At 68.8% G+C, this 56679-nt stretch carries 52 protein-coding genes (2 of these 52 only partly in view); 16 read left to right on the top strand and 36 right to left on the bottom strand.

The genetic code is table 11. From position 1 onward, the window contains the following. From FHD67_RS05735 to glpD, 9 genes are all read right to left on the bottom strand, one after another. Positions 1 to 815 carry the 5' portion of a nucleoside hydrolase gene (locus FHD67_RS05735; protein WP_139598120.1) on the bottom strand. Its footprint begins 133 nt before the window's first position, so only the first 815 of its 948 coding nucleotides appear in the window; its start codon is at positions 813 to 815; its stop codon lies off the left edge, out of view. Positions 816 to 876: 61 nt separating this feature from the next. Beyond that, on the bottom strand, positions 877 to 2355 hold the full coding sequence (gene glpK, locus FHD67_RS05730; protein ID WP_139598119.1) for a glycerol kinase GlpK: 1479 nt from the start codon (positions 2353 to 2355) through the stop codon (positions 877 to 879). 67 nt (positions 2356 to 2422) lie between these two features. Beyond that, a complete protein-coding gene (locus tag FHD67_RS05725; RefSeq protein ID WP_139598118.1) occupies positions 2423 to 4126 on the bottom strand; it encodes an ABC transporter substrate-binding protein in 1704 nt (567 codons plus the stop codon). 79 nt (positions 4127 to 4205) lie between these two features. Next, on the bottom strand, positions 4206 to 4478 hold the full coding sequence (locus FHD67_RS05720; RefSeq protein ID WP_045983694.1) for a DUF2160 domain-containing protein: 273 nt from the start codon (positions 4476 to 4478) through the stop codon (positions 4206 to 4208). A gap of 12 nt (positions 4479 to 4490) precedes the next feature. Beyond that, positions 4491 to 5300 carry a carbohydrate ABC transporter permease gene (locus FHD67_RS05715; RefSeq protein WP_045983693.1) on the bottom strand — a complete coding sequence of 270 codons (810 nt, stop codon included), beginning with the start codon at positions 5298 to 5300 and terminating at the stop codon, positions 4491 to 4493. A gap of 4 nt (positions 5301 to 5304) precedes the next feature. Continuing rightward, positions 5305 to 6171, bottom strand: coding sequence for a carbohydrate ABC transporter permease (locus tag FHD67_RS05710; RefSeq protein WP_045983692.1), 867 nt, complete (start codon positions 6169 to 6171; stop codon positions 5305 to 5307). A 9-nt stretch (positions 6172 to 6180) separates the two neighbouring features. Beyond that, positions 6181 to 7251 carry an ABC transporter ATP-binding protein gene (locus FHD67_RS05705; protein WP_139598117.1) on the bottom strand — a complete coding sequence of 357 codons (1071 nt, stop codon included), beginning with the start codon at positions 7249 to 7251 and terminating at the stop codon, positions 6181 to 6183. Positions 7252 to 7260: 9 nt separating this feature from the next. Continuing rightward, positions 7261 to 8322: an ABC transporter ATP-binding protein gene (locus FHD67_RS05700; RefSeq protein WP_045999837.1), complete on the bottom strand. Its 1062-nt coding sequence runs from the start codon at positions 8320 to 8322 to the stop codon at positions 7261 to 7263. Positions 8323 to 8353: 31 nt separating this feature from the next. Beyond that, complete coding sequence (gene glpD / locus FHD67_RS05695; RefSeq protein ID WP_232303286.1) at positions 8354 to 9943, bottom strand: glycerol-3-phosphate dehydrogenase; 1590 nt, start codon at positions 9941 to 9943, stop codon at positions 8354 to 8356. Between the two features lie 280 nt (positions 9944 to 10223). Here glpD and FHD67_RS05690 point away from each other — a divergent pair, with 280 nt between their 5' ends. Continuing rightward, positions 10224 to 10982, top strand: coding sequence for a DeoR/GlpR family DNA-binding transcription regulator (locus FHD67_RS05690; protein ID WP_045983688.1), 759 nt, complete (start codon positions 10224 to 10226; stop codon positions 10980 to 10982). Between the two features lie 7 nt (positions 10983 to 10989). On the opposite strand, the gene FHD67_RS05685 is transcribed toward FHD67_RS05690, so the two are convergent. From FHD67_RS05685 to FHD67_RS05670, 4 genes are all read right to left on the bottom strand, one after another. After that, entirely contained in the window at positions 10990 to 12003 is a 1014-nt protein-coding gene (locus FHD67_RS05685; protein ID WP_246071240.1) for a nucleotidyltransferase family protein, read from the bottom strand. A gap of 66 nt (positions 12004 to 12069) precedes the next feature. Further along, positions 12070 to 13092 carry a Hint domain-containing protein gene (locus FHD67_RS05680; protein WP_176695065.1) on the bottom strand — a complete coding sequence of 341 codons (1023 nt, stop codon included), beginning with the start codon at positions 13090 to 13092 and terminating at the stop codon, positions 12070 to 12072. Positions 13093 to 13206: 114 nt separating this feature from the next. Then, positions 13207 to 13527 (bottom strand): hypothetical protein, encoded by a 321-nt coding sequence (locus FHD67_RS05675; RefSeq protein ID WP_139598115.1) that lies wholly within the window; start codon positions 13525 to 13527, stop codon positions 13207 to 13209. After that, on the bottom strand, positions 13524 to 14081 hold the full coding sequence (locus FHD67_RS05670) for a sigma-70 family RNA polymerase sigma factor (protein ID WP_139598114.1): 558 nt from the start codon (positions 14079 to 14081) through the stop codon (positions 13524 to 13526). The genes FHD67_RS05675 and FHD67_RS05670 overlap by 4 nt, the downstream gene beginning before the upstream one ends. A gap of 108 nt (positions 14082 to 14189) precedes the next feature. Between FHD67_RS05670 and FHD67_RS05665 the strand changes: the two genes are divergently transcribed. After that, the gene (locus FHD67_RS05665) at positions 14190 to 14396 is read left to right on the top strand and encodes a hypothetical protein (RefSeq protein WP_045999841.1); all 207 of its coding nucleotides are present in this window, start codon (positions 14190 to 14192) and stop codon (positions 14394 to 14396) included. 91 nt (positions 14397 to 14487) lie between these two features. Here the strand turns inward: FHD67_RS05665 and FHD67_RS05660 are convergent, their stop codons facing one another. From FHD67_RS05660 to FHD67_RS05610, 11 genes are all read right to left on the bottom strand, one after another. Then, entirely contained in the window at positions 14488 to 14733 is a 246-nt protein-coding gene (locus tag FHD67_RS05660) for a DUF2934 domain-containing protein (protein ID WP_052715213.1), read from the bottom strand. Positions 14734 to 14769: 36 nt separating this feature from the next. Beyond that, on the bottom strand, positions 14770 to 16812 hold the full coding sequence (gene glgX, locus FHD67_RS05655) for a glycogen debranching protein GlgX (RefSeq protein ID WP_045999842.1): 2043 nt from the start codon (positions 16810 to 16812) through the stop codon (positions 14770 to 14772). Beyond that, positions 16805 to 17962, bottom strand: a complete 1158-nt coding sequence (locus FHD67_RS05650; protein ID WP_246071239.1) for a sugar phosphate nucleotidyltransferase — start codon at positions 17960 to 17962, stop codon at positions 16805 to 16807. Before FHD67_RS05650 ends, glgX begins: the two co-directional genes overlap by 8 nt. A 138-nt stretch (positions 17963 to 18100) precedes the next feature. Next, positions 18101 to 20344, bottom strand: a complete 2244-nt coding sequence (gene treY, locus FHD67_RS05645; RefSeq protein WP_139598113.1) for a malto-oligosyltrehalose synthase — start codon at positions 20342 to 20344, stop codon at positions 18101 to 18103. Beyond that, entirely contained in the window at positions 20341 to 22023 is a 1683-nt protein-coding gene (gene treZ / locus FHD67_RS05640; RefSeq protein ID WP_139598112.1) for a malto-oligosyltrehalose trehalohydrolase, read from the bottom strand. Before treZ ends, treY begins: the two co-directional genes overlap by 4 nt. Positions 22024 to 22107: 84 nt before the next feature. Then, positions 22108 to 22332 (bottom strand): hypothetical protein, encoded by a 225-nt coding sequence (locus FHD67_RS05635; protein ID WP_139598111.1) that lies wholly within the window; start codon positions 22330 to 22332, stop codon positions 22108 to 22110. Positions 22333 to 22408: 76 nt separating this feature from the next. Next, positions 22409 to 24160 (bottom strand): acetyl/propionyl/methylcrotonyl-CoA carboxylase subunit alpha, encoded by a 1752-nt coding sequence (locus FHD67_RS05630; RefSeq protein ID WP_218062277.1) that lies wholly within the window; start codon positions 24158 to 24160, stop codon positions 22409 to 22411. Then, entirely contained in the window at positions 24150 to 25703 is a 1554-nt protein-coding gene (locus tag FHD67_RS05625; protein WP_139598110.1) for a 5-oxoprolinase subunit B/C family protein, read from the bottom strand. Before FHD67_RS05625 ends, FHD67_RS05630 begins: the two co-directional genes overlap by 11 nt. Next, positions 25700 to 26470 (bottom strand): putative hydro-lyase, encoded by a 771-nt coding sequence (locus tag FHD67_RS05620; protein ID WP_139598109.1) that lies wholly within the window; start codon positions 26468 to 26470, stop codon positions 25700 to 25702. Before FHD67_RS05620 ends, FHD67_RS05625 begins: the two co-directional genes overlap by 4 nt. Beyond that, entirely contained in the window at positions 26467 to 27234 is a 768-nt protein-coding gene (locus tag FHD67_RS05615; protein WP_139598108.1) for a LamB/YcsF family protein, read from the bottom strand. The genes FHD67_RS05620 and FHD67_RS05615 overlap by 4 nt, the downstream gene beginning before the upstream one ends. A gap of 9 nt (positions 27235 to 27243) precedes the next feature. Then, the gene (locus tag FHD67_RS05610) at positions 27244 to 28470 is read right to left on the bottom strand and encodes an NRAMP family divalent metal transporter (RefSeq protein ID WP_139598107.1); all 1227 of its coding nucleotides are present in this window, start codon (positions 28468 to 28470) and stop codon (positions 27244 to 27246) included. Between the two features lie 205 nt (positions 28471 to 28675). Here FHD67_RS05610 and FHD67_RS05605 point away from each other — a divergent pair, with 205 nt between their 5' ends. Further along, the gene (locus tag FHD67_RS05605) at positions 28676 to 29374 is read left to right on the top strand and encodes a GntR family transcriptional regulator (RefSeq protein ID WP_139598106.1); all 699 of its coding nucleotides are present in this window, start codon (positions 28676 to 28678) and stop codon (positions 29372 to 29374) included. Between the two features lie 12 nt (positions 29375 to 29386). Here the strand turns inward: FHD67_RS05605 and madM are convergent, their stop codons facing one another. From madM to FHD67_RS05585, 4 genes are all read right to left on the bottom strand, one after another. Continuing rightward, positions 29387 to 30151 carry a malonate transporter subunit MadM gene (madM, locus tag FHD67_RS05600; protein WP_045999851.1) on the bottom strand — a complete coding sequence of 255 codons (765 nt, stop codon included), beginning with the start codon at positions 30149 to 30151 and terminating at the stop codon, positions 29387 to 29389. Positions 30152 to 30155: 4 nt separating this feature from the next. Next, complete coding sequence (gene madL, locus FHD67_RS05595) at positions 30156 to 30548, bottom strand: malonate transporter subunit MadL (RefSeq protein WP_045982998.1); 393 nt, start codon at positions 30546 to 30548, stop codon at positions 30156 to 30158. 70 nt (positions 30549 to 30618) lie between these two features. Next, positions 30619 to 32133 carry a malonate--CoA ligase gene (locus FHD67_RS05590; RefSeq protein ID WP_139598105.1) on the bottom strand — a complete coding sequence of 505 codons (1515 nt, stop codon included), beginning with the start codon at positions 32131 to 32133 and terminating at the stop codon, positions 30619 to 30621. A 23-nt stretch (positions 32134 to 32156) separates the two neighbouring features. Then, entirely contained in the window at positions 32157 to 33455 is a 1299-nt protein-coding gene (locus FHD67_RS05585) for a malonyl-CoA decarboxylase domain-containing protein (protein WP_139598104.1), read from the bottom strand. Between the two features lie 114 nt (positions 33456 to 33569). On the opposite strand from FHD67_RS05585, the gene FHD67_RS05580 reads away from it, so the two are divergent. Beyond that, entirely contained in the window at positions 33570 to 34247 is a 678-nt protein-coding gene (locus FHD67_RS05580; RefSeq protein WP_045999854.1) for a GntR family transcriptional regulator, read from the top strand. On the opposite strand, the gene FHD67_RS05575 is transcribed toward FHD67_RS05580, so the two are convergent. The 3 genes from FHD67_RS05575 to FHD67_RS05565 all read right to left on the bottom strand — a co-directional run bounded on the left by FHD67_RS05575 (position 34220) and on the right by FHD67_RS05565 (position 37745). Beyond that, complete coding sequence (locus FHD67_RS05575; protein WP_045999855.1) at positions 34220 to 35152, bottom strand: DMT family transporter; 933 nt, start codon at positions 35150 to 35152, stop codon at positions 34220 to 34222. The genes FHD67_RS05580 and FHD67_RS05575 overlap by 28 nt on opposite strands. Positions 35153 to 35340: 188 nt before the next feature. Next, positions 35341 to 36444 carry a ParB/RepB/Spo0J family partition protein gene (locus tag FHD67_RS05570; RefSeq protein ID WP_045999856.1) on the bottom strand — a complete coding sequence of 368 codons (1104 nt, stop codon included), beginning with the start codon at positions 36442 to 36444 and terminating at the stop codon, positions 35341 to 35343. Further along, positions 36441 to 37745 carry an AAA family ATPase gene (locus FHD67_RS05565; protein ID WP_045999857.1) on the bottom strand — a complete coding sequence of 435 codons (1305 nt, stop codon included), beginning with the start codon at positions 37743 to 37745 and terminating at the stop codon, positions 36441 to 36443. Before FHD67_RS05565 ends, FHD67_RS05570 begins: the two co-directional genes overlap by 4 nt. A 438-nt stretch (positions 37746 to 38183) precedes the next feature. Here FHD67_RS05565 and FHD67_RS05560 point away from each other — a divergent pair, with 438 nt between their 5' ends. The 7 genes from FHD67_RS05560 (at position 38184) to phoB (ending at position 44869) form a co-directional block, all read left to right on the top strand. Beyond that, positions 38184 to 38882, top strand: coding sequence for a DnaA N-terminal domain-containing protein (locus tag FHD67_RS05560; RefSeq protein WP_342775269.1), 699 nt, complete (start codon positions 38184 to 38186; stop codon positions 38880 to 38882). A gap of 111 nt (positions 38883 to 38993) precedes the next feature. Further along, the gene (locus FHD67_RS05555; protein WP_139598103.1) at positions 38994 to 40019 is read left to right on the top strand and encodes a substrate-binding domain-containing protein; all 1026 of its coding nucleotides are present in this window, start codon (positions 38994 to 38996) and stop codon (positions 40017 to 40019) included. Between the two features lie 69 nt (positions 40020 to 40088). After that, a complete protein-coding gene (gene pstC / locus FHD67_RS05550) occupies positions 40089 to 41294 on the top strand; it encodes a phosphate ABC transporter permease subunit PstC (RefSeq protein WP_139598102.1) in 1206 nt (401 codons plus the stop codon). Further along, positions 41291 to 42628 carry a phosphate ABC transporter permease PstA gene (gene pstA, locus FHD67_RS05545; RefSeq protein ID WP_139598101.1) on the top strand — a complete coding sequence of 446 codons (1338 nt, stop codon included), beginning with the start codon at positions 41291 to 41293 and terminating at the stop codon, positions 42626 to 42628. The genes pstC and pstA overlap by 4 nt, the downstream gene beginning before the upstream one ends. A gap of 21 nt (positions 42629 to 42649) precedes the next feature. Continuing rightward, positions 42650 to 43447: a phosphate ABC transporter ATP-binding protein PstB gene (gene pstB, locus FHD67_RS05540; RefSeq protein ID WP_045982988.1), complete on the top strand. Its 798-nt coding sequence runs from the start codon at positions 42650 to 42652 to the stop codon at positions 43445 to 43447. A gap of 15 nt (positions 43448 to 43462) precedes the next feature. Next, the gene (gene phoU, locus FHD67_RS05535; RefSeq protein ID WP_139598100.1) at positions 43463 to 44176 is read left to right on the top strand and encodes a phosphate signaling complex protein PhoU; all 714 of its coding nucleotides are present in this window, start codon (positions 43463 to 43465) and stop codon (positions 44174 to 44176) included. Between the two features lie 3 nt (positions 44177 to 44179). Beyond that, complete coding sequence (gene phoB, locus FHD67_RS05530) at positions 44180 to 44869, top strand: phosphate regulon transcriptional regulator PhoB (protein WP_045982986.1); 690 nt, start codon at positions 44180 to 44182, stop codon at positions 44867 to 44869. Positions 44870 to 44878: 9 nt separating this feature from the next. Here the strand turns inward: phoB and FHD67_RS05525 are convergent, their stop codons facing one another. Genes FHD67_RS05525 through FHD67_RS05505 form a run of 5 tightly spaced genes read right to left on the bottom strand, consistent with a single transcriptional unit; the run spans position 44879 to position 52283 of the window. Beyond that, positions 44879 to 46579, bottom strand: a complete 1701-nt coding sequence (locus tag FHD67_RS05525; protein WP_139598099.1) for an ABC transporter ATP-binding protein — start codon at positions 46577 to 46579, stop codon at positions 44879 to 44881. A gap of 8 nt (positions 46580 to 46587) precedes the next feature. Beyond that, positions 46588 to 47355 (bottom strand): ABC transporter ATP-binding protein, encoded by a 768-nt coding sequence (locus FHD67_RS05520; protein WP_127899549.1) that lies wholly within the window; start codon positions 47353 to 47355, stop codon positions 46588 to 46590. Next, positions 47352 to 49307, bottom strand: coding sequence for a Fe(3+)-hydroxamate ABC transporter permease FhuB (gene fhuB, locus FHD67_RS05515; RefSeq protein ID WP_139598098.1), 1956 nt, complete (start codon positions 49305 to 49307; stop codon positions 47352 to 47354). Before fhuB ends, FHD67_RS05520 begins: the two co-directional genes overlap by 4 nt. A gap of 4 nt (positions 49308 to 49311) precedes the next feature. Next, on the bottom strand, positions 49312 to 50199 hold the full coding sequence (locus tag FHD67_RS05510; RefSeq protein WP_045999721.1) for an ABC transporter substrate-binding protein: 888 nt from the start codon (positions 50197 to 50199) through the stop codon (positions 49312 to 49314). Further along, a complete protein-coding gene (locus tag FHD67_RS05505; RefSeq protein WP_139598097.1) occupies positions 50193 to 52283 on the bottom strand; it encodes a TonB-dependent siderophore receptor in 2091 nt (696 codons plus the stop codon). Before FHD67_RS05505 ends, FHD67_RS05510 begins: the two co-directional genes overlap by 7 nt. Before the next feature lie 124 nt (positions 52284 to 52407). On the opposite strand from FHD67_RS05505, the gene FHD67_RS05500 reads away from it, so the two are divergent. The 5 genes from FHD67_RS05500 to cysW form a co-directional block, all read left to right on the top strand. Continuing rightward, positions 52408 to 53391 carry a siderophore-interacting protein gene (locus tag FHD67_RS05500; RefSeq protein WP_139598096.1) on the top strand — a complete coding sequence of 328 codons (984 nt, stop codon included), beginning with the start codon at positions 52408 to 52410 and terminating at the stop codon, positions 53389 to 53391. Positions 53392 to 53589: 198 nt separating this feature from the next. Beyond that, on the top strand, positions 53590 to 54654 hold the full coding sequence (locus FHD67_RS05495; protein WP_139598095.1) for a sulfate/molybdate ABC transporter ATP-binding protein: 1065 nt from the start codon (positions 53590 to 53592) through the stop codon (positions 54652 to 54654). Then, a complete protein-coding gene (locus FHD67_RS05490) occupies positions 54651 to 55643 on the top strand; it encodes a sulfate ABC transporter substrate-binding protein (protein ID WP_139598094.1) in 993 nt (330 codons plus the stop codon). The genes FHD67_RS05495 and FHD67_RS05490 overlap by 4 nt, the downstream gene beginning before the upstream one ends. Beyond that, positions 55640 to 56494: a sulfate ABC transporter permease subunit CysT gene (cysT, locus tag FHD67_RS05485; protein ID WP_139598093.1), complete on the top strand. Its 855-nt coding sequence runs from the start codon at positions 55640 to 55642 to the stop codon at positions 56492 to 56494. Before FHD67_RS05490 ends, cysT begins: the two co-directional genes overlap by 4 nt. Next, a protein-coding gene (cysW, locus tag FHD67_RS05480; RefSeq protein WP_045999726.1) for a sulfate ABC transporter permease subunit CysW crosses the window boundary here: on the top strand, positions 56491 to 56679 show its start. Its footprint extends 618 nt past the window's final position; the window shows 189 of its 807 coding nt (coding positions 1–189); the start codon lies at positions 56491 to 56493; the stop codon falls past the right edge of the window. The genes cysT and cysW overlap by 4 nt, the downstream gene beginning before the upstream one ends.

The following is a 56679-nucleotide window of genomic DNA, read 5'->3' as shown; positions in this document are numbered from 1 at the left end:
CCCAGGGCGATGCCCTCGGACAGGACGCGGACCTCGCCCTGGGTCAGGGTGAACAGGTCCGGGTCGGTCAGATAGACGGCGGCGGTGCAGTCATGAACCAGCATCCCGTCATAGCCCGCCGCTTGGTAGAAGCCGACATAGCCCTGCGACAGATCGGCCACCAGCTGCATCCCCGCGCCGCCGCGCGCCCCTAGATCGGCCAGCGTGGCGCTGTCCATGAAGGTGCGCGTGGTCAGGTCCAGCGGCACCGCGATGACCGGCCAGTCGGCGCCGAAGACGACGTCGGCTGCCAGCGGGTCGCCCCAGATGTTCGCCTCGGCCGCGGGGGTGATGTTGCCGGGCACGCGGAAGGCGCCGCCCATGATCACCACGTCGCGCACCAGCCCGGCGATGTCGGGCGCCATCTGCACCGCCCGCGCCAGGTTCGTCATGCGCCCCACGGCCAGCACGCGCACCTCGCCCGGATGGGCGCGGATCGTGTCGATCAGGAACTGCGCGGCTGTCTCGGGGCCCTCCACCGGCGCCTCGGGGGTGGGGTGGTTGCCCAGGCCGTTGTCGCCGTGAATGTGGGTCGGCCAGAATTCGGGCGGCATGTCGGGGGTCATCGGCCCCGCGGCCCCGCAATGGACGGGGGCGTCGTGTCCCCAGGCCTGCAGCAGAAAGCGCGCATTGCGGGTGGTCATCGCCACCGGCGCGTTGCCGAAGACGGTGGTCACGCCCAGCAGGTCGACCTGCGGATGGCGCACCAGATAATAGAGGGCCAGCGCGTCGTCCACGCCGGGGTCGGTGTCAAAGATCACCTTGTGCTGGGTCATCGTCCTGTCCTGTCTCTGATCGGCCCGATGTAACGTCCCACCCCGCCGCGTCAACAGCCGGTCACAGCGACATGGTGGCCTTGACCGCACGTCGCCACGCGTCATAGCGCGCGGCGCGGTCGTCCTCCGCCATCGCGGGGGCAAAGCTGCGGTCCAGCGCCCAGTCCTTGGCGAAACCGGCCATGTCGGGATAGATCCCCGGCCCCTGCCCCGCCAGCCAGGCGGCACCCAGGGCCGTCGTCTCCAGCACCTTGGGCCGGTCGACGGGGGCGCCCAGGATGTCGGACAGGAACTGCATCGCGTAATCGGATGCGCTCATGCCGCCATCGACGCGCAGCGCGGTCTCTCCCTTCGGCTCCCAATCGGCCTTCATCGCCTCCAAGAGGTCGCGGGTCTGGAAGCCCACCGATTCCAGCGCAGCGCGGGCCAGTTCGGCGGGACCGGAGTTGCGCGTCAGACCATAGATCGCGCCGCGGCTGTCGGGCGACCAATAGGGCGCGCCCAAGCCGGTGAAGGCCGGAACCAGGATCACCTGCTGGCCGGGATCGGCGCGTTCGGCCAGGGGCTGGGTCTCCTTCGCGTCGCGGATGATCTTCAGCCCGTCGCGCAGCCACTGCACCACCGCGCCCGCGATGAAGATCGAGCCTTCCAGCGCATAGGTCGGCTTGCCGTCCAGCTGATAGGCGATGGTGGTCAGCAGGCGCTGCGTGGACGCCACCGGCTTGTCCCCGGTGTTCAACAGCGCGAAGCAGCCGGTGCCATAGGTCGATTTCATCATGCCGGGCTCGAAGCAGGCCTGGCCCACCGTGGCGGCCTGCTGATCGCCCGCGACACCCGTGATGGGGATGGGGCGCCCGAACAGGTCGGGGCGCGTGGTGCCGAAATCGGCGGCGCAGTCCTTGACCTCGGGCAGCATCGCCATGGGGATGTCGAACAGGCCGCAGATGGTCTGCGACCAGCGGCCCTTGTGGATGTCATAGAGCATCGTGCGCGCGGCATTGGTCGCGTCGGTCGCGTGGACCGCGCCGCCGGTCAGGTTCCAGATCAGCCAGCTGTCCACCGTGCCAAACGCCAGATCGCCCGCCTGCGCGCGGTCGCGGGCACCGTCCACGTGGTCCAGGATCCATTTCAGCTTGGTGGCCGAGAAATAGGGATCGACCAGCAGCCCGGTGCGGGCGGTGATCATGTCGGCATGGCCCGCGGCCTCCAGCTCGCGGCAGAAATCGGCGGTGCGGCGGTCCTGCCAGACGATGGCGTTGTGGACGGGCTTGCCCGACTTGCGGTCCCAGACCACGACGGTCTCGCGCTGGTTGGTGATGCCGATGGCCTCGATGCGCGGGTTGCCGCATTTCTCGATCGCGGCGCGGCAGGTGGCCGCCGTGCTGGCCCAGAGGTCCGCGGGATCATGCTCGACCCAGCCCGATTGCGGGAAATGCTGGGGGAACTCCTCCTGCGCGCTGCCGCAGGGAACCATCTTGGCGTCAAAGACGATGGCGCGGGACGAGGTCGTGCCCTGGTCGATGGCAAGGATATGGGTCATGGGCGGTCCTTTCGTCACGAACGGGGGCGCGGATCGACCGCGCCCCCTTCAGGCTAATGGGCAGGGATCATTCCTGCCAGCGCTTGATCAGCTCTTCATAGGCGATGGTGACCGGCGCGGGCTTCTCGTTCTCCAGCTTGGCGACGGGGGCGCCGGGCTGGTCGATCCAGTACTGGGGATCCTGCTCCTCGTTCAGGACCGGCCCCAGATCACCCTGCACGCCGGACCGCTCCAGGCGCGACAGCACGTCCTCCTGCTGTTCGCACAGCGCGTCCAGCGCCTCCTGCGCGGTCTTGGCACCCGAGGAAGCATCGCCGATGTTCTGCCACCACAGCTGCGCCAGGCGCGGATAGTCGGGGATGTTCGCCCCGGTATCCGACCAGCGGACCCGGTCGGGCGAGCGATAGAACTCGACCAGACCGCCAAGCTGCGGCGCGCGTTCGGTGAAGCTTTCGTGGCGCACGGTGCTGTCACGCACGAAGGTCAGGCCGACATGGCTCTTCTTCGTGTCGACGGTCTTCGACACGATGAACTGCGCATAGAGCCAGGCGGCCTGCGCGCGGTCCACGGGGGTCGACTGCATCAGCGTCGCGGCACCCACGTCCTGATAGCCGACCTTCATGCCCTCTTCCCAGTAGGCGCCATAGGGCGACGGGGCCATGCGCCATTTGGGCGTGCCGTCCTCGTTCATGACCGGCAGGCCTTCCTTGACCATGTCCGCGGTGAAGGCGGTGTACCAGAACATCTGCTGGGCGATGTTGCCCTGCGCGGGGACGGGTCCGGCCTCGCTGAAGGTCATGCCCGCGGCGGCCGGGGGCGTGTAGTTCTGCAGCCAGTCGATGTATTTCTCGATCGCATAGACGGCGGCCGGGCTGTTCGTCGCCCCGCCCCGCGCCATGCACGACCCCACCGGCTGGAACTTGTCGTTCACGCGGATGCCCCATTCGTCGACCGGGAAGCCGTTGGGCTCGCCCTTGTCGCTGGCCCCAGCCATCGACAGCCACGCATCGGTGAAGCGCCAGCCGAGCGACGGGTCCTTCTTGCCATAGTCCATGTTGCCATAGACCTGCTGGCCGTCGATCTCGCGCCCGGTGAAGAACTTGGCGATGTCCTCGTAGGCGGACCAGTTCACCGGCACGCCCAGGTCGTATCCGTATTCGGCGCGGAACTCGGCCATGATCTCGGGGTCGGTGAACCAGTCGTGGCGGAACCAGTAGAGGTTCGCGAACTGCTGGACGGGCAGCTGGTAGAGCTTGTCGTCGGGCGCGGTCGCCTGCGCCAGGCCGATGAAGTCGTCCAGGTCCAAGCCGGGGTTCGTGAACGCGGCCCCCTCTCCGGCCATCCAGTCGGTAATGTTGCGGACCTGCTGATAGCGCCAGTGGGTGCCGTCCAGGTCGGCATCGTTGATGTAGAGATCGTAGACGTTCTCGCCGGTCTGCATCTGGGTCTGCAGCTTCTCGACGACGTCGCCCTCGCCGATCAGGTCATGGGTGACCTGGATGCCGGTGATGGCGGTGAAGGCCGGCGCCAGGACACGGCTTTCGTATTCGTGGGTGGTGATCGTCTCGGACACCACGTTGATCGACATGCCGGACAGGGGCTGGGCGGCGTCGATGAACCACTGCATCTCGGCCTCCTGCTCCTCGCGGGTCAGGACGGACTGGTCGCCGATCTCGGCATCGAGGAACGCGCGCGCGGCCTCGATGTCGGCGAAGGCGGGGCCGGACAATGCCAGCATCACCGCGGTTGTGGACAGCAATCTCAGGCTCATTGGTCTTTCCCTCCCTGGGATTTTCGAGGTTGGCAGACGGCCGGCGGGACCCTCATCCCCCGCAGGCCAATGCGCTGTGTCAGACCCACCGAAAGACGGCGGCGGCCCAGACCAGGCAAACCAGCATCGCCCAGGGCAGTGCCGCCGTCGTCAGACCCAGCCAAGCCAGGGTGATGAAGGCAGAGCCCAGAAGCGTGATGAACAGGCGGTCGCCCCGCGTCGTCTCGATCCCCAGGACGCCGCGACGCGGCGTTTCGGGAAACCGGACCGCCAGCACCGTGAAGGTGACCAGCAGCAACGCGATGGTGACGAAGAAGATCGCGGTCGGCAGCGTCCAGGCCATCCATGACATGGCGTATCCCCCTTACACGCGGCCCAGGGCAAAGCCCTTGGCGATATAGTTGCGGACGAACCAGATGACCAAGGCACCCGGCACGATGGTCAGCACCCCGGCCGCGGCCAGCACGCCCCAATCGACGCCCGATGCCCCTTGCGTCCGGGTCATGGTCGCGGCGATCGGCTTGGCCGCGACCGAGGTCAGCGTCCGCGACAGCAGCAGTTCGACCCAAGAGAACATGAAGCAGAAGAAGGCCGCGACCCCGATCCCCGACGAGATCAGCGGCATGAAGATCCGGGTGAAGAACCGCCCGAAGCTGTAGCCGTCGATATAGGCGGTCTCGTCGATCTCCTTCGGCACGCCGCGCATGAAGCCCTCCAGGATCCACACGGCCAGCGGCACGTTGAACAGGCAATGCGCCAGCGCCACCGCGATATGCGTGTCGAACAGGCCCACCGACGAGTACAGCTGGAAGAACGGCAGCGCGAAGACGGCGGGCGGCGCCATGCGGTTGGTCAGCAGCCAGAAGAACAGGTGCTTGTCGCCCATGAAGTGATAGCGGCTGAAGGCATAGGCCGCCGGCAGCGCCACGGCCACGGAGATCACCGTGTTCATCACCACATAGATCAGGCTGTTCACATAGCCCATGTACCAGGCCGGATCGGTCAGGATGGTCGCGTAATTGGCAAAGGTCAGGTTCCGGGGCCACAGGCCGAAGGTGCCGGTGATCTCGGCATTGGTCTTCAGGCTCATGTTGATCAGCCAGTAGATCGGCAGCATCAGGAACAGAAGATACAGGATCATGACGACGGCGCTGCCGTTGATGCGCTTGCCCATGCTCTCAGCCCCTTTTGTCCAGATTGGTCATGACCGTGTAGAAGACCCAGGAGATCAGCAGGATCACCAGGAAGTACATCAGCGAGAAGGCCGCCGCCGGACCCAGGTCGAACTGCCCCAGGGCCATCTTGACCAGGTCGATCGACAGGAAGGTCGTCGCGTTGCCCGGCCCGCCCCCGGTGACCACGAAGGGTTCGGTATAGATCATGAAGCTGTCCATGAAGCGCAGCAGGATGGCGATCATCAGGACGCCCGCCATTTTGGGCAGCTCGATATAGCGGAAGACCTTCCAGCGGCTGGCCTGGTCGATCCGCGCCGCCTGGTAATAGGCATCGGGGATCGACTGCAGCCCGGCATAGGCCAGAAGCGCGACCAGCGAGGTCCAGTGCCAGACATCCATCACGATGACCGTGGCCCAAGCATGGATCGGGTTCTGGGTATAGTTGTAGTTGATCCCCAGGGCGTCCAGCGTATAGCCCAGCAGGCCGATGTCGACGCGCCCGAAGATCTGCCAGATGGTGCCGACGACGTTCCACGGGATCAGCAGCGGCAGCGACATCAGCACCAGAACGACGCTGGCCCAGACCCCTCGTTTCGGCATGTTCAGCGCGACGAAGATGCCAAGCGGGATCTCGATCGCGATGATGATGGCCGAAAAGATCAGCTGGCGGCCAAGCGCGTTCCACATGCGTTCGGACGACAGCAGGTCCTGGAACCAGCCGGTGCCGTTCCAGAAAAAGACGTTGTTCCCGAACGTGTCCTGGAACGCATAGTTGACCACGGTCATCAGCGGGATCACCGCCGAGAACGCGACCAGCACCAGCACCGGCAGAACCAGGAACCAGGCCTTGTGATTGACGGTCTTTTCCATGGTCCCCCCTTACGCCGCAGCCACGCGCCAGTCGTCGGCATAGATGTTCACGCGGCCCGGATCGAAGACCGCGCGGGTCATGTCCGCGGTGATGGCCTGATCCTCTGGCGCGATGATGTTCAGGTCGTGCCCCATCAGGTCGGCGCGGATGATGCGGTGGCGGCCCACATCCTCGATCCGGCGGATGGTCACGGGCAGGCCCTGATCGGCGGACAGGCGCACATGTTCCGGGCGGATGCCCAGCTGGACCTTGCCCAACAGCGCGCCATAGGACCCGGCCAGCGCGGTCGTGCCGCCCGGCACCTGCGCCTGCGATCCCGCCACGGTGGCGGGCAGCAGGTTCATGCCCGGCGATCCGATGAAATAGCCCACGAAGGTATGTTCCGGCCGGTCGAACAGCTCCTCCGGCGTGCCGATCTGGACCACGCGGCCGTCATACATCACGACAACCTTGTCGGCGAAGGTCAGCGCCTCGGTCTGGTCATGGGTCACATAGATCATCGTGTGGCCGAAATCGTGGTGCAGTTTCTTCAGCTGGGTGCGCAGCTCCCATTTCATGTGAGGGTCGATCACGGTCAGCGGCTCGTCGAACAACAGGGCGTTCACGTCCTTCCGGACCATGCCGCGGCCCAGGCTGATCTTCTGTTTCGCATCCGCCGTCAGGCCGCGGGCCTTGCGGTCCAGCATGTGCTCCATCCCGATCATCGCGGCGATCTGGGCCACGCGCTCGGCCACATAGGCCTCGGGGCGGCCGCGGTTCCTCAGGGGAAAGGCCAGGTTGTCGCGCACGGTCATGGTGTCGTAGACGACCGGGAACTGGAACACCTGTGCGATGTTCCTTTCCGCCGTGGGCGCGCGGGTCACGTCCACCCCGTCGAACAGGATGCGCCCCTGCGACGGGATCAAGAGCCCCGAGATGATGTTCAGCAGCGTCGATTTCCCGCAGCCCGACGACCCCAGCAGCGCATAGGCCGCCCCGTCCTGCCAGTCGTGGTTCAGCTCCTTGAGCGCGTAATCCTCCGGGCCCTTGGGATGGGCCGAATAGGAATGGGCGAGGTTCTCCAGCGTGATCTTGGCCATAACCCCTCCTCAGGCGGCGCTTGCATAGGCGGCGGGGGTGACCATGCGGCCATCCTCGGCAAAGACATAGACGTGGCGCGGGTCCAGCCAGACTGGCAGCACCTGCCCCAGGGGCAATTCGTGGACGCCGTGGATCAGCCCGACCCACCGTTGCCCGTGATGGTCCAGATGGACGAAGGTCTCGGACCCGGTCAGTTCGGTCACGACCAGCTGCGCGTCGAACTGCACGGCGTCGGGGGCATGCCGCGATAGGTGCAGGTGGTTGGGCCGGAAGCCGGCCAGATAGCGCCCGTCGGGTAGCGCGGGCATGCCCGCGACCGACGCCCGCCCGCCCGCCACCTGGAAGGGCAGGAAATTCATCGGCGGATCGCTGAAGACCCGCGCGGTGGTCGCATCGACCGGCTGGCGATAGACCTGCGGCGTGGGCCCGAACTGCGTCACGCGGCCCTCCCACAGGGTCGCGGTGTTGCCACCCAGCAGCAGCGCCTCCTCGGGTTCGGTGGTGGCATAGACGAAGATCGCGCCCGATTCCGCGAAGATGCGCGGGATTTCCACGCGCAGCTCCTCGCGCAGCTTGTAGTCCAGGTTCGCCAGCGGCTCGTCCAACAGCACCAGACCGGCGTTCTTGACCAGCGCGCGCGCCAGCGCGCAGCGCTGTTGCTGGCCGCCCGACAGGTCAAGCGGCTTGCGGTCCAGCATGGGGGTCAGGCGCATCATCGCGGCGGTCTCGCGCACGCGGCGGTCGATCTCGGCGCGGTCGACGCCCATCAGTCGCAGGGGGGATGCGATGTTCTCAAAGACGGTCATCGCCGGATAGTTGACGAACTGCTGATAGACCATCGCGACCTTGCGGTCCTGCACCCGCATGCCGGTGACGTCGCGGCCCTCCCACAGGATGCGCCCCCTGGTCGGACGGTCCAGCCCCGCCATCAGCCGCATCAGCGATGTCTTGCCCGACAGCGTCGGCCCCAACAGCACGTTCATCGTGCCGCGTTCCAGCACCAGATCGGTGGGATGGACATGCACCTGCCCCTCGACCACCTTCGTTACGCCCTGCAATTCTAACGTCATGTCCCCTCCCAAGGCCCTCCTGACGGCGCGTCTATTCCGCGGCCGCCCCCTGCGCCCATCGGGCCTGTATCCATTGGTCCAGCACCTGCACCTGATCGGCGTCCAGGCGCAGCCCCAGCTTGGTCCGCCGCCAGACCACGTCGGTCGCGCGGCGGGCATATTCGTGATCCATCAGCCACACGACCTCCGCCTCGGTCAGGGTGGCGCCGAAGTCGACGCCCAGGTCGGCGGCCTGCTGCGCCCCCGCAAGGATCGTCGCGGCCTCGGTCCCGTAGGCGCGCACAAGGCGGCGGGCCCAACCTTCGGTCAGGAACGGATGATCCGTGCGCAGCCGTGCGACCAGCGCCGGCACGCCGTCGACAGGGAAATCCCCGCCGGGCAGCGCCACGCCCCGCGTCCAGTCGCCGGGCAGGTTCGGAAAGAACGGCGCGATCTTGGCCAGCGCCGATTCCGCCAGCCGACGATAGGTGGTGATCTTGCCGCCGAAGACGTTCAGCACCGGCGCGCCGCCGGTCTGATCGACCTTCAGCGTATAGTCGCGTGTCGCCGCCGTGGCGCTTTGCGCGCCGTCGTCATACAGCGGCCGCACCCCGGAATAGGACCAGACCACGTCATCCGCGGTCAGCTGGCGGCGGAAATACTGGTTCGCAAAGCCCAGCAGGTAATCGCGTTCCTGCGGCGTGCATTCCGGCTTGACCGACGGGTCCTGGTGGTCGGCATCGGTCGTGCCGATCAGGGTGAAGTCGGTCTCGTAGGGGATCGCAAAGATGATCCGCCCGTCGGTGCCCTGGAAGAAATAGCATTTGTCGTGATCATAAAGGCGCCGCGTCACGATATGGCTGCCCCGCACCAGGCGCACGCCCTCGGTCGAATTCAGGCGGATCGTGCCCTGGATCAGGTCGCCCACCCAGGGGCCGCCGGCATTGACCAGCATCCGTGCGCGGTGCTTGGTCGTCCGGCCCGTCGCCACGTCCTGGGTGGTCACGATCCAGTGGTCGGGATGGCGATCTGCGGACAGCACCTTTGTGCCGGTCATCACCGTGGCGCCGCGCGCCTCGGCGTCGCGGGCGTTCAGGACCACCAGGCGCGAATCCTCGACCCAGCAGTCGGAATATTCATAGGCGTGGTGAAAGCGTTCCTGCAGCGGCGCGCCTTCGGGCGTGCCGTCCAGCGACAGCGTGCGCGTGCCGGGCAGGATCTTGCGGCCGCCAAGCGTGTCGTACATGAACAGCCCCAAGCGGATCAGCCAGGCGGGCCGACGGCCCTTCATCCAGGGCATGACCATGCCCAGCAGCTTGGAGGTCGGCGTGTCCGACTCGAACCGCATGTCCGGGTGATAGGGCAGCACGAACCGCATCGGCCAGCTGATATGCGGCATCGCGCGCAGCAGCACCTCGCGTTCGATCAGCGCCTCGCGGACCAGCCGGAACTCGAAATACTCCAGATAGCGCAGGCCACCGTGAAACAGCTTGGTCGAGGCGCTGGACGTCGCTTGCGCCAGGTCGCCCATCTCGGCCAGGGTGACGGACAGGCCGCGCCCGGCCGCATCGCGGGCGATCCCGCAACCGTTGATGCCGCCCCCGATCACGAACAGATCGACCGTCTTGCCTGTACCCGTCACGCGCCGCCATCCTTTCATGGACCCTGCCTATGTGTGCCGTCGTTCGCACCAAAAAGAAAGGATTTTATTTTCGTTTCCGTTCATTTGCCTTATTCACATATTTATCAATATTTTACAGAGAACACGTCACGGATTATGCCCTGAATCGGCATAGAAACGGCGTGTCCGACGTCGATACATCGCGCCATTCCTTGCACGATCTGCACAAACCGCAACAAAGCGAACATCTTGCCTGTTCGGCCGGGTCGTGCAAGATCGACGAAACCGCAAGGGGTGTCCCATGTCGCAAAGCTTCCGCCAGCCCGAGATCCTGGAGATCGCCCGCCGCGACGGCAAGGTCACGGTCGAGGGGTTGGCCGGGCATTTCGGCGTCACGCTGCAAACGATCCGACGCGACCTGACCGACCTCGCCGAGGCCGGCCGACTGGAGCGTGTTCACGGCGGCGCGATCCTGCCCTCGGGCGTGGCCAATATCGGCTATGAGGAACGTCGCGCCCTGCACCACGACGCCAAGACCGCCATCGCCCGCGCCTGCGCCGCCGAGGTGCCCGAAAAGATCAGCCTGTTCCTGAACATCGGCACCAGCACCGAGGCCGTGGCCCGCGAACTGCTGGGCCATCGCGACCTGCTGGTGGTGACGAACAACATGAACGTGGCGAACATCCTGGCGGCCAACACCGATTGCGACGTGATCGTCACCGGGGGCAGCCTGCGCCGCGCCGACGGGGGCCTGGTCGGCACGCTGGCGGCCGAGACCATCCGCCAGTTCAAGTTCGACCTGGCCGTGATCGGCTGCTCCGCGCTGGACCGCGACGGCGACCTTCTTGATTTCGACATCCAGGAGGTCGGCGTCAGCCAGACCATCCTGCGCCAGTCGCGCCGTACCTTCCTGGTGGCGGACCATTCCAAGCTGTCGCGCAGCGCGCCCGCCCGCATCGGATCGCTGTCGCAGCTGGACGCGATCTTCACCGACCGACCCCTGCCCGGCGATCTGGCCCGCGCCTGCGAAGGGTGGCAGACCCGCGTGATGCTGCCCTGAATGCCGGCTACAGCGCCGCCAGCAGGGCGGCGGTCTGAGGCATGCGCGACAGGCTGGCCGCGATGCGGTCGCGCCACCGCGGGCCGCGCGACAGGGCGTCCTCATGCGCCTCGGCCAGATCGTCGGGGCGGTCGCGGGCCAGCGCATCGATCAGGAACGCGGCCTGCGCGCGGTCCTTGGCGGATTTCAGGCGATCCTCGGCGCGACGGCGGTCGGCCACGATCAGCTTGTGGATGGCGAACCGTTCCGGGCGCGGCACCTGGACCAGCACGCCGCTGCGATAGGGGATGGCCGCGGGGATCGGATCCGCAATCAGATAGTTCAGATGGTGCAGCGCCTGCGCCTGCACCCCAAGCGCGGGCAGATCGCGCAGCCCCTCCTCGCCAAAGGCCGGGGTCAGGAATTCGACCAGCGCATTTCCCTGCGTCTGCCGCCAGCGCCAGGCGCGGCTCGGCTGCAGGCTTGGCGCCGGGGCAAAGTCGAAATCGGCCAGGACCTGCGTGACCGGGGGCGCCGCCGCATCCTCCAGCGCCAGGGACAGGCGCTCAAAGCTGGCGATGTCCAGATCGTCTGTCTGCGCGGTCTGTTCCAGCGACAGGACCAGGTTCAGTTCCCCCTCGTACAGGCGAAAGGCGTGGGTGCCGACGACCGTGCCGCCAAGGCGGAACACCCCCGCCCCCGACAGCGCCGCCATCAGACTGCCGCTGGTCGGGTCCAGGCCCAGAAACCCCTCGGCCCGCAGCAGGCGCACCAGCCGGGCGCGATCGCGACGGCGCTGTTCGGCGGGCACCCGATCGTCGCGCAGCGCCTGCATGCGGGCGGCAATGTCCGGGCCATCCTCTCCCAGATAGCGCTTGCGGACCTGGGTGCCGACGCGAAAGCTGTCGTACCAGTAGCCCCGCCCGTTGCGTTCGACCAAGGTAGGCGCGCCACGCAGATCACGCAGCCCCTCGTCGCGCAAGGCGCGCAGCAGGTCGTGATAGGCGGCATGGGCCAAGGCGGAATGGGATCGTGGCATCATGTACAACAGTTGTTACATCTGTTGAATACAACAATGTTCAACAGTCGGCAAGACCGTTGAACATGATCAGCTCTGGGTCATGACCCGGTTGACCGCATGGCGGCGGGCCAGCTGGCGCCCCTCGGCCCCGTTCAGCATCCGACGCGCCGCCGGGCGGGTCGGACCGTCGGCGGCACCCGTCATCAGCCCCAGATCGGGGAACAGGGCCAGCACCTCGCGCCGGGCGGTCTCGGACAGGGTCTTTAGCGCGTCGGGGCTGGTGTGCAGCGTCTCTGCGCAGGCGCCTTCGGCCAGGACAAGCTGGTGCTCTTCGCAGACGAAATGCAGATAGGTCACGCCCCCCTGCCACGGCGCCGGACCCACCCCGGGGATAGAGGTCAGGTGCTGTGCCGCGACCAGCACCTCGGGCTCGTCGAACATCCGCCGGGCGATGCGCGACCCGACCAGAAGGCGGTGCTGGGGGGACACGACCAGGTCGCGGGCCGGGATGCCGGGGCCAAGCGCATCGCGCCGGATCAGGATGGGACGCCGGTCGGGTTCCGCGTGCAGCCGGGCGGGGCCAAGGGTACGGGTGCCGATCCATGCGATCCGCTGCAGGCCCGCATCGCGGGTCTGGACCGCCATGCCGGGGCGCAGCATCTGGACCGGCATGTCGCCCCCGGCGGTACGGATCATCGTGTCGCGGGCAAAGCACATGACCCCCGCGGCAAAGGCGTGGGGCAGGCGCCGCACCTCTGCGATCAGCCGCGTGGCCCCCGGCAGGTCCGGCGCACCGTCGGGATAAAGGAACATCAGGCCCCCGCCCCCGTCCTGCAACAGGACCACCGTGCGCGGGCTGCCCAACGGGACCACGGCGGTTCCGGCCGCGAAGGCCGGCGTGACTGTGCCCGACCCCAGAACCACGGCCGGATGGTCAGGTTCGGGATGCACGATCCGCCCGATGTCCAGCGGCAGCCCGTCGTCCAGCGCCGCCCCGGACCGCCGCGGGCCGAACGCGTCCAGCCGCAGGACCTGTCGCCCGTCCAACAGCTGTCCCGCCAGGACAGGCCCGGCATAGTCGTGCAAACAGACGTCCTGGGCGTGCGACATGACGAGGCTCCGGCGCATGGGTCGTGCATCCGGAAGATACGCACCCACAGTACCGTTTGTTTCACCTTGAACGGGAATATTTGCGCGTTATGCACATGGCCGTGCGATGGCCTGTCACCCCAGCAGCATCCACAGCACCAGCGCCTTGGCGACCAGCACCACGCCGACGATCACAGGGACCGGCAAGCCGGACAGGGGCGATCGGCGGACCGGCGGTCCGAACAGCCGCCGCTGGATCAGGGGCAGCACATTGGGCGCCGGCACCGATCCGAACTGCCCGTTCATCGGCGACAGGCGCATCTGCCAGGCGGCGACCAGTCCCGCCCAGACCGGGTCGCGGGCCAGACGCCGATCCGCCAGGGCCCGCTGTTCCGGGTCCAGCAGCCCGATGGCGTATTCCGCAGCCATGATGTCGTCGGTCGAGGGGTCGGTCATTCGGGGTCCGTAAATTGATCCATGCAGGCGCGCAGACGCTGCAGCGACCGCCGCAGCCAGGTCTTCATCGTGTTCAGGGGAACGTCCGCATCGCGGGCCAGCTCCTCATAGCTCCAGCCGTCAAGATAGGCCCGGCGCACGGCCTGCGCCTTGTCCGGGTCCAGTTCATCCAGGCAACCATCCAGCCGCGTCCGCTGATCGGCGGCGATCGCCTGCGCCTCGGGGCCCGGGCCGGGACCGGGCAGGCCCGGATCGACGGGCTGGGTGACCGGGCGCACCTGCCGCGACCGCAGCCGGTCGATGGCCGCGTTGCGGGTGATCGCCACAAGCCAGGTCCGCGGATTCGACAGCCGGGGGTCATAGCGACCGGCCCGCGTCCAGACGCGGACGAACACCTCCTGCAGCAGATCCTCGGCATCGGTGCGGTCGCGCAGCATCCGCAGCAGAATTGCGAACACCATGTCGCAATTGGTGCGATAGAAGTCGGCGAAGTCCGCCCGCGACCCGGCCGCGATGGCCACAAGCATCCGAACGTTGTCGTCGTGATCCGTCATGAACCGTACAGTCTTGATTTTTGATGGTCGTGCTGCATAGTTCCAGACTGGACCACAATTTCAAGTTGTCGATCATTTGATTCAAAACAGCCGGAGGGTATTGCCAAGATGAGCATCAGGACCAAGATCATGCTGATCGTCTTTGCCGGAATCCATATCCCCCTGATCGCGGCGGTGGCGGCGGTGTCGTTGCTGCACGTGACGGCGGTGCAGGCGCTGCTGATGATCCTTCTGCTGTCCACGCTGGCCGGCGCGGTGATGTCGATGCTGGCCGTCGCCCGCGTCATGCGTCCCCGATCCGCCATCGCGGCCTGACCCGAACCGTTCGGGCCCTGCAGAAAGATACGGGCCGCGGCGCCAAAGGTTTCAGCGCCGCGGCCCTATTCTCACGTCATGCCTGCGGCGATCAGCGGGCCGCGCGACGACGCGCCGCGGGTCCGGCGACGGCCGAGGGAACGTTGCCCTCCTCCTCGGCGCGCTCACCGGCATCGGCTGCGGATTGCGCGGCGTCAGGCTGTCCTGCACCGGCCTCGATCTCGGCGGTGGCACGGGCCCAGTGGTCGGCCTCTTGGCCCTCGGGGCAGCCCTCGTTTTCCCAGATCTGATGCGCGCGGGCGCGGATCAGGTCGTCTTTGTCCAGATCGGTCATCATGTCCTCCATTGATGAGACTTCGGGTCGGGGCGGTCCTCACGCACGGGTCAGGGCCACCACGCTTTGCCATCCCAGGGGCAGAACCCCCGAAACGGTATCCATGCAGGCGACGTCGTCGCGCGCCGTGTCGATGCGCAGCGTCCAGTCGCCTTCGGGCAGGGCGAATTCGCCATCATCGCCCGCATTCACGATGATCAGGATCTCGGGCGCGTCAGTGGGCTGCAGCATCAGGCCCAGGATCCGCAACTCTCCATCCGACCAGTCCGCGTCGGTCATCGCATCGCCGCGCGGGTGGAACCAGCGGGCGACGGGCTGGCCTTCGGGTCCGCTGAAATGCGTCTGTGCCAGACCGCTGTCCTTGCGGAACGCTGTCAGCGCCGCCACGGCGTCGCGGATGTCGGCGCGCGCGCCGTCCCAGTCCAGCCAGCTGATCTCATTGTCCTGGCAATAGGCATTGTTGTTGCCGTCCTGGGAATTGCCCATCTCGTCCCCGGCCAGGATCATCGGCACGCCCTGCGACAGGAAGATGGTGGCCAGCATGCCGCGCACGCGACGGACGCGGGCGGTGTCGATGCCCGCATCATCCGTCGGTCCCTCGGCGCCCAGGTTGTCGGACAGGTTGTGGTCGTGCCCGTCGCGCCCGTCCTCGCCATTGGCGTCATTGTGCTTGTCGGAATAGCTGACCGTGTCCCACAAGGTGAACCCGTCATGCGCCGCGACGAAGTTCACCGAACTGGTGGCCGGACGATGGCTGTGGTTGAACTGCACCGGCGATCCGACCAGACGCTCGGCGATGACGCCAAGCTGGCCGGAATCGCGGCGCCAGAAGGCGCGGGTGTCGTCGCGGAACTTGTCGTTCCACTCGCGGAACGGCCAGCGGTATCCGCCGACCTGATAGCCGCCCTCGCCGATGTCCCAGGGTTCGGCGATCAGCTTGATGCCGGACAGGACCGGGTCCTGGCGGATGGCGTTGAAGAACGACCCGTCACGCTCGAACCCTTCGGATTCGCGGCCCAGGGTCGATGCCAAGTCGAACCGGAACCCGTCGACATGCATCACCTGCACCCAGTAGCGCAGCGAATCCATCACCATGCGCAGCACCATCGGATGCGCGACGTTCAGCGTGTTGCCCGTGCCCGTGGTGTCGAAGCTGTGGCGTTTGTCCTCGGACAGCAGATAGTAGCTGGCATTGTCGATGCCGCGGAAGGACAGCGTCTGGCCCAGTTCGGACCCTTCGCAGGTGTGGTTGAAGACCACGTCCAGGATGACCTCGATCCCGGCCTTGTGGAACTTGCGGATCGCCTCCTTGACCTCGCGGATCTGGCCCGTCTTTAGATAGGGCGTATGAGGCGCGAAGAACGACAGGGTCGAATAGCCCCAGTAGTTCGACAAGTCCTTCTCGACCAGATAGCGGTCGTTGGCGAACGCATGGATCGGCAGCAGCTCGATCGCGGTGACGCCGATCTTCTGCAGGTGGCTGATCACCGGCTCGGTCGCCAGGCCGCGGAACGTGCCCTGCAGGTCCTCGGGGACGTCGGGATGGCGCTTGGTCACGCCCTTGACATGGGCCTCGTAGATGACCGTGTCCGCCCAGGGCGTGCGCAGCGCGCGTTCGGTGTCCCAGTCAAACCGGCTGTCCACGACCACGCCCTTGGGCATGAAGGGCGCGCTGTCGCGTTCGTCAAAGGACAGGTCGTCCTCGCCGATCGTATAACCATGCAGCGCATCGTCCCAGATGATCTCACCCCGCAGCTCGCGGGCATAGGGGTCCAAGAGCAGCTTGTTGGGGTTGAAGCGGTGGCCGTTCTCGGGCTCGTAGGGGCCGTGCACGCGATAGCCATAGACCTGGCCCGGCATGATGTCGGGCAGGTATCCGAACCAGATGCCCCCCTCCATGTCCGGCAAGGGCAGGCGGTACAGTTCCTCCTGGCCCTCGTCGTCGAACAGGCACAGCTCGACCTTGGTCGCGTGGTCGGAATACAGCGCGAAATTCGTCCCCTCGCCCATGAACTCGGCGCCCAGGATGTCGGAACGGGCCTGGGTGGCATCAAAGATAGGAGGGGTGGTCAGATCACGCATGAAGTCCTCGGCGGTTGGAAGGGGGTGGGGTGACGGAACGACGGATATGCGCGTGCGCGGCACGGCGGTCCAGCATCGTTTGCGTGATCAGGACGGTTCCCGCCGGGGTGCGGGTGAACCAGCGGGCGTCCTCGGTCGCGTTCTCTCCGGTGACCAGTCCCGCGGGAACCTGCGTTCCGGGGGCGACGAGCGTGCAGGTCAGGCGGGCGCTTTCGGGCACCACGGCGCCCGGCATGGCGATGCTGCCGCGTCCCAGGTACCAGTCGGATGCCGGGCTGGCGAAAGGCAGGCGCGCGGGCTCGGCCGACACGAAATCCAGCTGCGCGCGACGCAGCGCGTCCAGCGTGCCCACGTCGCGCCAATAGCCGCGGCCCGACGGCCCGGCGGGCATCCGCCACACGCCGGCCACGCCCTGCGCCACCGCATCGGGGATCACGTCATGGCCGAAATCCATCGCCTCGACCGGACGGTCGAACAGCGCCTCCTGCAGCCAGCGGCGGTCGAAGACATAGATGCCCATCGACACCATAGCCCGATCGGGCTGATCGATCATGCCGGGGGGATCGGCGGGCTTTTCCAGGAACGACAGGATGCGACCCTGCGCATCGGCCTGCATGACGCCAAAGCCGCGCGCCTCGGCCCGGGGTACCGTGTCGACGGCCACGGTCACCGCCGCCCCCGACACGCGATGCGCCGCCAGCAGATCGGCATAGTTCATGTCATAGACATGGTCGGCCGCCAGGATCAGGACCTGATCACCGCCCATCGCCTCCAGCGCGTCCCAGGTCTGGCGCGCGGCATCGGCGGTGCCCATGAACCGGTCCTGACCATCGCGCAGGGCCAAGCCGGCCTGGGGGAAACGGTGGCCCCACCGTGTCGGCAGGTGGTGATGCAGGCTGTGCGGCGCGTATTGCGTGGCGACCAGCATCCGCGGCAGGCCGGACCGCACGGCATTCGCCATCGCAAAGTCGATGATGCGGTTCGCGCCCGCGAAGGGCACGGCGGGCTTGCTGTCGCGGGCGGTCAGTTCATGCAGGCGCGTGCCCTTTCCTCCCGCCAGCAGAAGGGTCGCGACCCCGGTGACGGGGACGGGCGCAGGACGGGTGACGGGGGTGGCCAGGCGCGGCACGGCGGGCATGTATTCTGACATGGCGACATCTCTTGCAGGCTAGGGTTTCATCCCGCCATGCTGCCCCGATGGAGGAGGGCATGTGGCGCGTCACCTGTCGAACCGCCATGCCCTCCGGTTGTTCCCACGCGCGTCAAATATCAATCGGGCGAAAGGGGATCATGCCTCTCTCAGATGCACCCGGCAGCCGTCGGGCCCATGCCAGTCCAGAATTGCGGCACCGTCGTCGGCCGGTGCCGCCCCGCCGGGCAGATCCAGGCGGGCGATCAGCTGACGCTTGCCCGCGCGGCGGATCAGGCCGATGCCCGCATCGTCGATCTGGACCCGCGTGTCGGCATTGTGCAGCAGATCCGCCATCTGCGCCCGCAACGCCAGCAGGCGATGGGTCCAGCGAACCTTGACGGCGCCGATGTCGTCTCCCTGATCGCCCGCGGCCAATGCATCCCACGGCACAGGGCGGCGGTTGTCCGGGTCGGTCAGTGCCAGGAACAGGTCCTGCGTGCCCTGATAGACGTCGGGAAAGCCCGGCATGACCATCTTGAACATCAGCTGCGCCAAGATCAGCGCCTGTCCCCGTTCCAGCAGCCGCGTCAGGGCAGCGGGCGCATCGCGGTCCCACTGTTCCAGCAGGGCGCGGCCCAGATCGGCGATGCGCCCCTCGACCGCCTCATCGGGGTTGGTCCAATAGCTTTCCTGCTTGGCCTCGCGCAGGGCCTTCTCGACATGGGTGTTGACGCGTTCGCCCGCATCCTCGGCCCCGTGCAGGGCCAGGGCGGTCTGCACCATGTACCACCGCCAGCGCGGGTCCACGCCCTTCGCCTGCGGCATCCGGGCCGCGGCCTGATCCAGCGCCGCCAGATCCTCCGGCAGGTGGCTTGCGGCGATCAGGCGCGCACGGGCATCCTCGGACCGCTTGCTGTCATGGGACGAGGTCAGAACCATGTCCCCCACGCGGCGGCGGGCCATGGCCTCGGTCGCCTCGGGCCCGGTGATGGTCGCCTCGTCGGGTTCAGCGCCGACCTCGTTCGCGGGCAGATAGCGGGTCCAGCGGAAGCCCGCGGTGTCCTCCTGCGCCTTGGCCAGCAGCGCGCCCGAAACCTGCTGCAGCCGCGTGACGAAAGCCTGCTGCGCGGGCGTGGACGGCTCGGCCCAGACCTCGGCCAGCTGTCGCACCACAAGATCGCTGCGCAACCCCTTTGCGGCCTCTTCGGCCACCTGCTCGATCAGCACGCGATCATCGGCGTCTGCGCCCCTTGCGGTGACATAGGTGCGATAGCGCGGCGTGGCAATCAGCAGCGCGGTCACCGCCTCGCGCAGGGCCTCGGGGCCGGGTTCGACCTCCGAGACCGGCGCCAGCGCATGGGCCGCCATGCGCGACAGCTGCATCCGCTCGGCAGCCAGCTCGTTGTCCAGGATCTCGTGCTTGGCCTGCGTCAGGGTGTCGGCAAAGGACGGCGTCGGGCCGATGGCGTCGTGCCAGGCATCGTCCAGACGCTCCAGCCCCGCGGCGGGGGTCAGCATGCGGGTGATCAGGCGCCCGGCTTCATAGCCGGTCGTGCCCTCGGTCGCCCAGGCATCGGGCAGCGGTTCGTCGCCCGTCAGGATCTTTTCGATCCAGATCGGCGTGTCGGGCAGCGCCTCGGCCAGCCTGTCCAGATAGTCCGCAGGATCAGCCAGCCCGTCGACATGGTCCACCCGCAGTCCCTGAACCTGACCGCTGCGCACCAGCTCCAGGATCAGCGCGTGGGTGTCCTCGAACACCGACGGGTCTTCGACCCGCATGCCGATCAGGTCGGTGACGTTGAAGAACCGCCGATGCGTGATGCCGTCGCGCTCCAGCACGTGATGGACCAGCCGCCAGTGCTGCGCCTCGTGCAGGGCCCGCAGATCGTCGGTGGCATTCGTGCCGGGCGCCAGCGGCAGCGCCAGATCGCCGAACATCCATTGGCCGTCGCGGACGCGGAACGCGCCCTCGGTCAGCATCTGCTCGAACGGGGCGGGCAGCCAAGGCAGGACCAGCGGCCCTGCCTGCCAGTCGATGTCGAAATGCCGGGCGCGCGGGCTGGACCGGCCATGCGTCAGCACGTCCGCCAGCCACGGGTTCTGCACGGAAAACGCGGTGTGGTTCGGCACGATGTCCAGGATGATCCCCAGGTCGCGCGCCTTGGCCTGTTCGGCCAGCGCGGCGAATCCCTCTGCCCCGCCCAGGCTGTCGTCGATCCGGGTCGGATCGGTGATGTCATAGCCGTGGGTCGACCCCTCGGTCGCGGCGAAGATCGGCGACAGGTACAGGTGAGACACGCCCAGATCGGCGATCTGGTCCAGGCGTGCGGTCAGGGCCGCGAAATCCACCCCCTCGCGCAGCTGGATGCGGCAGGTGGCAGTCGGAATGCGGGGAATCATGACAAGGCTTTCACGGTCAGGGAAAAGAGATCGCCGGGCTGTCCCACGGACAGGTCGGCATCGGGCAACGGTGTCGGGTCAGGCTGGCCCAGGGCCAGCGACAGCGCAAGGCCGCCGCCGGGGAACTGCCACAGGGCGCGGATCAGGCCCGGCCCCTCGCGGGTGACGCTGGCCTCGGGCTTGCCGCTGTTCAGCAGCGGCACGACATGGGCCGCGCGGAACGCCAGCGCCCGGCGGGTCAGGTCCATCCAGTCGCGGGCGTCGGCATCGTCGCGCCAGCCAAGGCGCGACCGCTCCATGGTCGCGGGGTCGATCGGGTCCGGCACGCCGTCGCCCAGGCTGGCGATGCCCGGAAACTCGGATGCGCGGCCCTTGCGAACGGCCTCTCCCAACTCGCCTGAATAATCGGCAAAGAACTGGAACGGCGCGGTCTCTCCGCGCTCCTCTCCCATGAAGACCATCGGCACATAGGGCGCGACCAGCAGCAGCGCATAGGCGACGCGGACGGCCTCGGGCTTGGCAAGGGTCAGCAGGCGCTCTCCCAAGGCGCGGTTGCCGATCTGGTCATGCGTCTGGATCGCGTTCACGAAGGCCGTCGGCGGCAGGTGACCGCAGGGCGCGCCGCGCGGATGGTCCAGGCCTTCGCGCGGCTGGCCCTCCTCGATATGGCCGCGCGACAGGGCCAGGGTCAGGTCGGCGATCGGGTCGACTGCAAAGCTGGCGTAATAGCTGTCCGATTCACCGGTCAGCGCGACATGGACCGCGTGATGGAAATCATCGTTCCAGCTGGCGTCATAGCCCACTTCGCGCAGGTCGGGAATGTTGCGCTCGTCCTCGGTGATCAGGTGGCGGCGGGGGGTCAGGGTGGCGATTTCGGCGGCCAGGTCCTTCATGAACTGGGCCGAACCCGGCCCGGTGATCTGGTGCACCGCATCCAGCCGGAACCCGTCGAAGCCATAATCCCGCAACCAGTGCATCGCGCAGCCGATCCAGAAATCGCAGACCTGCGGACGCGAGAAATCGATCGCCGCGCCCCAGGGCGTATGCCGGTCGGGGTCGAAGAAGTCCGGCGCCGCGTGGTGGATCCACGCGCCGTCCGGGCCGAAATGGTTCATCACCAGGTCCAGGATCACCATCATCCCGCAATCATGCGCGGCGCGGATCAGCCGGCGCAGATCGCCCGGACTGCCATAGGCCGGATGCGGGGCATAGGGCAGCACGCCGTCATAGCCCCAGCCCCGGTTGCCGGGAAACTGGCCCACGGGCAGCAGCTGGATCGCGGTGAAGCCAAGCGCCGCCAGCCCCGGCAGCCGGTCGACGGCGGCAGAGAACGTGCCCTCGGGGGTGAAGCAGCCGACATGCAGCTGATAGATGACCGCCTCGGACCAGGGGCGTCCTGCCCATTCCTGCGGCATCGGCGGGTCGGTCACCACGGATGCGTCGTTCACGCCCCCCGCCTGCAAGCGGCTGGCCGGGTCGGGCATGTCGGTGTTGTCCACGCGGAACAGATAGCGGGCGCCGGGGGTGGCATGGCTGCGGGCCTGCCAGATGTCCAGATCGCCCTTGTGCATGGGCTGCGCATGCCCGTCGACCAGCAGGTCGACCTGTTGCGCGCGCGGCGCCCACAGGCGGAAGGTCAGGCCGTCGTCATCCCACACCGGTCCCCAAAGGTGTTGCATCGTCCCGGTCCCTCCGACAGTGGCTGCGGGGGTCAATGACCGGGATGCAAAGGCGTTCCCGCATTCTGACAAAAAGCAATCGGATCAGGCATCCCGCGGCGGTGGCGCGGCCGTCTGACCAATGAACAGGCGGTGCCCGTCATGGGTGACGGCCCAGACCCCGCGGTCCCCCATCTCGACCAGCACGCTGCGATCCTCGGCGGCGGCCTCGAAGACCACGACAAGGTTGCGCAGCATGTCCAACGTGAATTCGGCCCGTGCCTGAACGGCCAGGGGGCCCGGCCGGGCATGGGCGGTCGGCTCTTTCATCGGGACCTCGGACAAGGGTGACATTCACAACGTGCAGAATATCACAGATACCCACCCCGGGAATAGCCCTATGGGGTCATCCCTCGTCGGGGTCGATCCGGGCCAGCGGCGCCCCATGCGCCAGGGTCGCGCCCTCCGCCGCAAGGCGGGTCAGGCGACCGGCATGCGGGGCCTCGATGCTGGTCTCCATCTTCATGGCCTCGATCACCGCGATCACCTCTCCGGCCTGGACCTGCGCCCCGTCGGTCGCCTGCCACAAGGACAGCGTGCCCGCAACCGGCGCGCCGATGCAGCCGGGATCGGCCACGGCCTCCTGCGGCGCCGCAGGGGCGGCTGCGGCCAGCACCCCCTGGGGCAGCGCCAGGTCATGACGCCTGCCGTCGATCTCGATCGACAGGCGCAGCATGGGCTGGTCCGGGACGGGGGTCACACGGTCGGCGGGCTGGACCGCGGCGGCCAGGCGGTCGGCGAAATCCGTCTCGATCCAGCGCGTGTGGACCGCGAAATCATCCGTGAACTCCGGCGCCTCCAGCACAGCGCGGTGGAAGGGCAGGACGGACGCCACGCCCTCGATGCGGAACTCGCGCAGCGCGCGGCGGGCGCGGGCGATGGCGGTCGCGCGGTCGGGGCCGGTGACGATCAGCTTGGCCATCATCGAATCGAACTGGCCCGCGACCTGGCCGCCCTGTTCGACGCCGCTGTCCAGCCGGATGCCGATGCCGCCGGGCGCGGACCACAGCGTGATCGGGCCGGGCGTGGGCAGAAAGCCCCGGCCCGGGTCCTCGGCATTGATGCGGAACTCGATCGCGTGGCCGATTGGCTCGGGCACGCTGTCGTCGGTCAGGCGCGCGCCCTGCGCCACGCGGATCATCGCGCGGACGATGTCGATGCCGGTCGTCTCCTCTGTCACCGGATGTTCGACCTGCAGGCGAGTGTTCACCTCCAGGAAGCTGATCGTGCCATTGGCCGACAGCAGGAACTCGACCGTGCCCGCGCCGCTGTATCCCGCATGGGCGCAGATCGCGCGGGCGCTGTCATGGATGCGGGCGCGCTGGTCGTCGGTCAGAAACGGCGCGGGGGCCTCCTCGACCAGCTTCTGGTTGCGGCGCTGCAGAGAGCAATCGCGGGTTCCCAGCACCTTGACCGTGCCGTGCCGGTCGGCCAGCACCTGCGCCTCGATATGGCGGGGGCGGTCCAGGAACTGCTCGACATAGCATTCGCCGCGACCAAAGGCGGTGACCGCCTCGCGCGTGGCGGCGTCGAACAGCTCCTCGACCTCGGCCAGATCGCGGGCCACGCGCATGCCGCGCCCGCCGCCGCCGAAGGCCGCCTTGATCGCCAGGGGCAGGCCGTGCTCGCGGGCAAAGGCCAGCGCCTCGGCCCCGCTGGCGATGGGGCCGGGGCTGCCCGCGACCAGCGGCGCGCCCACGGCCTGCGCGATCTCTCGTGCGCGGATCTTGTCGCCAAGCGCGTCGATGACGTCGGGGTCGGGGCCGATCCACAGGATGCCCGCATCCTGCACCGCGCGGGCGAAATCGGCATTCTCCGACAGGAAGCCATAGCCCGGATGGATCGCGTCGACCTCGGCGCGGGCGGCGATGGCCAGCACCTTGGCCGCGTCCAGATAGGTGTCGGCGGGGCGGTGCCCCTCCAGCGCCCAGGCCTGATCCGCCGCGCGGACAAAGGGCGCATCGCGGTCGGGATCGGCATAGATCCCCACCGATTCGATGCCTTCGTCAGCACAGGCGCGGATGACGCGCAGGGCGATCTCTCCACGGTTGGCGATCAGGATGCGGCGGATCGGGGTCAGGGGGGTGTCACGGAACATCAGGGGCCTCGGGGTCGATATCGGCAAAAGGGGCGTCGGCGGCAAAGCGGATGCGCGTGCCGGGCGGCAGCTGCCCCGCCAGGTCCAGCGCGGATGGGTGCAGCGTCGCGATGACCGGATAGCCGCCGGTCAGCGGGTGGTCGGCCAGAAACAGCACGGGCTGACCGGAATGGGGCACCTGGATCGCGCCGGTCGCGGTGCCCTCGCTTGGCAGTTCGCGCGCGTCCTCGCGAATCAGCGCCTCGCCCGACAGACGGATGCCCACGCGCGAGGATTGCGGCGTGACCGTCCAGTCCTGCGCCAGGAACCGCCGGACGGTGGCGTCGTCGAACCAGTCCGCGCGCGGCCCGAGGGTCACGGGCAGGGTGACGACCGCCCCCGCCTGCGGCAGGTCCGGACCGGGGCCGGGATCGGTCACCGCCCCCGCCGCGCGGTCTGCCGGGGCCAGCGCATCGCCCGCCATCAGCGGCGCGGGCCCGATCTGCGCCAGCGTGTCCGTCGCGCAGGAGCCCAGCACGGGGACCACGTCGAAGCCGCCCCGGATCGCCAGATAGCTGCGCATGCCTTGGGCGGGCGGGTCGATGGTGACCTCGTCCCCCGCATCCAGCGCGAAGGCCACGGGTTGCGCCTGCCCGCCCACACGGGCCGTCGCAGCACCCGTCAGGGCCAGGGTCATTGCCACCTCCGCCCGCAGGCGCACGGGGCCAAGCGTGATCTCCAGCGCGGCCTCCCCCGCGGGGTTGCCCACCGCGCGGTTCGCGCGGCGCAGCGCGCCCACGTCCAGCGCGCCGGACGCGCTGACCCCCTGCCCCGCCTGCCCCATGCGCCCGGTATCCTGCACAAGGATCGGAAAGGCGGTCTGGATCACGCGCAGCCCGGTCACGGGCGCGGGGTCCGGGACCGCGACGGGATGGACGCGCGCGGACCCGGTCACGAAGCGCGCCCGGACCCCCGGGCGCAGCAGCGCGGGCACGTCGCGGGTCAGGTCGAACATCGGCACCTCGGTCCGGCCGATCAGCTGCCAGCCGCCGGGGCTGGCCTGCGGATAGATGCCGCAGAACCGCCCCGCCAGCGCGACCGACCCTGCCGGGATCCTGGTGCGCGGCGCGGGGCGGCGGGGCAGGTCAAAGCGCGCATCGGCGCAGGTCATGTAGGCGAAGCCGGGCGCGAAACCGCAGAAGGCCACCTGCCAGGTCGCGGCCTGATGGGCGGCGATGACCGCGTCCGTGGTCAGTCCCATCAGGGTCGCGACCTCGGCCAGGTCCTCGCCGTCATAGGTCACGGGAATCTCGACCGTCTCCGCCCTGCGGGGCGCAGGCGCGGTGCCGGGGGCGGGCTGGCGGGCCAGCACGGCGCGGGCCAGCGCGGCATCTGCCGGCACGCCGGGATCGGTGGTGACCATCAACGTGCGGGCGGCGGGCACGATCTCGGAGACGCCCGCGACGGGATCGGCCGCCAGCGCGTCGAACAGCGCCAGCGTCGCGTCCAGATCGGCCAGCTCGACCAGAAAGGCGCGCGGCCCGATGGGCAGGACGCGGGTCATGCCTGCCACCGCGTTTCGGGCACGTCGGTGACGAACATGTGCCCCGGCGCATGAGTGATGGCGAAGGGCGGGCGCGAGGCCATGACCGCCGCCTGCGGCGTCACCCCGCAGGCCCAGAAGACCGGCACCTGACCCGGGCCGACCGGCACCGGATCGCCGAAATCGGGCCGCTGCAGGTCCGCGATGCCCAGGGCCTCGGGGGCGCCCACGTGGACCGGGGCGCCGTGAACGGCGGGGGTGCGGCCAGAGATCATCGCGGCTTCGGCCACGCGGTCGGCGGGGATGGGGCGCATCGACACGACCAGCCGCCCCGACATCCGCCCCGCCGGGCGGCAGTCGCGGTCGGTCAGGAACATCGGCACGTTGCAGCCCTGATCGACATGCGCGACCGGAATGCCCGCCGCCATCAGCGCCCCTTCGAAGGTGAAGGAACAGCCGATCAGGAAGGTCACCAGATCGGGATGTTCGGCCCAGTGGGTGGTGGCGTCGGTGACCTCCTCGGTCAGCACCCCGTCGCGCCAGATGCGATAGAGGGGGATGTCGGTGCGCAGGTCGGCGTCAGGCGCCATGACCGTGCGATGGCTGCCCGGATCGGTCACGTCCAGCACCGGGCAGGGTTTCGGGTTCCGCTGCGCGAACAGCAGGAAATCCCAGGCCCAATCGCGGGGCAGCGAGATCATGTTGCACTGGGTAAAGCCCGGCGCCTGACCCGAGGTCGGGCGCGCAGGTCCCTGCCGCGCGGCCAACCGCGCCTGATGCGGGGTCATGCCCCACCCCCGGCGAAGGGTGCGATGGTGACCCCGCCCGCGACCAGCGCGTCGCGGACCTTTGCGGCGATGGCCACCGCGCCGGGGCTGTCGCCATGCACGCAGATGCTGTCGGCCTCAAGGCGCAGGGTGCTGCCATCCTCGGCCTCCAGCACGCCCTCCGTCGCCAGGCGCAGCATGCGCGCGGCGATCAGGTCGGGGTCGTGCAGGACCGCGCCCGGCTGCCGGCGCGAGACCAGTGCGCCCGTGGCGGTATAGGCGCGGTCGGCGAAGGCCTCGGCCACGACCGACAGGCCCGCGGCCCGCGCACGCTTCAGCACGGGCGCGCCGGCCAGACCCATCAGCACCAGCGACGGATCCACGGCCTTGACGCCCGCGATGACCGCGTCGGCCTGCCGCGCATCATCGGCGATGGTGTTGTACAGCGCGCCATGCGGTTTCACATAGGTGACCCGCGTGCCCGCCGCCCGCGCCAGCCCCTGCAACGCGCCGATCTGATAGATCACGTCGGCGGTCAGGTCGTCAGACGCCACATCCATGGTGCGCCGCCCGAAGCCCACGCGGTCGGGATAGCTGACATGGGCCCCCACCGCGACGCCCCGCGCCGCCGCCTGTCGCAGCACCGACAGCAGCCCCGCCGGGTCGCCTGCGTGAAAGCCGCAGGCGATGTTGGCGGAACTGACGATGTCCAGCATCGCGGCGTCGTCACCCATGGTCCAGGGGCCATAGCCCTCGCCCAGGTCGCTGTTCAGGTCGATTGGCATGGATCCTCCTTACTGGCCCAGGAAGGCGAAGATGGTGGTGACCGACCGCGCGCCCATGTACCAGGTCAGCGCGCAGACGATGGCCCCAAGTGCCAGCAGCACCCGGTTGTAGCGGTGCCCACCCATCAGGTCGGACCGCGCATAGCCAATATAGGTGAAGATCGTCAGGCCGATCGGCAGGATCAACCCGTTGAAGCCGCCCACGAAGACCAGGATCGCCGCTGGCGCCGTGCCAAGCGCCAGATACACCGCCAGCGAGAAGGCGATGAACCCCACCGTCGCCTTGGACCGCGCCGCATCGCTGCGCACACCCACCACGTCCAGGAAGCTGACCGAGGTGTAGGCCGCCCCGATGACCGAGGTCAGCGCCGCCGCCCACAGGACCACGCCGAAGACGCGCATGCCCCAATCGCCCGCCGCCGCCTGGAAGGCCTGCGCCGCCGGGTTCGCCGCCTGCGACGACAGGTCCAGCGTCACGCCCGACGCGACGACGCCCAGGATCGCCAGGAACAGCACGAAGCGCATGACGCCCGTGACCGCGATCCCGGTCAGGGCCGCGCGGGTGACGGCGGTCAGATTGTGCGGACCGGTCAGGCCCTTGTCCAGCAGGCGGTGCGCGCCGGAATAGGTGATGTATCCGCCGACCGTGCCGCCCACGATGGTGGTGATGGTGGCGAAATCGATGCTGTCGGGCCAGATCGTCTGGCGAAGCGCCTCGCCCACCGGGGGGTTCGACTGCACGGCCACGAACAGGACCAGCAGGATCATGACGATGCCCAGCCCGATGATCGCCCGGTCCAGCAGGATCCCCGCCTGCCGCGACAGGAAGATCGCGATGGCCAGCACCGCGGTGATCGCGCCGCCGATCTTGGGGTCCAGGCCCAGCATGGCGTTCAGGCCCAGCCCGCCGCCCGCGATGTTGCCCACGTTGAAGGCCAGACCGCCGATCACCACCAGCGCCGTCAGCAGATAGCCCGCGCCCGGAATGGCCGCATTCGCGGTCTCAGACGCGCGCTTGCCGGTCAGGGCGGTGATGCGCCAGATGTTCAGCTGGACCACGAAATCGATCAGGATCGAGGCCAGGATCGCGAAGGCGAAGGCCGATCCCATCCGGGCGGTGAAGGTCGCGGTCTGGGTGATGAAGCCCGGGCCGATGGCCGATGTCGCCATCAGGAAGATCGCCGCCAGAAGGCCTCCGCGAAGGCTGGCGGCCGCAACGCTGCGGTCGGTGGTCATGGATGTTTCCCCGTGTCGGACTGTTGTTGATTGCCCCCAGCCTGCCACGATTCCGTGATCCGTCAACGATTATCTGACAGTTGTGTGTCTTTTGTTGAACAATCCCGGATGTCCTGCGCGGCAATCTGCCCGAAATCAGGGCAACCGGCCGCTTGCCCTGTCCCTGCCGTCCCGCCATGATCGACCCGACATCATAGGACGACCCATGACCGACACGAATCCCGCGGACCCCATCGCGACTGGACAGAGCCCGTCCGGCCTGGCCGAAGACACCGCGGCCCGGTTGCGCGCGCAGGTGATCGCGGGGCACCTGCGCCCCGGACAACGGCTGTCGGAGACGCGGCTGGCAGGCGATCTGTCCGTGTCGCGCAACACGCTGCGCGAGGTGTTCCGCCTGCTGACGCGCGAGGGCCTGCTGACCCATGCGCCCAATCGGGGCGTCTCGGTCGCGGTGCCGACGATGGCGGGGGTGCTGGACATCTATCGCGTCCGCCGCCTGATCGAGGTGCCGGCCCTGGCCCAAGCCTGGCCCCGCCACGCGGCGGTGCTGCGCATGGCCGAATGCGTGGCCCAGGCCCGCATCGCGCGCGAGGCCGGCGACTGGCGCGGGGTGGGCAGCGCGAACATGGCGTTTCACGCGGCCATCGTGGCGCTGACCGACAGCCCGCGGCTGACGGCCTTCTTCGCGCAGGCGATGGCGGAGCTGCGGCTGGCCTTCGGGCTGCTGGACAGTCCCGAACAGCTGCACGCGCCGTTCCTGCAAGAGAACGGCGCGATCCTGGAGCTGGTCCAGCAGGGCGACATGGAGGCCGCCGCCACCCGGCTGGCCGATTATCTGGACCGGTCGGAACGCGTCGTGATGACGGCCTTTGCCCGGTTGGAGAATGGCGTCACCGGCGGGTGACGCCGCGCCGCCTCAGCCGCCGGTGACGGCCAGCAGCATCAGATAGATGACCGACGGCCCCATCAGGCAGCCCAGCCCCGTATAGAACGTAGCCGTCATCGCACCATAAGGCACCAGGCGCTTGTCGGTGGCGGCCAGGCCGCCCGCGACGCCGCTGGTCGTGCCCATCAGCCCGCCATAGGCCATCGCCGATTTCGGGTTGTTCAGCCCGATCAGCGGCGCGACGAAGGGCGTGCCGATCATCACCAGGACCGCCTTCAGCAGACCCGCGGCGACGGACAGGGCGATGACCTCGGAACTGGCGCCCAGGGCGGTGCCGGTCACCGGACCCACGATATAGGTCGCGGCCCCGCCGCCGATCGTGGCCATGCTGACCGCATCGGTATAGCCGAAGGCCGCCGCGACCAGCGCCCCCACCGCAAAGGACACGAAGATCCCCAGGGCCAGCGACACGACGCCCGCGGCCCCGGCCTTGCGGATCTCGCGGATGTCGACGCCATAGGCGGTCGACACGATGGCCAGGTCGCGCAGCATGGCCCCGCCCATCAGCCCGATGCCCGCGAACAGCGGCACGTCGGCCAGGCCCTTGGACCCGCCGGTGGCAAGCCCGCCCAGCCAGGCCAGCACCAGGCCGATGATGATGGCCACGGCCGAACCGTGCAGCCGCCCCGCCGACAGCCGGTCGGACAGCTGATAGGACACCCACATCACGACGCCCACGACGACGAAGGCAAAGACCAGCCCGTTCTTGGACAGGATTTCGGTGATCATCTCCATCGCGTCACACCTCCTGCGCCATCAGGGGCGGCAGGGGCGCATCCTGCCCGCCGATCCGTGCCACCACGGGCACCAGCGCCACGCAGGCGATGGTCGCGCCGACGCCCGCAATGATCGCGATGGGACCGCCCGCCAGGGCCGCCACGACGTTCTGCTGGGCCGCCATCGCCACGACGATGGGGATGTACATGGCCGACCAGAACAGGATGCCCTGTTCGGACAGCTGCGGCAGCCGCCCGGTGCGGCGCAGCCAGTCGGTCGACACGATCAGCAGCAGCATGGCAAAGCCCACGCCGCCCACGTTGGACTGGACGCCCAGGATGACGCCCAGCAGATCGCCCAGGATCACGCCTGCCAGATGACAGGCGGCCAAGGCCGCGACTCCATAGATTATCATGGTTTCCTCCCGTTGAATGGCCGGTGCCCCGGGCCGCGTCCTCCTCGACGCGGGCCCGGGCGGCCGGATGTCAGGCCATGGCCTGCGAATACAATCCCGCATGGGCCTTGCGCAGTTCGGCCTTCTGCACCTTGCCCATGACATTGCGCGGCAGGGCATCGACGACGATCACCTGCCGGGGTTGCTTGAAGCGCGCCAGATCCGACAGCGCGGCGCGGATTTCGTCCGCGTCCAGCGTGCCCGATTTCGGCACGACGATGGCGGTCACCGCCTCGCCCAGGTCGGGATGGGGCAGGCCGATCACGGCGCTTTCCAGGACGCCCGGCAGCGCGTCGATGGCCTCCTCGACCTCCTTGGGATAGACGTTGTACCCGCCCGAGATCACCAGGTCCTTGTCGCGGCCGACGATGCGCAGGTATCCGTCCTCTTGGATCGTGCCCAGATCGCCGGTGATGAAGAACCCGTCGGGGCGGAATTCGGCCGCGGTCTTTTCGGGCATGTTCCAGTAGCCCTCGAAGACGTTCGGTCCCTTGACCTCGATCAGGCCGATCTCTCCGGGCGCGACGGGCGCGCCGGTCTCGCGGTCGGTGATGCGCACGGTGATGCCGGGCAGCGCCATGCCCACCGCCCCCGCGATGCGATCGCCATCATAGGGGTTCGAGGTGATCATGCAGGTCTCGGTCATGCCGTAGCGCTCCAGAATGCGATGCCCGGTCCGTTCGGTGAAGGCGCGGTGATCCTCCGCCAGAAGCGGCGCGGACCCGGACACGAACAGCCGCATGTTCGCGGTCGTCTCGCGATCCAGGCGCGGCGATTTCAGCAGGCGGGTGTAGAAGGTCGGCACCCCCATCAGCACGGTAGCGCGGTCCATCAGGTCGATCGCCTGTTCGGCGTCGAACTTGGTCAGGAAGATCATCGTGGCGCCGGCGACCAGCGCCATGTTGGCGGCCACGAACAGGCCGTGCGTGTGAAAGATCGGCAGCGCGTGGATCAGCCGGTCATTCGCGTCGAACCGCCAATGCTCCAGCAGCGCCTCGGTGTTGGACGCCAGGTTCCCATGCGTCAGCACCGCCCCCTTGGACCGCCCCGTCGTCCCCGAGGTGTAGAGGATCGCAGCCCGATCGTCCGGGCCGCAGGGATGCGCGTCCTCGCGCGGGGTGGCCGCGGCGGCACGCTCGGCCAGCGTCCCCTGCCCGTCCACGCCAAGCGTCAGCACCGTCAGCGCGTCCCCGGCCCGATGCGCGTGCGACGCCAGCTGCGCGGGGTCGCAGACGAACAGACGGGGCGCCGCGTCGCCGATGAAATAGTCGATCTCGGCCCCGGTATAGGCGGTGTTCAGCGGCAGGAAGATCCCGCCCACCTGCAGCGTCGCCAGGTACAGCGCGATGGCCTCGGGCGACTTCTCGACCTGGACGGCCACGCGGTCGCCGGGCGCCACGCCCGCCGCGGTCAGCGCGCCCGCCAGCGCCTCGACCATGCCGCGCATCTGCGCAAAGCTGATGTCGGGCTGGCCGGGGCGTTCGAACAGGGTCTTGCCCTGCATCACCTCGGCGGTCTGGATGAAATGGTCGTGGATGGTCTGCATGCTCGTCTCCTCCCTCAATGTCGTCACGCCTTCAGCGCCTCGGCGATCTGGGCGCCAAGCGCCACCTCGCCGTCGCGCACGAAGGCCTCGTGCCGGTCCTCGATCCGGTCCAGTTCGTACAGATAGTTGATCATCAGCCCATGCGCCGATTTCAGCGCCGAGGGCGCCAGGTCGGCAGGCCAGTTCAGCCGATGCGCGCAGGCCCCGTTGCCCAGGTGGAACCGCGCCACCGGATCGGCGGGCAGCCCGCCCCGCGCCTTGGCCTGGGCGATATAGCGCGCGCCCCACGCCAGGACCTGCGGGCGCAGCGCGTCCACCGCGTCATCGTCCCAGCCCCCGGCCAACGCGCCGCGCAATTCCGCCGCGTCGTCCTGCGTGGCCAGCCAGGCGGCAAAGCCCGGGACCGGCGACAGCGTCACATAGCAGCGCAGCTCGGGCAGGTCCGCCGACAGCTGCGCCACCACCTGCTTGATCAGGAAGTTGCCGAAGCTCACACCCTTCAACCCGGGCAGGCTGTTGTTGATCGAATAGAAGACGGCCGTGTCCGCCGCCGCCGGTTCGCGCGCATCCGGCGCGGTCAGGATTGGGCCGATCGCGTCGGGCATGCCCTGGGTCAGCGCGACCTCGACGAAGATCAGCGGCTCGTCCCCGGTGGCGGGGTGGAAGAACGCGTACAGACGGCGGTCATTGTCGGCCAGCCGCCGCTTCAGGTCCGGCCAGCCCTGCATCTGGTGGACGCTTTCGTATTCCATCAGCTTTTCCAGGATCGCGGCGGGCGCGTTCCAGTCGATCCGGCGCATGGTTAGAAAGCCGCGGTTGAACCAGCTGGCGAACAGATGCGCGAAATCCGGGTCGATCGGCGCCAGATCGGGGTCCACGCGCATTGCGGCCAGCAGGTCCTGACGCATCCGTACCAGCCGCAGCGTGGCGCCGGGCGCCATGTTCAGCCGGCGCAGCAGGGTCTGGCGGGCAGGCTCGACCACCTCGAACAGATGCGCGACGCCCGCGGCATCGGGCTGGGCGTCCCACGCGGCATAGGCCGCCCGGATCGCGTCGGCATCCACGCCGTGATCGTCGCGCAGGCTGCGAAAGAACGCCAACCGCTCCTCGGCGTCCAGCTCGGCATAGGCCGACAGCGCCTGTTCGGCCACCGCGACCCGCGCCGCATCCCCGATCCGCCCCATCAGCACCGCACAGGCCACCCGCGCGCGTTCGGATGCGGGGCGCGCCAGCGCCTTCAGCGTCTCGGCCTCGCCGCCGCGCTTGCGCCGCGTGATCGCTTCGACAAAGTCCGACAGGAATCCCAGTCTCTGCTTGCCCATGATGATCCTCCCCTGCCGTGATATACACTGATTCACTTCTGTTGTATACAACAACGGCGGTGATGGACTTTTCGCAACCGCTGCGGTGAAATGCAGGACAGAACAGGTGCCGACATGACCCTTCCCACCGCACAGCGCATCCGCCTTGCCCTGGAAAACGCCATTGTGGACGGCCGCCTGACCCCCGGCCAGCAGATCGACCCTGACCAGGTCGCGCGCGACTATGGCTGCTCGCGCACCCCCGTGCGCGAGGCGCTGCAGGCGCTGGAGGCGTCGGGCCTGCTGATCGTGCAGCCCAAACGAGGGACCTTCGTTGCCAAGCTGGGCGTGCCCGAGCTGATGGACCGATTCGAGCTGATGGCCGAGCTGGAATCCTTCTGCGCACGGCTGGCTTGCCGGCGCGCCGATGCGCAGGACCTGGCCCGCATCGACACCGCCCTGACCGCCTGCGAAGGCGCGCGCCACGACCCCGACCGGTACTATGCCGAAAACACCGCCTTCCATCAGGCGATCTATCGCGCCGCCCACAACGCATTCCTGGAAACCGAGACCCTGCGCCTGCAGGCGGTGCTGCAACCCTATCGCCGCCGGCAGCTGCAATCGCCGGGGCGCGTCGCCAATTCGCTGGCCGAACACCGCCAGATCGCCGCGGCCATCGCGGCGGGCGACGCCTGCGGCGCGGCGCAGGCGATGACCGATCACGTGCTGGTCCAGGGCGAACGCTTCCGCGATCTGGTCGCCGTCGTGGGCAGCCTGTCGGCGCCTCAGGCCGGGGGCGTGGCCTTGCGCTGACGGCGGCGTTCCAGCCCCAGGCTGTGTTCGCGCCAGATGATCAGGATGCCCGCCAGGATCACCAGTCCGGACCCGCCGATCACCACCGCGCTTGGCACCTCGCCGAAGACGTACCAGCCCAGGGCCACCGCCCAGATCATCGCGACATAGTCGAACGGCGCCACCACCGACGCATCGGCATGGCGATAGGCCGAGGTCAGCAGGATCTGCCCCAGCCCGCCCAACAGTCCCGTGGTGACCAGCTGCGCCAGCACCCAGGCACCCGGCATCACCCACCCGAAGGGCAGCGTCAGCAGCGACAGCCCCGTCGAGGTGACCGAGAACCAGAAGACGATCGCCGATGTCCGCTCGACCTGGACCAGCTGGCGGACAAAGATCTGCGCCAGGGCCGCGGCCCCTGCCCCGCCAAGCGCCACGACCGCGCCCAGCATTCGCAAGGGGTCGCCCGCCGTCCCCGCCTGCAGCTGCGGCGACAGCACGATCAGCACCCCGGCCAACCCCAGTCCGACCATGCCAAGCCGAAAGGCCCGGACGTTCTCTCCCAGAAACATCCCGGCCAGCACCACGACCAGCAGGGGCGCGGCAAAGCCGATGGCCGTCACCTCGGGCAGGGGCAGCAGGCCAAGCGCCCAGAAGTTCAGCGCCATCGCCGTCGTCCCGACCAGCCCGCGATACAGGTGCCCCATCGGGTTCGCGGTCAGCAGGCCGACCCGCAGTTCCGACCGCAGCACCAGCCAGCCCAGGATCACCGGCAGGGCGAAGAATGACCGAAAGAACACCTGCTGTCCCGGCGGGATCTGGGCGCTGTCGGCGGTCGCCTTGATCAGTGCGGCCATCAGGGTGAACACGGTCACGCTGATGCATTTCAACGCGATGCCGCGCATCGGGGAATCACTGGGGGGCATGCCGGGCGCCTTGATACCGTGGGGGTCGGCTTTGGTGCTACGACGGGATTGCACGATCTGCAACAGACATCGACACAGCGTCAGGTAGGTGTTCTATATGTATATATATCAATGGCTTGTGTCGAACCTTCCCTGCGGGGAAGGTGCTGGCCGCGGGAAAGGGCCCCTGCCCTTCCCCGCGGGGAAGATCACTCGATCTGGTCCAGCATGGCGGCCACCGCGGCCTCCAGCTTGCGTCGGTCAATGGTCGAAAAGTCCCGCGGCAGGCGGATCTCAAGGCGACCATTGGCGGCGGTGCATTTCGCGCTGCCCTGCGGGCGCGCAAGCTGGAAGGTCGTCTTGGCCTTGGCGGTCGACGGCGGTGCGGGTTGGGCGGTCCGCGGTGCGGGCCCCTCGGGCAGCGCCTCACCCCCCTGCCCCGCATAGCGGCGCAGCACGGCCAGCTCGTCGGTGATCGACCGCGTGTCCCAGTCCTTCAGCTCGGTCCGGATGGCCGTGACCAGGCCTGGCACCTCCTCCAGCCGCTGCGACAGCGACAGGCCCAGGGCGCGCGGGATCTCCTGCGGATACATGAGCACCTCGCCCAAGCGCTCGACCAGCGGGATGAAGTTCCGGATATAGCTGCGCTTCTGATAGCCCGCCGACCGGAACAGGATCGCCACGGCCTTTTCCGCATCGTTCTCCGCGGTCAGCGGGTCCATCGCGTAATGCACCGCCAGCTGCGCCATCTCGGCAAAAGAGATGTCCTTGCGCACCAGGTTCTCGTCCACCATGCGGCGGTACAGCGCCTCCAGCTGATCCCCGCGCGCGGCGATGCCCGCGGGGATCCGGCCCCAGGCATCGGCATCGCCCGTCTCCTCCAGCAACTGGCGATAGGCCGACAGCCGCCGCCACCCCTGGATCAGCTCGTATCGCCCACCCTCGGACGGCTCCAGCCGGATCGGGTTCGACAGGCCGATGTCGCGGATCGAGGCGACCAGCTCGGCCATGTCGAAATCGGCGACCGGCTTGCGGTCGCGGATCAGCTTGGTCGTGTCGATCATGTCCAGCGGGATCAGGTCGGTGATCAGCCCTGCCCGCTTCAGCCGCACATGCTCCTGCGCCAAGGCATCGTTCTCGGCGCGGATCTGCGCCTCGATGACCGCGCGGTCGCGGGTCGATTCCGCCGTTTCGCTGATGGCGGCAGCCATGGGGCCGCGACGCCCGTCGGGCTGGACCTTCCCCGCGGGGAAGCCGGTCTCGGCGTCGTCCTCGGGGATGTCGATGTCGAACATCCGGCGCTTGCGGCTCATTGCGCGTCCTCCAGCTCGGTCCAGGCGGTCAGCACGTGGCCGCGGAATTCCTCATAGGCCTGATCGAAGGTCGCCCGTGCCCGGCGCCACGTCCCCCGCGTCATCTCTCGGTAATCGATCTCATAGATCGACGACAGGAACCGGCCCGACTGCTCGACCGCGCGGGTCAGTTCGATCGGGTTCTGCGCCAGCCGATCCCCGAAGACCTGCCGAAAGGCCGCGAACATCGCCTGGTGCAACTCGTTCGACGGCTCGTATCGCGTCATCAGGAACCGGATGTCGGTGAATGCCTTGGGCAACCTGATCTTCCCCGTGGGGAAGTTCTCGAACCCATGGGACAGATCCTCCAACGCCTCGGCCAATTGGCCGATGAAGCTGGTGGTGCTGTCATATTCCCAGTAGCCTGGGCCGGACGGGATATAGAGCATGTCGGCGGCAAAGACGGCGTTCATCGACTGGTACCCGATGGCAGGGGGACAGTCGAAGAGGATCAGGTCATAGGCATCGTCCGCAAGGCTGTCCAGGAACCGCGACACCGCGCCGAAGAAGGTCCATTCCGGGTTCAGGTGCCGGTACTGGGCGCTGGCGAACTCGACGAAGGCCGCGTTGGCGCAGCTGGGCACGATGTCGATCGTGGGCCAGGCGGTGGGCTTGATGAAGTCCGCGGGCCGCAGCGTGCCCAGACCCATGTCGCGGATCGACGCGGGCAGCTTGCGATGGGGCAGGGCGGTCCCCGTCTCGGCCCCGGCGGTGGCGGTGTTCATGCGGTCGGTCTCGCGCTCAAGGTCGCGCGCCATGATACCCCAGACCGTGTGATCCTCACCCACGTCATTCAGGCCCATCGAATGGGACAGGGTCGCCTGCGGGTCGAAGTCGACGACCAGGACCCGGTACCCGTCCAGCGCCGCCGCATGGGCAAAGTGCAGCGCTACGGTCGACTTGCCCGCACCGCCCTTGAAGTTGGCGATGGCCGCGCGGAAGGCGCGCTTGCCGGCGGGGCGGGGCGGCATCAGGGACTTCTTGCCGACGCGGATGCGGCGGCGCAGCTCGTTCACCTCCTCCAGGCTGAACCAGCGCTGGCGCCCGTCCTCCTCGACTTCCCCGAGGGGAAGGTTCGGGTCCGCCGCCAGCTTGCCGCGGAAAGTCGACTGGTTGATGCGGAAGATCAGCTCGGCCACCTCCCAGGAGGAGAAGCGGCGCAGCGTCTTCTCGTTGGCGGGGCTGAAGGTCTGGCGGCGGATCCAGCCCTGCATCTTGAGGGATTGGGCCTGCAGACGGGCAAGGTCGTCGTGCGTATACATATTGTGTCGGTTTCCAAGGACGCTGATTGCTTCTGTTCCTGCTTTTACGCCGGATTTGCGCTTTTGGCAAAAGCCTTGTTCACTGATAGCACGAAATGCGGAAATCCAGCCCCTGCTGGCGAATCACCGCGCGCCAAGGTGGCGCGGAGGCCACGGCCTGGCGGAGCAGGGGGCGGATATTGGGGGACATGACCCTGCGGACCCCTGCCGATTGGGGGACACGGGCGTTGGAATAGGGGACGTATAGGATGTCCCACTATACCATTGATACCCTGATTCAAGACTGCCTTTGGATCCTTCCGCCCGAGGGCGGGCGATCTGCTTGACAGAATCGCATTTCAGGACGCTAATGCCTGCAGAGTGGCGAAAGGCGTTTGGGACGGCACAAGATCTCGGCGCGGCCGGGACAGGGTGCCGGGCGACCGGCGGGCAGGAACGATGATGCAGGTGATGCGACCCGTCGGCAGGCAAGCCGCGGCAAGGAAATACGACCTGCTGTCCGCGATGATGGCGCATGCGCTGGCGGGCGATCCGCAGCGCCAGAGGCTGGTGCTGCGCCTGATGGCGCTGATCACCACCCGCTACAACTGGCAGCGCGACGAGCTGACCATGGGCCAGCGCGAGATCGCGCGACTGTGGTGCGTGGACGAACGCACCGTCAAGCGCGACATGGCGCGGCTGCGCGAAGCGGGCTGGATCGTGGTCAAGCGCCAGGGCGCGCGGGGCCGCGTGTCCGTGCTGGGCCTGGGCCTGGAACGCATCCTGCTGGACACGCGGGCGGACTGGTCCAACATCGGCGAGGATTTCACCGCCCGCATGGGCGAAGAGGCGCAGGAGGCGGGCGACCCGCCGAACGTCGTCCCGTTCCGCCGGCCCGACGGCACATCCGCGGAGGAGGGCGGTCAGGACGGGGTCTGGCCGCTGATCCGCGCGCGGCTGCGCGACGAGGACCCGGCGCTGTTCGACGCGTGGTTCGCGCCGCTGTCATCGGCGGAAGGGCAGGGGGGCGTCCTGCACCTGGTCGCGCCGTCGCGGTTCCACGCTACCTATGTGCGCACGCATCTGCTGGCCCGCCTGCAGATGGCCGCGCGGCGCAGCGACCCGACCCTGGGAGAGGTGCGCGTCACCCCGGGATGATCGGCCCGCCCGCCGGGGCGCTGTCGCAGAACTGTCACACGGATTGCGTATGACCGTCACAAAACTGCTGTAGGCACGCCGGGCAACGATCACCTCCTGAGGAGAAGACGCATGAAGACCTTTGGCCTGACCGCTTCGGCCCTGTCCGTCCTGGCCTTGACCGCCACCGCAGCCGCCGCGCGCGAACAGGTGCAGGTCGCGGGTTCGTCGACCGTGCTGCCCTATTCGACCATCGTGGCCGAGCTGTTCGGCGAGAATACCGACTTTGGCACCCCGGTCATCGAATCGGGCGGATCGTCCACCGGTCTGCGCCGCTTCTGCGAGGGCGTGGGCGAGAACACCATCGACATCGCCAATTCCAGCCGCCAGATCCGCGACAGCGAGGTCGAGGAATGCGCCGCCAACGGCGTGACCGACATCATGGAGGTGCGCATCGGCTATGACGGGATCGTCTTCGCCAGCGCGCAGTCGGGCGCAAGCTTCGCCTTCACCCCCGCCGACTGGTTCAACGCGCTGTCGGCAAAGGTCGTGCGCGACGGCGCGATCGTCGACAACACCGCGGCCAGTTGGGCCGAGGTGAACCCCGAACTGGCCGACCAGGAGATCCTGGCCTTCGTGCCGGGCACCCGTCACGGCACGCGCGAGGTCTTCGACGAGAAGGTGATCGCGCAGGGCTGCGAGGACAGCGGCGCGCTGGAGGTGTTCACCGCCGAGTTGGGCGAGGAAGAGGCCGAGGCCGCCTGCATGACGCTGCGCACCGACGGCAGGTCGGTCGACATCGACGGCGACTATACCGAGACGCTGGCCCGCATCGGGTCGTCCCCGAACGGCATCGGCGTTTTCGGGCTGTCCTTCTACGAGAACAACATGGACACGCTGCAGGTCGCGACCATGTCCGGCGTCACCCCCTCGACCGAGACGATCGCCTCGGGCGAATATCCGGTGTCGCGGCCGCTGTTCATCTATGTGAAGAAGGCGCATATCGGCGTGATCCCGGGCGTCAAGGAATTCGCCGAATTCTTCGTCTCGGACGCGATCGCGGGACCGGACGGCCCGCTGGCCGCCTATGGCCTGGTGTCGGACCCCGAGCTGGCATCGGTCCAGCAGGCCGTGGCCGACGAGACGACCATGCAGTGATGCACCCGTCCGACCGGTGCGCCGCGCCGGTCGGACATTCCCCCTGACCCATCCACCCGAGGTTGCCAGATGCCAATGTCCTGGGCCCTGCTTGCCGCGATCCTGCTGGCCGTGGCCGGATTCCTTCTGGGCCGCAGCCGCGCCCATGCGACCGCCGCACAGGACGTGCGCACCCTGCACAGCCGCCCCGCCTATCACGGCATGAACGCCGCCCTTGCGGTGATGCTGCCCGCGCTGGTGGTGCTGATCCTGGCATCGGGGCTGCGGATGTCCGGGGTGATCCCTGTCGCGTCGGGCCCCGTCGCGGGGCTGCTGGCACTGGCCGCCGCGGTCGCGGGCCTGGGCTGGGCCGTGACGCGGGCCGGCCGCGGGTTTCGTGCGCGCAATTCGGTCGAGCGTATGGTGCTGGGCCTGATGATCTTCTGTTCGATGATCGCCATCGCCACCACCATCGGCATCGTCCTGTCGCTGATCTTCGAGACGATCAGCTTCTTCCGCCAGTACAGCCTGGCCGATTTCTTCTTCAGCACCGTCTGGTCGCCGCGCTTCGAGGGCAATTCGCGCCTTGGCATGCTGCCGCTGCTGTGGGGGACGCTGTACATCAGCTTCATCGCGCTGCTGGTGGCGGTGCCCATCGGCCTGTTGGCGGCGATCTATCTGTCGGAATATGCCAGCCCCCGCCTGCGCAGCATCGCCAAGCCCGCGGTCGAGGTGCTGGCCGGCATCCCGACCATCGTCTATGGCCTGTTCGCGCTGGTGACGGTCGGGCCGATGCTGCGCGACTGGATCGCGCAGCCCCTGGGCCTGGGCAATTCCGGGTCGTCGGTGATGACCGCGGGGCTGGTCATGGGGATCATGCTGATCCCCTTCGTCAGCTCTCTGTCCGATGACATCATCAACGCGGTGCCCCAGAGCCTGCGCGACGGCGCCCTGGGCCTGGGCTCGACCCCGTCCGAGACCGTGCGCAGCGTCGTGCTGCCCGCCGCTCTGCCGGGCATCGTGGGCGCGATCCTGCTGGCCGCCAGCCGCGCCATCGGCGAGACGATGATCGTGGTCCTGGGCGCGGGCGCCGCCGCCACGATCAGCGCCAACCCGTTCGAGGCGATGACCACCATCACGGTCAAGATCGTCAGCCAGCTGACGGGCGACAACGACTTCTCCTCGCCCGAGACGCTGGTGGCCTTTGCCCTGGGGCTGACGCTGTTCGTCATCACCCTGGGCCTGAACGTCATCGCGCTTATCATCGTGCGCAAGTATCGCGAGCAGTACGAATGACCGATCATCCCCGCGCCACCGGCGCCAAGTCGCTCTATGTCCAAGACGCGCGCACCCGGCGCCGCAACGCCGCCGAGAAACGGTTCCGCGCCTATGGGCTGACGGCCATCGTCATCGCCTGCACGATGCTGGCGGTGCTGGTCTTCACCATCGTCCGCGACGGGTCGGGCGCCTTCCGCCAGACCTATCTGTCGATCCCCGTGGCGCTGGACGCGCAGGTGCTGGACCCCAAGGGCAACCGCGACCCGGCCGAGATGGCGGGCGTGCTGACGCTATCCTATGGCCAGGTGCTGGACCGGGCGCTGGATGCGGCGGTGGCGGGTCTGGACCTGCAGATCGAGGGGCTGGAGAGCGGCGACATCGACGGGCTGATCTCGCGCGATGCCTCGGCGCAGCTGCGTGACCGGGTGCTGGCCGATCCCGATCTGGTCGGGCAGACGGTGGACGTGAACGTCCTGGCGAACGGCCGCATCGACGGCTATTTCAAGGGCCGCGTCACGATGGAGACCGCGGCGCGCGACGCCAACACCTCTCCGGCGCAGCTGATGCTGGCGGACGAACTGGTCAAGGCAGGGCTGCTGGTCACGCGGTTCAACGCCGGCTTCCTGACCGCCGCCGACGCCTCCGACCAGCGCCCCGAGGCCGCGGGCGTGGGCGTGGCGATCCTGGGTTCGCTCTACATGATGCTGGTGGTGCTGGTGCTGGCGGTGCCCATCGGGGTCGCGGCCTCGATCTATCTGGAGGAGTTCGCGCCCAGGAGCCGCTGGACCGACCTGATCGAGGTCAACATCGCCAACCTGGCCGCGGTGCCGTCGATCGTGTTCGGAATCCTGGGCCTGGCCGTCTTCATCAACTTTGCGGGGCTGCCCGCATCGGCGCCCATCGTGGGCGGGCTGGTGCTGACGCTGATGACCCTGCCCACCATCATCATCGCCACCCGCGCGGCGTTGAAGGCGGTGCCGCCCTCGATCCGCGACGCGGCCCTGGGCGTCGGCGCCAGCCGCATGCAGACGGTGTTCCACCACGTCCTGCCGCTGGCCGCGCCCGGCATCCTGACCGGCACGATCATCGGCCTGGCCCAGGCCCTGGGAGAGACGGCGCCGCTGCTGCTGATCGGCATGGTGGCCTTCGTGCGCGAGTTTCCCGCCGCCCCGCCCGAGGGTCTGTTCGATCCGGCATCCGCCCTGCCGGTCCAGGTCTACAACTGGACGCAGCGCAGCGATCCGGCCTTTGTCGAGCGCGCCTCGGGCGCCATCATCGTCCTGCTGATCTTCCTTCTGTGCATGAACCTGCTGGCGATCTTCCTGCGCCGCAAGTTCGAGCGCCGCTGGTGATCGGCCCACAGGAGAGCCACCATGTATGACACCATCCGATCGGAGAGCGCCGTGAGCCAGCAGGACATCAAGATTTCCGCACGCGACGTGCAGGTCTTCTATGGCGAGAAGCAGGCGATCAAAGACCTGAACGTCGAGATCCTGGACAAGACCGTCACCGCCTTCATCGGCCCGTCGGGCTGCGGCAAGTCCACCTTCCTGCGCTGCATCAACCGCATGAACGACACGATCGACAGCGCCCGGATCGCGGGCCGGATCACCATCGACGGCGAGGACATCTATGACCGCCGCATCGACCCGGTGCAGCTGCGCGCCAAGGTCGGCATGGTCTTCCAGAAGCCGAACCCGTTCCCCAAGTCGATCTATGACAACGTGGCATACGGCCCGCGCATCCACGGCCTGGCCCGCGGCAAGGCCGAGCTGGACGAGATCGTCGAACGCTCGCTGCGCGGCGCGGCCCTGTGGAACGAGGTCAAGGACCGCCTGTCCGAGCCAGGCACGGGCCTGTCGGGCGGCCAGCAGCAGCGCCTGTGCATCGCTCGCGCGGTGGCCACGTCCCCCGAGGTGCTGCTGATGGACGAGCCCTGCAGCGCGCTGGACCCGATCGCCACCAGCCAGGTCGAGGAGCTGATCGAGCAGCTGCGCACGCAGTTTTCCGTGGTCATCGTGACCCATTCGATGCAGCAGGCCGCCCGCGTCAGCCAGAAGACCGCCTTCTTCCATCTGGGCAACCTGGTCGAATACGGTGATACCGACGACATCTTCACGAAGCCCCGGGACAGCCGGACCGAGGCCTATATCTCGGGCCGGATCGGCTGATCGAAAGGACCTGACATGAACCGCGACAAGCATATCTCCTCGGTCTTCGACCGCGACCTGGAGACGATCCAGGCGATGGTCGTCAAGATGGGCGGCATGGTCGAGGCCGCGATCACCGACGCGTCGACCGCGCTGGACACGCGCGACCAGGAGCTGGCCGACCAGGTCCGCCGCCGCGACAAGGCCATCGACGCGATGGAGAGCCAGATCAACGAGGACGCCGCCCGCCTTATCGCGCTGCGCGCCCCCACCGCGACCGACCTGCGGATGGTGCTGGCGGTGATGAAGATCTCGGCCTCGCTGGAACGGGTGGGCGATTACGCCAAGAACATGGCCAAGCGCACCGAGGTGCTGTCCCAGATGCCCGCCATCGCCGGATCGGGCATGGCGCTGCGCCGGATGAGCCAGGCGGTGAACCGGATGCTGCAGGACGCGCTGGACAGCTATATCCGCCGCGACGCCGACCTGGCCCATGACGTGCGGCAGCGCGACCTGGAGGTGGACCAGATGTACAACGCGCTGTTCCGCGAGTTCCTGACCCACATGATGGAGGACCCGCGCAACATCACCCCCTGCATGCACCTGCATTTCATCGCCAAGAACGTCGAGCGGATGGGCGACCATGCGACGTCCATCGCCGAGCAGGTGGTCTATCTGGTCACGGGCGATCTGCCCGACGAGGCGCGCCCGAAAAGCAGCAGCGTCGTGGCCCCCGCGGCGGAGGTCTGAGGGATGGCGCGCCAGGCCCCCTGCGTGCTGGTCGTCGAGGACGAGGGCGCACAGCGCGAAGTCCTGCATTACAACCTCGAGGCCGAGGGGTTCGACGTGGTCATGGCCGACAACGGCGAGGACGCGCTGCTGCTGGTGGCAGAGGAGCAGCCGGACCTGATCGTGCTGGACTGGATGCTGCCGCGTGTGTCGGGCATCGAGGTCTGCCGCCAGGTCAAGGCCGATCCTGCGACCCGCAACATCCCGATCATCATGCTGTCCGCGCGCAGCGAGGAGGTCGACCGCGTCCGCGGCCTGGAGACGGGCGCCGACGATTACGTGGTCAAACCCTATTCCGTGGTCGAGCTGCTGGCCCGCCTGCGCACCCAGCTGCGCCGCACCCGCCCTGCCACGATGGGCGAGCGGCTGACCTTTGCGGACATCATCCTGGACGCCGCCGAACACCGGGTGTTCCGCGCCGGCCAGACGCTGCATCTGGGCCCGACCGAGTTCCGGCTGCTGTCCACGATGATGGAGAAGCCGGGGCGCGTCTGGACGCGCGAACAGCTGCTGGACCGGGTCTGGGGGCGCGACATCTATGTCGACACGCGCACCATCGACGTGCATGTGGGCCGCCTGCGCAAGGCGCTGATGAAGAACGGCGGCGACGACCCGCTGCGCACCGTGCGCGGCGTGGGCTATGCCCTGGGCTGAGGCCCGGCCCTAGGCCGCCAGCCCCGCATAGATGCCGCCCTGGGACAGCAGGTCGGCATGGCTGCCCATCTCGACCACGCGGCCCCGGTCCATGACCACGATGCGGTCGGCGTTCCGGATCGTGCCCAGCCTGTGGGCGATCACCAGCGTGGTGCGGCCCACCGACAGGGCGTCCAGCGCCGACTGGATCTCGCGTTCGGTCTGGCTGTCCAGGGCGCTGGTCGCCTCGTCCAGGATCAGGATCGGCGGGTTCTTCAGGAAGGCCCGCGCGATGGCCACGCGCTGCTTCTGCCCGCCCGACAGCATCACCCCGCGTTCGCCCACGACCGTGTCCAGGCCCTGCGGCAGGCCTTCGATCATCTGCGCCAGCTGCGCCTTGGCGGCGGCCTGCGCGATCTCCATGTCCGAGGCGTCCAGGCGGCCATAGGCGATGTTCTCGCGCAGCGTGCCGCCGAACAGGAACACGTCCTGGCTGACCAGGCCGATCTGGCGGCGCAGGCTGTGCAGGCGCATCGCGGGCAGGTCCATCCCGTCCACGACGATGCGCCCCTGGCTGGGTTCGTAGAACCGCGGCAGCAGCGCCAGCAGCGTGGTCTTGCCCGCGCCCGAGGGGCCGACGAAGGCCACCGTCTCTCCGGCGCGGATGTCCAGGTCGATCCCCGACAGGATCGGGCGGTCGGGGTCATAGGCAAAGCCCACCCCCTCGAACCGGATGTCGCCGCGCAGGACGGGGGCGTCGATCGCATCGGGGGCGTCGGCGATCTCGGGGTCGGTGGCCAGCAGCTCCTGATAGCGGCGGAATCCGGCGATGCCGCGGGGATAGGTCTCGATCACCGCGGCGATCTTCTCCAGCGGGCGATAGAAGACGCCCACCAGCAGCAGGAAGCCCACGAAGCCGCCGGTGGTCAGCTCGCCCGACAGCACGAAGCCCGCGCCCATGACCATGACGATGACCTGCACCAGCCGCAGGCCCATGTACTGCAGCGCGCTGGACGCCGCCATCACGCGATACGCGTCCAGCTTGGCCTGGCGATAGCGGGCGTTGTCGGCGGCGAAGAGATGGCTTTCATGCGCCTCGTTGCCGAAGGCCTGCACCACGCGGACACCGCCAAGGGTCTCCTCCAGGCGCACGTTGAAATCGCCGACGCGGGAATAGATCGCGCGCCAGGTCGCCGTCATCCGCCCGCCATAGACGATCACCAGGGCCAGCATGGCCGGCACGATCAGCGCCACGATGACCGCCAGCTGCGGGTTGATCCAGAACATCAGCAGGAATGCGCCGACAAAGGTCATAAGCGCGATGAAGGCGTCCTCGGGGCCGTGATGGGCGACCTCTCCGATCTCCTCCAGGTCGCGGGTGACGCGGGCGACCAGCTTGCCGGTGCGCGCACGGTCGTACCAGCGCCAGGACAGCCGCGTCAGGTGGTCGAAGGCGCGGGCCCGCATCGCGGTCTCGATGTTGATGCCCAGCTTGTGCCCCCAATAGATCACCACCGTCAGCAGCCCGGCATTGACCGCATAAAGCGCCAGCAGCCCCCCCGCCGCGGCCAGGGTCAGCGTCCAGTCGCCCTGCGGCAGCAGGTGGTCGATGAAGGCGGTGACGGCCAGCGGAAAGGCCAGCTCCAGCAGACCCGAGACGACCGCGCAGCCGAAATCCAGCCAGAACAGGCCCAGATGCGGACGGTAATAGGAAAAGAACTGTTTCAGCATGCGGCCTCTCAGGCGGGGATGGCGACGGGGCGTCCGTCGGGGCGGGTCAGGACCTGCATCGGCAGGCCATAGATGTCGTGCAGCGTGTCGGGGCGCATCAGGGCGTCCGGGCCGCCCTGCCAGACCAGCCGCCCGGCCTTGAGCGCCACGACATGGTCGCAGAACCGCGCGGCCATGTTGACGTCGTGCAGCACGATGACGGCGCTGCGCCCCTGGTCGTGGCACATCGCGGCGACCAGGGCCAGCACCTCGACCTGGTGGGCGATGTCCAGCGCGCTGATCGGTTCGTCCAGCAGCAGCGTGCCCGCCTGCTGCGCGACCATCATGGCCAGCCAGACGCGCTGGCGTTCGCCGCCCGACAGGGTGTCGACCAGCCGATCGGCAAAGCCCGCGACCCCGCATTCGTCCAGGGCGCGGGCGACGGCGGCATGATCGGCGGGGCCGAAGCGGCCCAGGGCGCCGTGCCAGGGATAGCGGCCAAGGGCCACCAGTTCGCGCACCAGCATGCCATCGGCCGGGGGCGTGGTCTGGGGCAGGAAGGCCATGCGGCGGGCCAGGTCGCGGGCGGGCCAGTCGGCCAGGGCGCGCCCCTCGAACCGGGCGGTGCCGCCTGCCGGGACCTGTCGGGCCAGCGCGCGCAGCAGGGTGGATTTGCCGGACCCGTTATGACCGATCAGCGCGGTCGCCCGGCCCGCGGGCAGGTCCAGCGTGATGTCGTCCAGCAGCCGGCGACCGGGGACGTCGACCGACAGGCCAGACAGGTGAAAGAGCGTCATCGATGCCTCGTCATCAGCCAGATCAGCCAGGGCGCCCCGATCAGCGAGGCGAACAGCCCAAGCGGCAGTTCATAGGGAAAGCCCGCCATGCGCGCGCCGAAATCGGCGGCCAGCATCAGCCCCGCCCCGATCAGCGCCGATCCCGTCAGGTGGTCGGCCGGGCGGGCCAGGCCGATGCGGCGGGAAAGATGCGGGGCCATCAGCCCGACGAAGGACAAAGGGCCCGTGACCATCGTCGCGGCCCCCGTGGCCAGCCCCGCCAGCACGATCAGCGCCAGTCGCGCGGGCGGCAGGCCCAGCCCCAGGCCGCGCGCGACCCCCGCCCCAAGCGGCAGCAGCGCTAGCCAGCGGCGCAGGGCCAGCGCGGCCAGCCAGACGGCCACGGCCAAGCCCGCCAGCGCGACGGCCCCCGCCATCGGCACGGAGGCCGCAGATCCCGACAGCCAGGACAGGATCGCCCAAGCCCGTGCATCGCCCACCGCCATCATCGCCGACAGCACGGCCGAGGCCAGGGCCGACACCGCGATGCCTGCCAGCAGCACGCGTTCCGCCGGCATGTCGCGGCGCGCGGTAAAGGCCACCAGCACCGCCAGGGCCAGCGCGCCCCCCGCCATCGTCCCAAGTGCCAGCGCCAGCGCGCCAGGGGCGGCCAGGCCAAAGACCACCGCCGCATAGCCAAGCGAGGCGCCGCCCGACACGCCCAGCACCTCGGGCGAGGCCAGGGGGTTCGCGGTCAGCCGCTGCAGGATCGCCCCGGCCAGTGCCAGCGCCGCCCCCGACGCCGCCGCCGCCAGCAGGCGGGGCAGGCGCATGGGCAGAAACGCCGCCAGGTTCGCACGGTCCAGCACCGCCCAGCCCCCCGGCACCCGCCCGATCCACAACAGGACCAGCCCCGCCAGGACCAAAGCCACCGCCATCGCCGCCAGCAGCGGCCCCGGACGGGACAGCCGCGGGGCAGGGCGGTCGCCCGACTCCGCGCCGGGCGGGGACGTGCCCCGCAGCCGCGGCAGCAGCCAGATCAGCAGCGGCCCACCGACCAGCCCGGTCAGCGCGCCGGTGGGAAACATCTCGGCCCCCAGGCCCGCCAGGGCCAGCACCAACCCGTCGCAGATCGACAGGATCAGTGCGCCCAGGACCGGCGACCAGGCCAGCAGGCCGGGGATGGTCCGCACCCCCAGGCTGCGCGCCAGGGCAGGCGCCGCCAGCCCGACAAAGCCGATCAGCCCCAGTTCCGCAGACACGGCCGCGGCCAGCACGACCGCGACGGCCACCGCCGCCAGCCGCATCGCGGCGACGTTCAGCCCCAGGCCCTGCGCGCCCTCGGCCCCCAAGGACAGCAGGCGCAGCGGACGGGCCAGCACTGCTGCGGCCAAGCCACCCAAGGCCAGCACCCCGGCCAGCGCGGCGACCCCCGACCAGTCCTGCTGGACCAGCGAGCCGCCGTTCCAGATGACCAGCGACAGCAGGTACTGTCCCTGCGCCAGCGTGACCGCCCCGGCGACCGCACTGGCGGTCAGCCCGACCAGCATGCCCGCGATGACCATCGTCACCGGCTGAAAGCCGCGCCGCGCGCCGATGGCCAGCACCAGCGCCGCCGCCGCGCCCGCGCCCGCCATGGCGACGGGCCAGCGCCCGCCCTCCAGCAGGGTCGGGGACAGGATCGTGGCCAGGACCAGTGCCAGCTGCGCGCCCGCGCTGATGCCAAGCGTCGTGGGATCGGCCACCGGGTTGCGCAGCACCACCTGCAGGATCGCCCCCGACAGGCCCAGCATCGCCCCCGCCAGCAGCGCGATGACCCCGCGCGGCATCAGGCCATAGGCCATGCGGATCTGATCCAGGCTCATCGCCTGCGGATCCCAGGGCAGGGCGGGCAGGGGCAGCGTGCGCGCGGCCATCAGCCACAGCGCAAGGGCGATCAGCGCCGCGCAGGGCGCAAGGGTCCGGGTCCTCATCGCCTCAGGCCTCCAGCGCGCGGGCCAGCAGGTCGCCAAAGCGCAGCGCGGCGGGCACCCCGCCAAAGGCGTTCATCCGCGGCAGGTGGTGCACGCGGCCCTGCGCCACCTGCGGCAGGGCCTGCCACAGCCGGCTGCGGGACAGCGCGCCTTGCGCCTGCGGCGGGATGGGGCCGGCGATGATCAGCCGCGCGTCGGGCATGTCGGCCAGGCGTTCAAGGGGAACCGGGGCCAGGAAGCTGAAGGCCGTCGCCTCGGACCAGGCGTTGCGCAGGCCGATGCGGGTCAGGGTGCTGCCGAAGAGGCTGTCAAAGCCGAAGGCGCGCAGGTGGCGCGCATCGCCGATATCGACCAGCGCCAACGGCCGGTCGGCATGGCGCGCGACCCGCGAGGCCAGCAGGTCCAGATGCGCGTTGGCCCGCGCCCGCGCCCGGCCGCCCGCGGCGGGATCGCCGATCTGCCGCGCCAGCGCGTCCAGCGCGTCCATCGCCTTGGGCAGCGGCGCCGCGCCCGGCTGATAGAAGGGCAGGGACAGGACCGGGGCGATCGCCTCCATCCGCGCCTGATAGCGGGTGTAATAGGGAGAGCTGAGGATCAGCGTGGGGCGGACCAGCTGCAGCAGTTCGAAATTCGGCGCGCCGCGCAGGCCCAGGTCGGTGACCGTGTCGGGGATGGCGGGGACGCCCACATCGGCGCGAAAGCGGATCAGCTCGGCCGCGGCGACCGGCATGTGGCCCAGGGCGGTCGCGGTCTCCAGCATCGCCCAGTCAATCGCGGCCAGGCGCGGGCCCGCCTCTGCGCGCAAAGGCAGGCCCGCCGCCAGCAGGATGCCGGCGGCGGTCAGAAAGGCGCGGCGGTCGGGCCGGGGCGATATGGCCCCGCGCCCTACCACGTGTAGGCGACCTTGGCGGCGACGCTGCGCCCTTCGCCGTAGTAGCAACCGAAGGAGCCGCAATTGGCGAGATAGACCTCGTCGGTGACGTTGTTCAGGTTCACGCTGGCCTCGATGTTGCCGCGGGTATAGGTCGCGGCCAGATCGACCAGGGTTACGCTGTCCAGGTCGAACGTGTTCCCGAAATCGCCCTTGCGTTCGCCGATATGGCGGATGCCGCCCCCGGCGCGCAGCCCGTTCCCGAAATCGCGGTCCAGCCACAGGCTGGCCAGATGGCGCGGCGCGTTGGGCATTTCCAGCCCGTCCTCTGGGCCGCCCTTCTGCTCGGTCTCGTTGAAGGCATAGCTGGCGCGCAGGTCCCATGCGGCGCTCAGCGCGGCGGTGGCCTCCAGTTCCAACCCCTTGGAGCGAACCTCGCCCACCTGGCGGCGGCGCCCCTGGCCAAGGTTGCGCACCAGGTTCTGTTGGGTCAGGTCATAGACGGCGGCGCTGAACAGCCCGTCAAAGCCCGCGGGCTGATACTTGACCCCAACTTCCCACTGCTTGCCCTCGGTCGGGTCCAGCGTCTCTCCGGTGGTGTCGTCGATGCCAATGGTCGGGTCGAACGAGGTCGAATAGCTGGCATAGGGCATCACGCCGTTCGCCAGGACATAGCCCAGGCCAACCCGGCCCGTGGTCGCGCTGTCGGACTGGTCGATGGGGGTGTCGCCGTCAAAGTTCGTGAACATCGTCCCCGTCTGTTCGGTCCAATCCTGACGGATGGCCAGGCTGCCGCGCCAGTTGCCGACGGTGATCTCGTCCTGGGCATAGAGGCCGACCTGCTTCTGGCTGATGTCGGAGATGCTGGTGTACCAGGCCGGCGTCGCAGGCAGCCCGCCATAGACCGGGTCGGAAGCGTCGATGGGCTGGCCGAAGAAGAACTGCGTTGTCGTGTCGGCATCGTACTGCCGGATGTCCAGCCCCAAGAGCAGGTCATGCGTCACGCTGCCGGTGGTGATGCTGTTCGACAAGCGGGTGTCCAGGTTCAGGCCTGTCGTGGATTCGTCCTGGAAGTTCGCGCCGCGCGTGACCGACAGGCCGTCGTCGGTCAGGCCGCTGACATAATGTCCGGTATAGGTCCAGTCGAACCGTTCGGCTCGAAAGCCCTGCGAAAGGGTCCAGCCGTTGTCCATCTGGTGGCTGATCTCGATGCCCAGGTTCGCCATATCGCGGTCGCTGTCGTCGAAGCCCGGTTCTCCGAAATAGGTGTCGCGCAGGGCCTTGCCGTCGCCGGTCTGCGTCAGCGCAAAGGGTACGCCGGGGGGCGAGATGGGCGCGTCCTTGGTATAGGACGCGATCACGTCCACGGTCGTCGCGTCGTCGGGCGCATAGCGCAGCGCCGCGCCCAGATAGCCGCGTTCGTTGGTCAGTTCGCGAATCTGCGTCTTGCTGTCGCGCAGGATGCCGGTCAGGCGCCAGGACAGGGTCGGGCTTGCCACGCGGTTCAGGTCGAAGAAGGTCTGCGCGCTGTCATTGCTGTCATAGCCCAGACCGGCTTCCGAAAAATCGAAATCCTGTGCGCGCTTCTGAACCTGGTTGATGATCCCGGCGGGCGACCCGGCCCCGTAAAGGGACGAATTCGGGCCCTTGAGAACCTCGACCTGCTGCAGGCCATAGACCTCGAAGGCAGGCGATCCGAAATCGCGCAACTGGCGCAGGCCGTTCACGTATTGCGAACCGCGCGCCTCGAAACCGCGCACGGTGGGGCTGTCGAAACGGGGGTCCGCGCCGAAGGGCTGGCCCACGACGCCCGCGGTGTAGTTCAGCGCCTGGCCCAGGGTCTGCGCGCCCTGATCCTCGATCTGCTGGCTGGTCACGACCGAGATCGACTGCTGCGTCTCGGCCACGGGGGTGTTCGATTTCGTGGCGACCTGGGCCTGTCCGCCGACATAGCCGTCCGCCTGGACGGACGCGTCCGAGGACGCTGTCAGCACGATCTCGTCCAGCAGGATCGGCTCCGCGGCCTGCTGGGACCAAGCCACGCCGGACGACAGGGCAAGAAGGCTGGCACCGGCCAGAAGGAAGATACGGGGCTCTACGGACATGATGGCCTGCTGGATTGACACGTTTGGGCGTATCTGATCTTTTCTGTCAGATTCGTCAATCTGCCAATCCGGCTGTCGAATTCATATTTCCGACTTTTTGACTTTCCAGCCACGGACCCTGCCCATGTCGCATCTGCGCAGTCATCACGGAACCGGCCTGATCCCCCGTGCCAGCGGGGCCGCGGTCGCGGCGCTGAAGGCGCGGGCCGCGATGTGGGAGGCGCCGCTGGTCGAGGACGAGGCGGGTCTCAGCCTGCTGATCTGGGGGTCCGAGCTGCGCCTGACGCGCCAGGCCGACGCGCTGCGCATCGACCTTCTGGCGCCCGAGGACCGGCTGGTCGGCATCCTGCGCGACAGCGCGACCGAGATCCTGGCCGAGGCGGGGGTCGAGGTCGCGTGGGACGATGTCGATGCGGGCGCGCTGGCACCGGGGCTTGCGCTGCTGCGGGTAGCGGGGGTGTCGCGCCCCGTGCCGGGGTTCCTGCGCGTGCGGCTGGCGGGACCGCAGGCCGGGCAGTTCGCGCAGGGCGGTTATCACTTTCGCCTGCTGCTGCCGCCGGCGGGGCGGGCGGCCATCTGGCCGCGCGTGGCTGCCAGCGGACGCACCGTCTGGCCCGACGGGGCGGACTCGCTGCACCGGCCGGTCTATACCGTGGTGGATCACGGGCCGGGCTGGCTGGATTTCGACATCTTCTGTCATCCGGGCAGCCCGACCTGTGACTGGGCGCAGGGCGCGCCCCTGGGCCAGCAGGTCGGCGCCATCGGCCCCGGGGGCGGCAGCTGTCCCGACACCGATCGGCTGTGGCTGTTCGGCGACCAGACCGCGATGCCCGCCATCACCCGCATGCTGGCCGAGACGCGCGGCACGGCCCGCGCGGTCCTGTGCTGTGACGCGGCCGACCTGGGCGCGCTGGCGGATGATTTGCGGGTCACGCGCTGCGACGACCTGATGGCCGCGCTTGAGGCGATGCCGGACCCCGCGGGCGGGCATGTCTGGTTCGCGGCCGACGCGGCGCGCGCCCGCGCCGCGCGCAGCCACCTCCTGGCCCGCGGCCTGACCAAGACCCAGTTCACCGCCGCCGCCTATTGGTCGCGCGCAGAAGCCTGAAAAAGAACGCAGGTCTGCCCGGACGGGCGCGGCGCGGAACGCTGTCGCGTCGTCCGGCGCGACCCGCGACCGGGCGTTTCGCAGGTCGCGCACCGGACGGAACGGCGGCCTGCATCGGTGCCCCGCGGGCGGGGTCGCGGCCCCTTGCCCGGTGCCCCGCCGCGGCCTAGCTGGCAGGGACAGCGAAGGGGTGCGCCGATGTCGATCGAAATTGCAGGACTGACCAAGCGGTTCGACCGGACCGATGTCCTGCGCGGCATCGATCTGTCGGTCGAACCCGGAGAGCTTCTGGCGCTGCTGGGCCCGTCCGGATCGGGCAAGACCACGCTTCTGAAGATCATCGCCGGGCTGGAATGGCCCGATGCTGGGCGGTTACGGGTGGAGGGGCAGGACTGGCTGGCGCTGGCCGCGCGCGAGCGGCGCATCGGCTTCGTCTTTCAGCATTACGCCCTGTTCCCGCATATGACGGTGCGCGACAATATCGGCTTCGGCCTGTCCGTCCTGCCGCGCGGTCAGCGGCCCACCCGCGCCCAGATCGCCGCCCGCGCGGACGAGCTGATGGCGTTCCTGCAGATCGACCACCTGGCCGACCGCTTTCCGGGGCAGCTGTCGGGCGGTCAGCGTCAGCGGGTGGCGCTTGGCCGCGCGCTGGCGATCAAGCCGCGGGTGCTGCTGCTGGACGAGCCCTTCGGCGCGCTGGACGCCGCCATCCGCCGCGACCTGCGCCGCTGGCTGCGCGGTGTGCATGAGGCGACCGGATCGACCACGATCTTCGTGACCCACGACCAGGAGGAGGCCTTCGAGCTGGCCGACCGCGTGGTGGTCATGGGCGAGGGCCGGATCGAGCAGATCGGCCATGCCGACGCCATCCACGACGCGCCCGCCACCCCCTTCGTCGCGCGCTTCATGGGGGCGACGGTGCAGCTGCCCGTCACCGTCATGGGGGGCCGCGCGCAGGGGCCGGGTCTGGACCTGTCGGCGCTGCCGCAGGTGGCGCTGCGCGACGGCCCGGCGCAGCTGTTTGCGCGCCCCGCCGATCTGCGCGTCGCGCCGGACGCCGACGGGCCGTGGCGCGTCCAGACCCTGGCCAGCACCGGCGCCGAGCTGCGCCTGACCGTCGCCCATCCGGGCGGCGCCGAGGCCGAGATCCAGATGCCCCGCCGCGGCGCCCCGACGCTGAGCCGCGGCGCCCCCGTCACGCTGGCCGTCCAGGCCGCCACGATCTTTGCCGATGCCCCGATTGAGAAGGAAACCGCCCGATGAGACTGCCCTTGATCGCCACCGCCCTGGCCCTGACCCTGTCCGGCCCCGCCCTTGCGCAGGACAAGCTGCTGAACGTCAGCTATGACATCGCGCGCGAACTGTTCGAGGCGCTGAACCCCGTCTTTGCCGAGAAGTGGCAGGCCGATACCGGGCGCAGCCTGACCATCGACATGTCGCATGGCGGATCGTCGCGCCAGGCCCGCGCCATCCTGGAGGGGCTGCCGGCCGATGTCGTGACCTTCAACCAAGAGACCGACGTGGACGTGCTGGCCGACGGCGGCCTCTTGCCCGAGGACTGGCGCGACGCGCTGCCGAACGGGGCGTCGCCCTATTACTCGCTGCCCGCCTTCCTGGTGCGCGAGGGCAACCCCAAGGGGATCGAGGATTGGGACGACCTGGCCCGCGATGACGTGGCCCCGGTCTTCCCCAACCCCAAGACCAGCGGCAATGCGCGCTATACCTATCTGGCGGCCTATGCCTATGCGCTGGCCCAGAACGGCGGCGACCAGGCGGCGGCGCAGGAATTCGTGCGCGCCGTCTTTGACAACGTGCCGGTCTTTGACACGGGCGGGCGCGCGGCCACCCAGACCTTCGCCGAACGGGGCATCGGCGACGTGCTGGTGACCTTCGAGGCCGAGACCGGCCAGATCGCCAAGCAGTACGAGGCGCAGGGGTTCGAACGCGTGACGCCCTCGATGAGCCTCTTCGCGGCCTTCCCCGTGGCCGTGGTCGCCGAGAATGCCGAGGACAACGGCACGACCGAGCTGGCCACCGCCTATCTGGACTGGCTCTACACCCCCGAGGCGCAGCGCATCCTGGCCCAGAACTACTATCGCGTCACTGATGAGACCGTCGCCGCGGAAGTCGCCGACACCCAGGCCCCGGTGGAACTGGTCACCGTGGACGACGTTTTCGGCGGATGGGACCGCGTGCGCGAGGAGCACCTGGCCGACGGAGCGATCTTGGACCAGGTCTTCGTGAACCGATGACCACGGCCACGGCCATGGCCCCGATCCGCGCCAAGCGCGTCCTGCCCGGCTTCACGCTCAGCTTGGGCACGACGCTGTTGTACCTGGTGCTGATCGTCCTGATACCCATCGCGGCGCTGATCCTGAAGGGCGCGCAGATCGGGCCCGCGGGTTTCTGGGCCATCGTCAGCAGCGACCGGGCGCTGGCCGCGTTCCGCGTCACGCTGACGGCGGCGGCCATCGCCACGGCCTTCAACGCGGTCTATGGCCTGCTGATGGCCTGGGTTCTGGTGCGCCACGATTTCCCGGGCAAGCGCATCCTGGACGCGCTGATGGACGTGCCCTTTGCGCTGCCCACCGCGGTGGCAGGGCTGTCGCTGACGGCGCTGTTCTCGGCCAACGGCTGGTTCGGGCAGGTGCTGCACCCCTTGGGCGTGCCGGTGGTCTACACGGTGCTGGGCATCGCGCTGGCCATGGCCTTCACCTCGATCCCCTTCGTGGTGCGTACGGTCCAGCCGGTGCTGGAGGATCTGGACCCCGCGCTGGAACAGGCGGCCGAGACCCTTGGCGCGACGCCGTGGCAATCCTTCGCCCGCGTGGTCTTTCCCGCCATCCTGCCCGCCTGGCTGGCCGGCTGCACGACCGCGTTTGCCCGGTCCCTGGGCGAGTTCGGCGCGATCGTCTTCATCGCCGGCAACCTGCCCGGACAGACCGAGATCGCGGCGCTCCTGGCCTTCATCCGGCTGGAGGAGTTCGACTATAACGGCGCGGCGGCCATCGCGCTGGTCCTCTTGGGCTTTGCGCTGCTGCTGCTGGTCCTGTCGAACATCCTGCAATCCTGGGCCGCCCGCCACCGCGAGGCCACCCGATGACGCCGCGTCGCCCCGCCCGGTCGGGCCGCCTGCTGGTGGCAACGGCCGTGGTGCTGACTCTGCTGATCGTGGTGGCGCCGCTGGTCTTCATCTTTGCCCGCGCCTTTTCCGAAGGCTGGCGGGTCTATGCCGACACCATCCTGCATCCCGATACGCTGCACGCCATCTGGCTGACCAGCCTGGTC

Source organism: Paracoccus haeundaensis (genome assembly GCF_006239215.1).
Classification (GTDB): Bacteria; Pseudomonadota; Alphaproteobacteria; order Rhodobacterales; family Rhodobacteraceae; genus Paracoccus; species Paracoccus marcusii.
The sequence above is the reverse complement of the archived record's forward strand: the minus strand, read 5'-3'. Positions and strand labels throughout refer to the sequence as shown.

Bases quoted from the DNA above. Each gene is read 5' to 3' on its own strand.
- glpK (WP_139598119.1), bottom strand. From the start codon at position 2,355: ATGACCCATATCCTTGCCATCGACCAGGGCACGACCTCGTCCCGCGCC.
- FHD67_RS05725 (WP_139598118.1), bottom strand. From the start codon at position 4,126: ATGAGCCTGAGATTGCTGTCCACAACCGCGGTGATGCTGGCATTGTCC.
- FHD67_RS05720 (WP_045983694.1), bottom strand. From the start codon at position 4,478: ATGTCATGGATGGCCTGGACGCTGCCGACCGCGATCTTCTTCGTCACC.
- FHD67_RS05715 (WP_045983693.1), bottom strand. From the start codon at position 5,300: ATGGGCAAGCGCATCAACGGCAGCGCCGTCGTCATGATCCTGTATCTT.
- FHD67_RS05710 (WP_045983692.1), bottom strand. From the start codon at position 6,171: ATGGAAAAGACCGTCAATCACAAGGCCTGGTTCCTGGTTCTGCCGGTG.
- FHD67_RS05705 (WP_139598117.1), bottom strand. From the start codon at position 7,251: ATGGCCAAGATCACGCTGGAGAACCTCGCCCATTCCTATTCGGCCCAT.
- FHD67_RS05700 (WP_045999837.1), bottom strand. From the start codon at position 8,322: ATGACGTTAGAATTGCAGGGCGTAACGAAGGTGGTCGAGGGGCAGGTG.
- FHD67_RS05690 (WP_045983688.1), top strand. From the start codon at position 10,224: ATGTCGCAAAGCTTCCGCCAGCCCGAGATCCTGGAGATCGCCCGCCGC.
- FHD67_RS05685 (WP_246071240.1), bottom strand. From the start codon at position 12,003: ATGATGCCACGATCCCATTCCGCCTTGGCCCATGCCGCCTATCACGAC.
- FHD67_RS05680 (WP_176695065.1), bottom strand. From the start codon at position 13,092: ATGTCGCACGCCCAGGACGTCTGTTTGCACGACTATGCCGGGCCTGTC.
- FHD67_RS05675 (WP_139598115.1), bottom strand. From the start codon at position 13,527: ATGACCGACCCCTCGACCGACGACATCATGGCTGCGGAATACGCCATC.
- FHD67_RS05670 (WP_139598114.1), bottom strand. From the start codon at position 14,081: ATGACGGATCACGACGACAACGTTCGGATGCTTGTGGCCATCGCGGCC.
- FHD67_RS05665 (WP_045999841.1), top strand. From the start codon at position 14,190: ATGAGCATCAGGACCAAGATCATGCTGATCGTCTTTGCCGGAATCCAT.
- FHD67_RS05660 (WP_052715213.1), bottom strand. From the start codon at position 14,733: ATGATGACCGATCTGGACAAAGACGACCTGATCCGCGCCCGCGCGCAT.
- glgX (WP_045999842.1), bottom strand. From the start codon at position 16,812: ATGCGTGATCTGACCACCCCTCCTATCTTTGATGCCACCCAGGCCCGT.
- FHD67_RS05650 (WP_246071239.1), bottom strand. From the start codon at position 17,962: ATGTCAGAATACATGCCCGCCGTGCCGCGCCTGGCCACCCCCGTCACC.
- treY (WP_139598113.1), bottom strand. From the start codon at position 20,344: ATGATTCCCCGCATTCCGACTGCCACCTGCCGCATCCAGCTGCGCGAG.
- treZ (WP_139598112.1), bottom strand. From the start codon at position 22,023: ATGCAACACCTTTGGGGACCGGTGTGGGATGACGACGGCCTGACCTTC.
- FHD67_RS05635 (WP_139598111.1), bottom strand. From the start codon at position 22,332: ATGAAAGAGCCGACCGCCCATGCCCGGCCGGGCCCCCTGGCCGTTCAG.
- FHD67_RS05630 (WP_218062277.1), bottom strand. From the start codon at position 24,160: ATGTTCCGTGACACCCCCCTGACCCCGATCCGCCGCATCCTGATCGCC.
- FHD67_RS05625 (WP_139598110.1), bottom strand. From the start codon at position 25,703: ATGACCCGCGTCCTGCCCATCGGGCCGCGCGCCTTTCTGGTCGAGCTG.
- FHD67_RS05620 (WP_139598109.1), bottom strand. From the start codon at position 26,470: ATGACCCCGCATCAGGCGCGGTTGGCCGCGCGGCAGGGACCTGCGCGC.
- FHD67_RS05615 (WP_139598108.1), bottom strand. From the start codon at position 27,234: ATGCCAATCGACCTGAACAGCGACCTGGGCGAGGGCTATGGCCCCTGG.
- FHD67_RS05610 (WP_139598107.1), bottom strand. From the start codon at position 28,470: ATGACCACCGACCGCAGCGTTGCGGCCGCCAGCCTTCGCGGAGGCCTT.
- FHD67_RS05605 (WP_139598106.1), top strand. From the start codon at position 28,676: ATGACCGACACGAATCCCGCGGACCCCATCGCGACTGGACAGAGCCCG.
- madM (WP_045999851.1), bottom strand. From the start codon at position 30,151: ATGGAGATGATCACCGAAATCCTGTCCAAGAACGGGCTGGTCTTTGCC.
- madL (WP_045982998.1), bottom strand. From the start codon at position 30,548: ATGATAATCTATGGAGTCGCGGCCTTGGCCGCCTGTCATCTGGCAGGC.
- FHD67_RS05590 (WP_139598105.1), bottom strand. From the start codon at position 32,133: ATGCAGACCATCCACGACCATTTCATCCAGACCGCCGAGGTGATGCAG.
- FHD67_RS05585 (WP_139598104.1), bottom strand. From the start codon at position 33,455: ATGGGCAAGCAGAGACTGGGATTCCTGTCGGACTTTGTCGAAGCGATC.
- FHD67_RS05580 (WP_045999854.1), top strand. From the start codon at position 33,570: ATGACCCTTCCCACCGCACAGCGCATCCGCCTTGCCCTGGAAAACGCC.
- FHD67_RS05575 (WP_045999855.1), bottom strand. From the start codon at position 35,152: ATGCCCCCCAGTGATTCCCCGATGCGCGGCATCGCGTTGAAATGCATC.
- FHD67_RS05570 (WP_045999856.1), bottom strand. From the start codon at position 36,444: ATGAGCCGCAAGCGCCGGATGTTCGACATCGACATCCCCGAGGACGAC.
- FHD67_RS05565 (WP_045999857.1), bottom strand. From the start codon at position 37,745: ATGTATACGCACGACGACCTTGCCCGTCTGCAGGCCCAATCCCTCAAG.
- FHD67_RS05560 (WP_342775269.1), top strand. From the start codon at position 38,184: ATGATGCAGGTGATGCGACCCGTCGGCAGGCAAGCCGCGGCAAGGAAA.
- FHD67_RS05555 (WP_139598103.1), top strand. From the start codon at position 38,994: ATGAAGACCTTTGGCCTGACCGCTTCGGCCCTGTCCGTCCTGGCCTTG.
- pstC (WP_139598102.1), top strand. From the start codon at position 40,089: ATGCCAATGTCCTGGGCCCTGCTTGCCGCGATCCTGCTGGCCGTGGCC.
- pstA (WP_139598101.1), top strand. From the start codon at position 41,291: ATGACCGATCATCCCCGCGCCACCGGCGCCAAGTCGCTCTATGTCCAA.
- pstB (WP_045982988.1), top strand. From the start codon at position 42,650: ATGTATGACACCATCCGATCGGAGAGCGCCGTGAGCCAGCAGGACATC.
- phoU (WP_139598100.1), top strand. From the start codon at position 43,463: ATGAACCGCGACAAGCATATCTCCTCGGTCTTCGACCGCGACCTGGAG.
- phoB (WP_045982986.1), top strand. From the start codon at position 44,180: ATGGCGCGCCAGGCCCCCTGCGTGCTGGTCGTCGAGGACGAGGGCGCA.
- FHD67_RS05525 (WP_139598099.1), bottom strand. From the start codon at position 46,579: ATGCTGAAACAGTTCTTTTCCTATTACCGTCCGCATCTGGGCCTGTTC.
- FHD67_RS05520 (WP_127899549.1), bottom strand. From the start codon at position 47,355: ATGACGCTCTTTCACCTGTCTGGCCTGTCGGTCGACGTCCCCGGTCGC.
- fhuB (WP_139598098.1), bottom strand. From the start codon at position 49,307: ATGAGGACCCGGACCCTTGCGCCCTGCGCGGCGCTGATCGCCCTTGCG.
- FHD67_RS05505 (WP_139598097.1), bottom strand. From the start codon at position 52,283: ATGTCCGTAGAGCCCCGTATCTTCCTTCTGGCCGGTGCCAGCCTTCTT.
- FHD67_RS05500 (WP_139598096.1), top strand. From the start codon at position 52,408: ATGTCGCATCTGCGCAGTCATCACGGAACCGGCCTGATCCCCCGTGCC.
- FHD67_RS05495 (WP_139598095.1), top strand. From the start codon at position 53,590: ATGTCGATCGAAATTGCAGGACTGACCAAGCGGTTCGACCGGACCGAT.
- FHD67_RS05490 (WP_139598094.1), top strand. From the start codon at position 54,651: ATGAGACTGCCCTTGATCGCCACCGCCCTGGCCCTGACCCTGTCCGGC.
- cysT (WP_139598093.1), top strand. From the start codon at position 55,640: ATGACCACGGCCACGGCCATGGCCCCGATCCGCGCCAAGCGCGTCCTG.